The sequence below is a fragment of the Rhodanobacter sp. MP7CTX1 genome (assembly GCF_014205795.1).
GTDB lineage: Bacteria > Pseudomonadota > Gammaproteobacteria > Xanthomonadales > Rhodanobacteraceae > Rhodanobacter.
In genome coordinates this window covers 57,148-99,741 of sequence record NZ_JACHCN010000017.1, presented here as the reverse complement: position 1 = coordinate 99,741, position 42,594 = coordinate 57,148, and the positions used below count along the sequence as shown (strand labels likewise).

The 42,594-nt window shown below is 61.2% G+C and carries 50 protein-coding genes and 2 pseudogenes (1 of these 52 only partly in view); 37 read left to right on the top strand and 15 right to left on the bottom strand.

The features are described from left to right. From tuf to HDE77_RS17490, 30 genes and pseudogenes are all read left to right on the top strand, one after another. A pseudogene (tuf, locus tag HDE77_RS17635) lies at positions 1-219 on the top strand (elongation factor Tu); the annotation flags it as partial. A gap of 449 nt (positions 220-668) precedes the next feature. Further along, on the top strand, positions 669-980 hold the full coding sequence (gene rpsJ / locus HDE77_RS17630) for a 30S ribosomal protein S10 (RefSeq protein WP_068095401.1): 312 nt from the start codon (positions 669-671) through the stop codon (positions 978-980). A 20-nt stretch (positions 981-1,000) separates the two neighbouring features. Continuing rightward, a complete protein-coding gene (gene rplC, locus HDE77_RS17625; RefSeq protein ID WP_184419223.1) occupies positions 1,001-1,642 on the top strand; it encodes a 50S ribosomal protein L3 in 642 nt (213 codons plus the stop codon). 10 nt (positions 1,643-1,652) lie between these two features. Further along, positions 1,653-2,255, top strand: a complete 603-nt coding sequence (gene rplD / locus HDE77_RS17620; RefSeq protein WP_184419222.1) for a 50S ribosomal protein L4 — start codon at positions 1,653-1,655, stop codon at positions 2,253-2,255. Positions 2,256-2,257: 2 nt separating this feature from the next. Beyond that, positions 2,258-2,551: a 50S ribosomal protein L23 gene (gene rplW / locus HDE77_RS17615; RefSeq protein WP_184419229.1), complete on the top strand. Its 294-nt coding sequence runs from the start codon at positions 2,258-2,260 to the stop codon at positions 2,549-2,551. Between the two features lie 17 nt (positions 2,552-2,568). Further along, entirely contained in the window at positions 2,569-3,393 is an 825-nt protein-coding gene (gene rplB, locus HDE77_RS17610) for a 50S ribosomal protein L2 (RefSeq protein WP_184419221.1), read from the top strand. A gap of 12 nt (positions 3,394-3,405) precedes the next feature. Further along, on the top strand, positions 3,406-3,678 hold the full coding sequence (rpsS, locus tag HDE77_RS17605) for a 30S ribosomal protein S19 (RefSeq protein ID WP_007082178.1): 273 nt from the start codon (positions 3,406-3,408) through the stop codon (positions 3,676-3,678). Next, entirely contained in the window at positions 3,678-4,013 is a 336-nt protein-coding gene (rplV, locus tag HDE77_RS17600; protein WP_184419220.1) for a 50S ribosomal protein L22, read from the top strand. The genes rpsS and rplV overlap by 1 nt, the downstream gene beginning before the upstream one ends. 15 nt (positions 4,014-4,028) lie before the next feature. Then, positions 4,029-4,784 (top strand): 30S ribosomal protein S3, encoded by a 756-nt coding sequence (gene rpsC, locus HDE77_RS17595; protein WP_184419219.1) that lies wholly within the window; start codon positions 4,029-4,031, stop codon positions 4,782-4,784. A gap of 11 nt (positions 4,785-4,795) precedes the next feature. Then, complete coding sequence (rplP, locus tag HDE77_RS17590; RefSeq protein WP_184419218.1) at positions 4,796-5,209, top strand: 50S ribosomal protein L16; 414 nt, start codon at positions 4,796-4,798, stop codon at positions 5,207-5,209. Beyond that, the gene (gene rpmC / locus HDE77_RS17585) at positions 5,209-5,394 is read left to right on the top strand and encodes a 50S ribosomal protein L29 (RefSeq protein ID WP_184419217.1); all 186 of its coding nucleotides are present in this window, start codon (positions 5,209-5,211) and stop codon (positions 5,392-5,394) included. Before rplP ends, rpmC begins: the two co-directional genes overlap by 1 nt. 12 nt (positions 5,395-5,406) lie before the next feature. Beyond that, positions 5,407-5,682: a 30S ribosomal protein S17 gene (rpsQ, locus tag HDE77_RS17580; protein ID WP_184419216.1), complete on the top strand. Its 276-nt coding sequence runs from the start codon at positions 5,407-5,409 to the stop codon at positions 5,680-5,682. A 14-nt stretch (positions 5,683-5,696) separates the two neighbouring features. Then, on the top strand, positions 5,697-6,065 hold the full coding sequence (gene rplN / locus HDE77_RS17575) for a 50S ribosomal protein L14 (RefSeq protein WP_007513359.1): 369 nt from the start codon (positions 5,697-5,699) through the stop codon (positions 6,063-6,065). Positions 6,066-6,078: 13 nt separating this feature from the next. Beyond that, entirely contained in the window at positions 6,079-6,393 is a 315-nt protein-coding gene (gene rplX, locus HDE77_RS17570; protein WP_184419215.1) for a 50S ribosomal protein L24, read from the top strand. A 12-nt stretch (positions 6,394-6,405) separates the two neighbouring features. Further along, positions 6,406-6,945, top strand: coding sequence for a 50S ribosomal protein L5 (gene rplE, locus HDE77_RS17565; protein WP_184419214.1), 540 nt, complete (start codon positions 6,406-6,408; stop codon positions 6,943-6,945). Positions 6,946-6,959: 14 nt separating this feature from the next. Further along, positions 6,960-7,265: a 30S ribosomal protein S14 gene (gene rpsN, locus HDE77_RS17560; protein ID WP_184419213.1), complete on the top strand. Its 306-nt coding sequence runs from the start codon at positions 6,960-6,962 to the stop codon at positions 7,263-7,265. Between the two features lie 269 nt (positions 7,266-7,534). Further along, complete coding sequence (gene rpsH / locus HDE77_RS17555) at positions 7,535-7,930, top strand: 30S ribosomal protein S8 (RefSeq protein WP_184419212.1); 396 nt, start codon at positions 7,535-7,537, stop codon at positions 7,928-7,930. Positions 7,931-7,941: 11 nt separating this feature from the next. Next, a complete protein-coding gene (rplF, locus tag HDE77_RS17550; protein ID WP_184419211.1) occupies positions 7,942-8,469 on the top strand; it encodes a 50S ribosomal protein L6 in 528 nt (175 codons plus the stop codon). Between the two features lie 82 nt (positions 8,470-8,551). After that, positions 8,552-8,911, top strand: coding sequence for a 50S ribosomal protein L18 (rplR, locus tag HDE77_RS17545; RefSeq protein WP_343206133.1), 360 nt, complete (start codon positions 8,552-8,554; stop codon positions 8,909-8,911). Between the two features lie 122 nt (positions 8,912-9,033). Next, complete coding sequence (rpsE, locus tag HDE77_RS17540) at positions 9,034-9,543, top strand: 30S ribosomal protein S5 (protein ID WP_077442651.1); 510 nt, start codon at positions 9,034-9,036, stop codon at positions 9,541-9,543. Beyond that, positions 9,536-9,736, top strand: a complete 201-nt coding sequence (rpmD, locus tag HDE77_RS17535; protein ID WP_113723935.1) for a 50S ribosomal protein L30 — start codon at positions 9,536-9,538, stop codon at positions 9,734-9,736. The genes rpsE and rpmD overlap by 8 nt, the downstream gene beginning before the upstream one ends. Positions 9,737-9,741: 5 nt before the next feature. Next, the gene (rplO, locus tag HDE77_RS17530; protein WP_184419210.1) at positions 9,742-10,173 is read left to right on the top strand and encodes a 50S ribosomal protein L15; all 432 of its coding nucleotides are present in this window, start codon (positions 9,742-9,744) and stop codon (positions 10,171-10,173) included. A 6-nt stretch (positions 10,174-10,179) separates the two neighbouring features. Beyond that, the gene (gene secY, locus HDE77_RS17525; RefSeq protein ID WP_184419209.1) at positions 10,180-11,502 is read left to right on the top strand and encodes a preprotein translocase subunit SecY; all 1,323 of its coding nucleotides are present in this window, start codon (positions 10,180-10,182) and stop codon (positions 11,500-11,502) included. 126 nt (positions 11,503-11,628) lie between these two features. After that, positions 11,629-11,985, top strand: coding sequence for a 30S ribosomal protein S13 (gene rpsM, locus HDE77_RS17520; RefSeq protein WP_184419208.1), 357 nt, complete (start codon positions 11,629-11,631; stop codon positions 11,983-11,985). Positions 11,986-11,996: 11 nt separating this feature from the next. After that, positions 11,997-12,383, top strand: coding sequence for a 30S ribosomal protein S11 (gene rpsK / locus HDE77_RS17515; RefSeq protein WP_184419207.1), 387 nt, complete (start codon positions 11,997-11,999; stop codon positions 12,381-12,383). Between the two features lie 11 nt (positions 12,384-12,394). Continuing rightward, positions 12,395-13,021 carry a 30S ribosomal protein S4 gene (gene rpsD / locus HDE77_RS17510; RefSeq protein WP_184419206.1) on the top strand — a complete coding sequence of 209 codons (627 nt, stop codon included), beginning with the start codon at positions 12,395-12,397 and terminating at the stop codon, positions 13,019-13,021. A 15-nt stretch (positions 13,022-13,036) separates the two neighbouring features. Further along, a complete protein-coding gene (rpoA, locus tag HDE77_RS17505) occupies positions 13,037-14,035 on the top strand; it encodes a DNA-directed RNA polymerase subunit alpha (RefSeq protein WP_056714883.1) in 999 nt (332 codons plus the stop codon). Positions 14,036-14,347: 312 nt separating this feature from the next. Continuing rightward, positions 14,348-14,731 (top strand): 50S ribosomal protein L17, encoded by a 384-nt coding sequence (rplQ, locus tag HDE77_RS17500; protein ID WP_184419205.1) that lies wholly within the window; start codon positions 14,348-14,350, stop codon positions 14,729-14,731. A gap of 198 nt (positions 14,732-14,929) precedes the next feature. Continuing rightward, complete coding sequence (locus tag HDE77_RS17495; RefSeq protein WP_184419204.1) at positions 14,930-15,427, top strand: disulfide bond formation protein B; 498 nt, start codon at positions 14,930-14,932, stop codon at positions 15,425-15,427. Positions 15,428-15,461: 34 nt separating this feature from the next. Beyond that, positions 15,462-16,832: a 3-deoxy-7-phosphoheptulonate synthase class II gene (locus HDE77_RS17490; RefSeq protein ID WP_184419203.1), complete on the top strand. Its 1,371-nt coding sequence runs from the start codon at positions 15,462-15,464 to the stop codon at positions 16,830-16,832. 97 nt (positions 16,833-16,929) lie between these two features. Here the strand turns inward: HDE77_RS17490 and HDE77_RS17485 are convergent, their stop codons facing one another. Next, positions 16,930-18,543, bottom strand: a complete 1,614-nt coding sequence (locus tag HDE77_RS17485; protein ID WP_184419202.1) for an amidase — start codon at positions 18,541-18,543, stop codon at positions 16,930-16,932. A gap of 165 nt (positions 18,544-18,708) precedes the next feature. On the opposite strand from HDE77_RS17485, the gene HDE77_RS17480 reads away from it, so the two are divergent. Beyond that, a complete protein-coding gene (locus tag HDE77_RS17480) occupies positions 18,709-19,407 on the top strand; it encodes a c-type cytochrome (RefSeq protein ID WP_343206132.1) in 699 nt (232 codons plus the stop codon). Next, entirely contained in the window at positions 19,404-20,708 is a 1,305-nt protein-coding gene (locus HDE77_RS17475; protein WP_184419200.1) for a cytochrome c, read from the top strand. Before HDE77_RS17480 ends, HDE77_RS17475 begins: the two co-directional genes overlap by 4 nt. Before the next feature lie 44 nt (positions 20,709-20,752). Here the strand turns inward: HDE77_RS17475 and HDE77_RS17470 are convergent. Next, positions 20,753-21,044 (bottom strand): annotated as a pseudogene (locus HDE77_RS17470) (transposase); the annotation flags it as partial. A 503-nt stretch (positions 21,045-21,547) separates the two neighbouring features. On the opposite strand from HDE77_RS17470, the gene HDE77_RS17465 reads away from it, so the two are divergent. After that, positions 21,548-22,732 (top strand): YjgN family protein, encoded by a 1,185-nt coding sequence (locus HDE77_RS17465; protein ID WP_184419199.1) that lies wholly within the window; start codon positions 21,548-21,550, stop codon positions 22,730-22,732. Positions 22,733-22,736: 4 nt separating this feature from the next. Next, positions 22,737-23,777, top strand: a complete 1,041-nt coding sequence (locus HDE77_RS17460) for a M48 family metallopeptidase (RefSeq protein ID WP_184419198.1) — start codon at positions 22,737-22,739, stop codon at positions 23,775-23,777. Positions 23,778-23,790: 13 nt separating this feature from the next. Here the strand turns inward: HDE77_RS17460 and HDE77_RS17455 are convergent, their stop codons facing one another. The 6 genes from HDE77_RS17455 to HDE77_RS17430 form a co-directional block, all read right to left on the bottom strand. Then, positions 23,791-24,525: a tetratricopeptide repeat protein gene (locus HDE77_RS17455; protein WP_184419197.1), complete on the bottom strand. Its 735-nt coding sequence runs from the start codon at positions 24,523-24,525 to the stop codon at positions 23,791-23,793. Positions 24,526-24,646: 121 nt separating this feature from the next. Continuing rightward, positions 24,647-26,779, bottom strand: a complete 2,133-nt coding sequence (locus HDE77_RS17450) for a TonB-dependent siderophore receptor (RefSeq protein WP_184419196.1) — start codon at positions 26,777-26,779, stop codon at positions 24,647-24,649. 396 nt (positions 26,780-27,175) lie between these two features. Beyond that, positions 27,176-27,685 (bottom strand): mismatch-specific DNA-glycosylase, encoded by a 510-nt coding sequence (locus tag HDE77_RS17445; RefSeq protein WP_184419195.1) that lies wholly within the window; start codon positions 27,683-27,685, stop codon positions 27,176-27,178. Next, positions 27,669-28,361 (bottom strand): ATP-binding protein, encoded by a 693-nt coding sequence (locus HDE77_RS17440; RefSeq protein WP_184419194.1) that lies wholly within the window; start codon positions 28,359-28,361, stop codon positions 27,669-27,671. Before HDE77_RS17440 ends, HDE77_RS17445 begins: the two co-directional genes overlap by 17 nt. 13 nt (positions 28,362-28,374) lie before the next feature. Next, a complete protein-coding gene (locus HDE77_RS17435; RefSeq protein WP_184419193.1) occupies positions 28,375-29,793 on the bottom strand; it encodes an ATP-binding protein in 1,419 nt (472 codons plus the stop codon). 10 nt (positions 29,794-29,803) lie between these two features. After that, the gene (locus HDE77_RS17430; protein WP_184419192.1) at positions 29,804-30,469 is read right to left on the bottom strand and encodes a response regulator transcription factor; all 666 of its coding nucleotides are present in this window, start codon (positions 30,467-30,469) and stop codon (positions 29,804-29,806) included. Positions 30,470-30,617: 148 nt separating this feature from the next. On the opposite strand from HDE77_RS17430, the gene rng reads away from it, so the two are divergent. Continuing rightward, complete coding sequence (gene rng / locus HDE77_RS17425) at positions 30,618-32,105, top strand: ribonuclease G (protein WP_184419191.1); 1,488 nt, start codon at positions 30,618-30,620, stop codon at positions 32,103-32,105. A gap of 21 nt (positions 32,106-32,126) precedes the next feature. Next, the gene (locus tag HDE77_RS17420) at positions 32,127-36,014 is read left to right on the top strand and encodes a YhdP family protein (RefSeq protein ID WP_184419190.1); all 3,888 of its coding nucleotides are present in this window, start codon (positions 32,127-32,129) and stop codon (positions 36,012-36,014) included. Between the two features lie 12 nt (positions 36,015-36,026). Here HDE77_RS17420 and HDE77_RS17415 read toward each other — a convergent pair whose 3' ends face one another. Continuing rightward, the gene (locus HDE77_RS17415) at positions 36,027-37,244 is read right to left on the bottom strand and encodes a sterol desaturase family protein (RefSeq protein WP_184419189.1); all 1,218 of its coding nucleotides are present in this window, start codon (positions 37,242-37,244) and stop codon (positions 36,027-36,029) included. A gap of 134 nt (positions 37,245-37,378) precedes the next feature. On the opposite strand from HDE77_RS17415, the gene tldD reads away from it, so the two are divergent. Continuing rightward, positions 37,379-38,818, top strand: a complete 1,440-nt coding sequence (tldD, locus tag HDE77_RS17410; protein WP_184419188.1) for a metalloprotease TldD — start codon at positions 37,379-37,381, stop codon at positions 38,816-38,818. 202 nt (positions 38,819-39,020) lie between these two features. Here tldD and HDE77_RS17405 read toward each other — a convergent pair whose 3' ends face one another. From HDE77_RS17405 to HDE77_RS17380, 6 genes are all read right to left on the bottom strand, one after another. Further along, positions 39,021-39,461, bottom strand: a complete 441-nt coding sequence (locus HDE77_RS17405; RefSeq protein ID WP_184419187.1) for a hypothetical protein — start codon at positions 39,459-39,461, stop codon at positions 39,021-39,023. 73 nt (positions 39,462-39,534) lie between these two features. Next, entirely contained in the window at positions 39,535-39,789 is a 255-nt protein-coding gene (locus HDE77_RS17400; protein WP_184419186.1) for a hypothetical protein, read from the bottom strand. Positions 39,790-39,856: 67 nt separating this feature from the next. Then, the gene (locus HDE77_RS17395; protein ID WP_184419185.1) at positions 39,857-40,081 is read right to left on the bottom strand and encodes a hypothetical protein; all 225 of its coding nucleotides are present in this window, start codon (positions 40,079-40,081) and stop codon (positions 39,857-39,859) included. Positions 40,082-40,453: 372 nt separating this feature from the next. Further along, positions 40,454-41,509: a saccharopine dehydrogenase NADP-binding domain-containing protein gene (locus HDE77_RS17390; RefSeq protein WP_184419184.1), complete on the bottom strand. Its 1,056-nt coding sequence runs from the start codon at positions 41,507-41,509 to the stop codon at positions 40,454-40,456. 152 nt (positions 41,510-41,661) lie between these two features. Then, the gene (locus HDE77_RS17385) at positions 41,662-41,817 is read right to left on the bottom strand and encodes a hypothetical protein (RefSeq protein ID WP_184419183.1); all 156 of its coding nucleotides are present in this window, start codon (positions 41,815-41,817) and stop codon (positions 41,662-41,664) included. A gap of 97 nt (positions 41,818-41,914) precedes the next feature. Beyond that, positions 41,915-42,594 carry the 3' portion of an AraC family transcriptional regulator gene (locus tag HDE77_RS17380; RefSeq protein WP_343206131.1) on the bottom strand. The gene runs 31 nt beyond the window's last position, so the window shows 680 of its 711 coding nt (coding positions 32-711); its start codon lies beyond the right edge, outside the window — the gene reads right to left on this strand; its stop codon occupies positions 41,915-41,917.

Here is a 42,594-nt window from a genome sequence, read left to right as displayed (position 1 = left end):
TTCTTCAAGGGTTACCGCCCGCAGTTCTACTTCCGCACCACCGACGTGACCGGCGCTTGCGAGCTGCCGGAGGGCGTGGAAATGGTGATGCCGGGCGACAACGTGAAGATGGTGGTCAGCCTGATCCACCCGATCGCGATGGACGAAGGCCTGCGTTTCGCCATTCGCGAAGGCGGCCGTACCGTCGGCGCCGGCGTGGTGGCCAAGGTCATCAAGTAAGAAGTTGTTCTCAAGCACAAGGCCGCCGCGCGGCCTTGTGCTGACAGGCTCCGTGCCTGTCGGGCCCCGTGAATCACCCCGTTTTCTGAATTTGTTACCGGGGTACTTCACTTGGCAGATATTTGCAGGTATACTGCGTAGCTTGCTTATCGACCGAGGGTTTACTTCGGTCGATCTACCGCGAAATGAGGCACAGGATGTGCTTCGAGTTCGCAGGCCGGGATGGCCCTCGCAATCCAATGTAATCACAGGGCTTGCCCCGTTGATCATGTTTGTTGCGTGAATCGATTTTTAGCCCAGGCGAGCCGCATCATTGCGCTCGCCTGGTCTTTTCGAATTGGGGGCCGTGTGATTTATCTGCGGCTACCGGTGTGGTGGTAAAGGGTTGTGCGAGGCGGTGAGAAGCCGCTTCGTTTCACATTACGTTCTTTCGACAACAGGACACGGTTATGGCGAACCAGAAGATTCGGATTCGGCTGAAAGCGTACGATCATCGTCTGATCGACCGCTCGGCTAGCGAAATCGTAGAGACGGCCAAGCGCACTGGCGCAACGGTACTCGGCCCGATTCCGCTCCCGACAAAAATCGAGCGTTACACCATCCTGACGTCTCCGCACGTCGACAAGGATGCACGCGACCAGTACGAGACCCGTACTCACAAGCGTGTGCTCGACATTATCGACCCGAACGACAAAACCGTGGACGCGCTCATGAAGCTTGATCTCGCCGCTGGCGTTGATGTTCAGATCAAGCTCGGTTGAGCGACAGACAGGATACGAAGATGAGTATCGGATTGGTAGGCCGCAAATGCGGCATGAGCCGACTCTTCACTGAAGATGGCCGCTCGATTCCGGTGACGCTGATTGAAGCGACGCCGAATCGTGTGACCCAGTTGAAGACGGATGATAACGATGGCTACAGCGCCGTCCAGGTTTCTGCGGGCACCAAGCGCGCAAACCTGCTGACGCAGCCGCTGAAAGGTCATTACGCGAAGGCCAAGGTTGAGCCGGGTCGTGGTCTGTGGGAGTTCCGCGTGTCTGCCGACGATCTCGGCAAGTACACCGTGGGCGCCGAGATCAAGGCTGACGACGTGTTTACCGTCGGGCAGATCGTTGACGTGGCCGGCGTGTCGAAAGGCAAGGGCTTCCAGGGCACGATCAAGCGCTGGAACTTCAAGATGGGTGACGCTACCCACGGTAACTCGCTGTCGCATCGCGCGCCGGGTTCTATCGGTCAGCGTCAGACCCCGGGTCGCGTGTTCCCGGGCAAGAAGATGTCCGGTCACATGGGTGCCGTGCGCCGTTCGTCGCAGGGTCTGGAAGTGGTCAAGGTCGACGCCGAGCGTCACCTGATTGCGGTGAAGGGCGCGGTACCGGGTGCAACCGGTGGCGACGTCATCATCCGCCCGACGACCAAGGGTTGAGGAGAACGCCATGGAACTTAATGTCATTGGCGCCAAGCCGCTCAGCGTGTCGGACGAAGTGTTCGGCGGTGAGTACAAGAAGGCCCTGGTCCACCAAGTAGTTATTGCCTATCAGGCAGGTGGTCGTGCTGGCACCCAGTCGCAGCTGTCGCGCGGCGAGATGTCCGGTACCACCAAGAAGTTCAAGAAGCAGAAGGGCGGCGGTGCCCGTCACGGTGATTACCGTGCGCCGATCTTTGTCGGTGGTGGCCGCACTTTCGCAGCCAAGCCGCGCAGCTATGAGCAGAAGGTCAACCGCAAGGCTTACCGTGTCGCGATCCGCTCGATCTTTTCCGAGCTGATCCGCCAGGACCGCCTGAAGATTGTCGAGAGCTTTGGCATCGAGACGCCGAAGACCTCCGCGATGGTTGCCAAGCTGGCTGAGCTGGAAGTTTCCGGTCGTGTGTTGCTGGTGTCGGAAGACGCCTCCGAGTCGGTGTTCCTGGCCGCTCGCAACATTCCGTATATCCATGTGCTGGATGTGATGGCGCTGAACCCGGTCAGCCTGGTCGGTTCCGACCATGTGGTGATGACGGTTGACGCCGTGAAGAAGGTCGAGGAGTGGCTGGCATGAGCATGAACAACGAACGCATTCTCGACACGTTGCGCGCGCCGCACATTTCCGAGAAATCGGCGCGACTCGCCGAGCATAACCAGTACGTATTCGTCGTTGCCCCTACGGCAACCAAGGCCGATGTCCGTGCTGCCGTGGAAAGTCTGTTTGACGTCAAGGTCGAACAGGTGAACCTCGTCAACACGATAGGCAAGGTCAAGTCCTTCCGTTTCCGCGCTGGCAGCCGCCAGGGCAAGCGCAAGGCCTATGTGCGTCTTGCCGATGGCCAGACCATCGACGTGTCCGCCAAGGCCTGAGCCAGGAGTTTTGTGAAATGGCATTAATCAACCACAAGCCGACCTCGCCGGGCCGTCGTGACGCAGTAAGCGTCCGCACGGAAGGCCTGTACAAGGGCGCGCCGTACGCGGCGTTGACCGAGTCACAGTCCAAGACCGGCGGTCGCAACCATCATGGCCGCATCACCGTGCGTCATCGTGGCGGCGGTCACAAGCAGCATTACCGCATCATCGACTTCAAGCGTGACAAGGAAGGCATTGCCGCCCGCGTCGAGCGCATTGAATATGATCCGAACCGCACCGCGCACATCGCGTTGCTGTGCTACGCCGATGGCGAGCGCCGTTACATCATCGCGCCGAAGGGCGTGGCGGTGGGCGACCGTCTGGTCTCGGGCCACGAAGCGCCGATCAAGGCTGGCAACTGCCTGCAGCTGCGCAGCATCCCGATGGGTAGCACCATTCACTGCATCGAACTGCGTCCCGGCAAGGGCGCGCAGATCGCCCGCAGCGCTGGCGCCTCGGTGCAGCTGGTAGCCCGCGAGTCTGGGTACGCCACGTTGCGTCTGCGCTCCGGCGAGATGCGTCGCGTCTCGGTCGATTGCCGCGCCACGATCGGCGAAGTCGGCAACGGCGAGCACAGCCTTAAGAAGCTCGGCAAGGCTGGCGCGAAGCGCTGGCTGGGTATTCGCCCGACCGTTCGCGGTGTGGTGATGAACCCGGTCGACCATCCGCACGGTGGTGGCGAAGGCAAGACTTCAGGTGGTCGTCATCCGGTCAGCCCGTGGGGCACGCCGGCCAAGGGCTACAAGACCCGTAACAACAAGCGCACGCAGCAGTTCATCGTGCGTCGTCGTACGAAGTAACAGGAAACCGACATGCCTCGCTCTCTGAAGAAAGGTCCGTTCGTCGACCTTCACCTCGTAAAAAAGGTGGAAGCTGCGGTTTCCGCCAATAACAAGCGCCCGATCAAGACCTGGTCGCGTCGCTCGATGATCCTGCCGGAAATGGTCGGCTTGACCATCGCCATCCATAACGGCCGTCAGCACGTACCCGTCCTGATCAACGAGAACATGGTCGGGCACAAGCTCGGCGAGTTCGCGGTGACCCGTACGTTCAAGGGCCATGTCGGCGACAAGAAGGGCAAGTGATGAGCACCGAAGCCAAAGCGATCCTGCGTGGCGCCCGCATCTCGGCGCAAAAGGCACGCCTGGTGGCTGATCTCGTCCGCGGGCTTCCCGTGGGCCGGGCCAGCGACGTGCTCACCTTCACCAACAAGAAAGCCGCCATCCTTGTCCGCAAGGTGCTGCTGTCGGCCGTCGCCAACGCTGAGAACAATCTCGGCGCCGACGTCGACGAGTTGAAAGTGGCCAGCATCTTCGTTGACGAAGGTCCGGCGATGAAACGTATGCATGCCCGCGCCAAAGGCCGCGGTTCGCGCATTCTCAAGCGCACCAGCCACATCACTGTGGTTGTTGGTAACTGACCGGGGACATAGACGATGGGTCATAAAGTTCATCCCACCGGAATCCGCCTCGGCATTGCCAAGGACTGGAACTCGAAGTGGTTCGCCAACAAGGGCGATTACGCAAAGTATCTCGTGGCCGATATCAAGGTTCGCGACATGCTCAAGAAGAAGCTGGCTGCCGCCGGCATCTCGAAAATCCAGATCGAGCGTCCGGCTAAAACCGCACGCGTGACGATCCACACCGCCCGTCCGGGCGTGGTGATCGGCAAGAAGGGCGAGGATATCGAGAAGCTGCGCAAGGAAGTCAGCGACATGATGGGCGTTCCGACGCACATCAACGTCAGCGAAGTGCGCAAGCCCGAGCTTGACGCCCAGCTGGTGGCCGAGTCGATCGCTCAGCAGCTTGAGCGTCGCATCATGTTCCGCCGCGCAATGAAGCGCTCGGTCGGCAATGCGATGCGCCTGGGTGCCCTGGGTATCAAGATCAACGTCTCCGGTCGTCTGAACGGTGCCGAGATCGCTCGTTCGGAGTGGAGCCGTGAAGGCCGCGTGCCGCTGCATACGCTGCGCGCCGACATCGACTACGGCACCGCCGAAGCGAAGACCACCTACGGAATCATCGGCATCAAGGTGTGGGTCTACAAGGGTGAAGTCTTCGACCTGGCAGCTGCATCGCAGGAGTCGAAAGACGAGCCGTCCTCGCAGCCGCGCCGCGAAGGTGGCGAAGGTCGTCGTAACGATTCGCGTCGCGAGGCCGGTGACGGCCGCCGCGAGCGGACTGCGAAGTAAGGAGAGTTGCCATGTTGCAACCCAAGCGAACCAAATACCGCAAGCAATTCAAAGGCCGTAACGACGGCTTGGCCCAGTGCTCCAACCTCGTCAGCTTTGGCGAGTACGGCCTGAAAGCCACCACGCATGGCGCGCTCACCGCGCGCCAGATCGAGGCGGCCCGTCGTTGCATCACCCGTTTCGTGAAGCGTGGTGGCAAGTTGTGGATCCGCGTGTTCCCGGACAAGCCGATCACCAAGAAGCCGATCGAAGTGCGAATGGGTGCCGGTAAGGGTAGCGTCGAGTTCTGGGTCGCCCCAGTCCAGCCCGGTCGCATGCTCTATGAAATCGAGGGCGTCGACGAATTGACGGCGCGTGAGGCGTTCCGTCTGGCGGCAGCGAAGCTGTCCGTGCAGACCCAATTTGTGACCCGGGCGGTGATGTGATGGCCACCAAAGATATCAATAACCAGTCGGCCGACGAGCTGAAGCAGCATCTGCTGGACCTGCGCAAGGAGCAGTTCAACCTGCGCATGCAAAAGGGTTCCGGCCAGCTCACTCAGCCGCACCAGCTTCGCCGCGTTCGGCGTGACATCGCCCGCACGAAGTTTGTGCTCGGCGGCAAGAAGTAAGGGACGGCCGATATGAGCGACAACCAGATTCAAGCAGAAAAGAAGCAGGCGCGTACCCTTGAGGGTCGTGTCACCAGCAACAAGATGGACAAGACGGTCACCGTGCTGGTCGAGCGTCAGGTGCAGCATTGGCTGCTCGGCAAGATCATCCGCCGTTCGACCAAGCTGCATGCGCAGGACGACCTGGGTTCGAACGAGGGTGACCTCGTACGTATCGCCGAGTGCCGTCCGTTGTCCAAGACCAAACATCACCGCGTGGTTGAAATCATCACGCGCGCCAAAGTCTAAGGGAGGGTGCAGCCATGATCCAGATGCAAAGCACGCTTTCCGCAGCGGACAACAGCGGCGCGAAGGAACTGATGTGCATCAAGGTGCTCGGCGGCTCCAAGCGTCGTTACGCCGCGATCGGTGACGTTATCAAGGTCACCGTGAAGGATGCCATTCCCCGCGGAAAGGTAAAGAAGGGCGAGGTGTATAATGCCGTGGTGGTTCGTACCGCCAAGGGCGTACGCCGTCCCGATGGTTCGCTGATCCGTTTCGACGGCAACGCAGCGGTCCTCCTCAACAACAAGCTCGAGCCGATCGGCACCCGTATTTTCGGACCGGTTACCCGCGAGCTGCGCAGCGAGAAGTTCATGAAGATCGTCTCGCTTGCTCCCGAAGTGCTCTGAGCGGAGTCAAGAAATGAACCGTATCCGCAAAGGTGATCAGGTCCTCGTGATCACCGGTAAAAACAAAGGTCAGCGCGGCGATGTGCTGCGTGTTGCAGACGATCGTGTATTCGTCTCCAACGTGAATCTGATCAAGCGTCACACCAAGCCGAACCCGCAGGCCAATCAGGCTGGCGGCATCGTCGAGCGTGAAGCCTCGATCCATCTCTCCAATGTGCAGCTGTTCAACCCCGCCACGAACAAGGGTGAACGCGTCGGCACCAAAACGCTCGAAGATGGGCGCAAGGTCCGCGTGTTCCGTTCGAATGGCGAGGTCGTGGACGCGTAAGGAACACAAGTCATGACGCGCCTTGAAACATTTTACAAAGACCAGGTACTGGCGAAGCTCACCGAGCAGTTCGGCTACCAGAACGTGATGCAGGTTCCCCGCATCACCAAGATCACGCTGAACATGGGCGTGGGCGAAGCTGCGGGCAACAAGAAAGTGCTCGAGAACGCCGTGGCCGATATGGCCAAGATCGCGGGCCAGAAGCCGATCACGACCAAGGCGCGCGTTTCCGTTGCCTCGTTCAAGATCCGCGACGGCTGGCCGATCGGCTGCAAGGTCACGCTGCGCCGTGCGCAGATGTGGGAATTCCTTGATCGCCTGATCAACATCTCGCTGCCCCGCGTCCGCGATTTCCGTGGTGTGTCGGCGCGTGCCTTCGATGGCCGTGGCAACTACAACTTCGGTATCAAGGAACAGATCATTTTCCCTGAGATCGATTTCGATCAGGTTGATGCGTTGCGCGGTATGGATATCTCCATCACCACCACCGCCAAGACCGACGAAGAGGCGAAAGCCTTGCTGGCAGCATTCAGCTTCCCGTTCCGCAACTGATAGGCGCGTAATCCATGGCTAAGACATCAATGGTGAACCGCGATATCAAGCGGACCAAACTCGTCAAGAAGTACGCCGCCAAGCGCGGCGAGCTGAAGACGATCGTGCTGAGCACCACCGCCTCCTACGAGGAGAAGATGGCTGCACAGACCAAGCTGCAGAAGCTTCCGCGCGATGCCAGTCCGGTGCGTCAGCGCACCCGCTGCGCCTTGACCGGTCGCCCGCGTGCGGTCTATGCGAAGTTCGGCCTGGGCCGCAACAAGCTGCGTGAAGCAACCATGCGCGGTGACGTGCCGGGTCTGCGTAAGGCAAGCTGGTAATAACGGTTTAGAGCAGTTTGTTGTAAAGCAAGCTGCTGTAAAACAATGATTTGCAGAGCTCGTTCGCGGGGTGAATGCCTCGCGACCGGTTCTCCCGGTTGCATCGTCATGCAGCCGTTGATGCGACTACCGCATTTGATGTTCGCTAAAACCTGGTAATGCTGATATAGTCGGCGGTCTGCGTAAAGCAGGCCGGCGGTAAGCGTCGGCTCACAATCTAATTGATTTCCGGTTTTATCGGATATCGGTGCACTCTGAAGGACTTTTTCATGAGCATGACTGATCCCATCGCCGATCTGTTTACGCGCGTCCGCAACGCCCAGTCCATGGGCAAGCCGGCCGTCCGTATGCCGTCGTCGAAACTGAAGTTGGCGATCGCCGACCTTCTCAAGAACGAGGGCTACATCCTCGACGCCAAGACTTCCACCGAGGAAGGCAAGCCGGTGCTCGAGATCAAGCTCAAGTATTTCGAGGGCCAGCCGGCCATCGAGACCATTTCCCGTGTCAGCCGCTCCGGCCTGCGTGTGTACCGCGGCAAGGACGAACTGCCGAAGGTTCTCGGCGGCCTGGGTATCTCGATCATCTCGACTTCTGCCGGTCTGCTGACCGATGCGCAGGCCCGTGCCAAGGGTCTGGGCGGCGAAGTTATCGGCCAAGTGGCATAAGGAGTCTTTCGATGTCACGTGTAGCCAAAAAACCGATTACCCTGCCGAAGGGCGTGGAGCTGACCGTCGCTGCTGACGCGATCTCCGTGAAGGGCCCCAAGGGCACGCTGTCCGTGCATCACCTGCCGGGCGTTTCCGTCACCGTGGACAACGGTGTTGCAACCATCAGTCTCGCTGAAGGTACCGACGACAAGTTCGGTGGTACTGCTCGCGCGCTGCTGGCCAACATGGTCCAGGGTGTGTTCGCCGGTTACGAGCGCAAGCTTGAGCTGGTTGGCGTGGGTTACCGCGTTGCCATGCAGGGCAAGTCGCTGAACCTGAGCCTGGGCTTTTCCCACCCGGTGGTGTTCGAAGCGCCGGAAGGCATAAGCATCGAAACCCCGACGCAGACCGAAGTCCTGATCAAGGGCGCCGACAAGCAGCGCGTGGGTCAGGTGGCAGCCAAGATTCGCGGCTTCCGTCCGCCGGAGCCCTACAAGGGCAAGGGTGTGCGTTATGCCGGTGAGAAGATCACGCTGAAGGAAGCCAAGAAGGCGTAATGCGGGTCCCTTCGCGAAAGTCTGGTCATGCGTGACCAGACTCTTCCAGGAGTCCCTACTAAGCCGATCCGCTTTCGAGGAAATTATGATGAACAAGAATGAAAACCGCCTGCGTCGCGCCAAGTCCACGCGTTGCCATATCCGCAAGCTGGCTGTGGCCCGCCTGTCGGTGCACCGCACGGGTCAGCACATCTACGCACAGGTGTTCGACGCTTCCGGCGTGAACGTGGTGGCTGCTGCCTCCACCGTGCAGAAGTCGGTTGCCGAAGGCCTCAAGGGTACGAAGAACCTGACTGCCGCTGCTGCGGTGGGCAAGGCTGTTGCGGAACGTGCGATGGCTGCAGGTATCGAGTCGGTGGCATTCGACCGCTCCGGCTTCCGTTTTCACGGTCGCATCAAGGCCTTGGCCGATGCGGCTCGCGAAGCGGGTCTCAAGTTCTAAAAGCCAGATTTTACAAGCACGATCTGGGAATCAGGTGACCTTGATTCCCGTTGCATCACCTACAACTCCAAGCGGCTCAGCCGCAAGCAAAGTCCCGGATTATCGGGCACATGGAAAAGAACATGTCTTCTAACGATCGCGAAAATTCGGACGGCTTGCTCGAAAAGCTGATTGCCGTCAACCGCGTGGCCAAAACCGTCAAGGGTGGCCGCCAGATGAGCTTCACCGCGCTGACCGTGGTCGGCGACGGCGAGGGCAAGGTCGGCTTCGGCTATGGCAAGGCGCGTGAAGTGCCGGTTGCCATCTCCAAGGCGATGGAGCGTGCCCGCCGCCAGATGGTGAACATCGAACTGAACAACGGCACCCTGTGGTACGCCATCAAGGCGAACCACGGCGCAGCCCGCGTTTATATGCAGCCTGCTTCGGAAGGTACCGGCGTGATCGCTGGTGGCGCCATGCGCGCTGTGCTGGAAGTGGTCGGCGTCAAGAACGTGCTGGCCAAGGCCGTCGGTTCGCGCAACCCGATCAACCTGGTGCGCGCCACCATCAAGGGCCTGCAGGCAGTCGCCTCGCCCAAGAAGATCGCCGCCAAGCGTGGCAAGACTCTGGATGAGGTGCTGGGCAATGGCTAAGTCACAAGCAACCGCCGACAAGACCGTGCGCGTGCGCCTGGTCAAGGGCCTGCGCGGCGTGCAGGCTCGTCACCGCCTCAGCGTCAAGGCGCTGGGTCTGGGCAAGATCAACGACGTCCGTGAACTGAAGGACAGCCCGCAGGTGCGTGGCCTGATCAACACGGTCTATTACCTGGTCCGGGTCGAGGAGTAAGCATCATGCGTCTTAATGACATTCAGCCGAACGCCGGCTCGCACAAGACGCGCCTGCGCGTCGGTCGCGGTATCGGTTCGGGTATGGGCAAAACCGCTGGTCGCGGACACAAGGGTCAGCACGCCCGCGCCGGTGGTACCCACAAGTATGGTTTCGAGGGCGGCCAGATGCCGCTGCAGCGTCGGTTGCCGAAGGTTGGTTTCCGTTCGCTCAAGAAGGCTGAGAGCCAGGAAGTTTTCCTGTATCAGCTCGCCAACCTCAAGAGTGACGTGATCGACGTCGTCGTGCTGCATCAGGCTGGCCTGATCAGTAGCCGCGCGAAGAAGGTCAAAGTGGTTCTCAAGGGTGAAATCGGTCGCGCGGTGAAGTTGTCGGGTCTGCTGGCTACGGTCGGCGCCAAGGCAGCCATCGAAGCGGCCGGCGGCAGCGTGGAGTAATCGACAGTGGCTGCAGCTAAGGGCACACAGCTCGGCAAGCTCGGCAAGTTGACGGAGCTTCGTCAGCGCATCTTCTTCGTGATTGCTGCGTTGGTGGTGTTTCGACTGGGTTCGTTCATTCCGGTGCCGGGCGTCAACCCGGAAGCGATGAGCAACCTGGTCAACGGCAATGGCCTGATGGACTTGTTCAACATGTTCTCGGGCGGGGCCTTGTCCAGGTTCTCGGTGTTCGCGCTCGGCGTGATTCCCTACATCTCGGCATCGATCGTGTTCCAGATGATGGGCTCGGTGATTCCCAGTCTGCAGGGGCTGCGCAAGGAAGGCGACGCCGGCAAGCGCAAGATGACAATGTATACGCGCTTTGCCACGGTGGGTTTGGCAGCATTCCAGTCGTTCGGTATTGCGGTGGCGTTGCAAGGGCAGGTAGCTGCCGGTGGTGCACCGGTGGTTTACACCCCGGGTTTCGGTTTCATCATGTCATCGGTCGTTGGACTGACTGCCGGCACGATGTTCCTGATGTGGCTGGGTGAGCAGATGACCGAGCGTGGCATTGGCAACGGTATTTCGTTGCTGATCTTCGCGGGTATCGTTTCCGGTCTGCCTGGTGCGGTGGTGCATACGCTCGGCATGTCCAGCAACGGTGAGTTGTCTCTGCTCAAGCTGTTGATGGTGTTGGGTCTGGTGTTGGCGACGACGGCGTTTGTGGTGTTCATGGAGCGCGCCCAGCGGCGCATCACCGTGAACTACGCAAGGCGGTCCGGCGGGCAACGGGCTTACATGAACCAGACGTCGCATCTGCCGCTGAAGATCAATATGGCGGGTGTGATTCCGCCGATCTTCGCCTCGAGTCTGCTGATGTTCCCGGCAACCGCGGTCGCATGGTTCAGCACTGGCCATCAGTCGCGCTGGTTGCAGGATCTGACGCAGTCGCTGAGTCCTGGCAATCCGCTGCATGACATCGTGTTTTCGGTATTGGTGATTGCTTTTGCGTTCTTCTATACGGCGATCGTGTTCAACGCCGAAGAGACGGCCGATAACCTCAAGCGTTCGGGTGCCCTGATTCCGGGTATCCGTCCGGGCAAGGCCACGGCGAACTACGTGGATTCGGTGATGACCCGTTTGACCGGTGTCGGAGCCTTGTATCTGGTGCTGGTGTGTCTGGTGCCGTCGTTCATGCAAAATGCTTGGCATGTACCGTTTTATTTCGGCGGCACGTCGCTGCTGATCGTGGTGGTGGTGGTGATGGATTTCACGGCTCAGGTGCAGGCGCATCTGGTCAGTCACCAGTACGAGAGTCTGCTCAAGAAGGCCAATCTGCGCCGCAGCTGATGCTGCAAACAGATGGCTACCGTCGGAGAGTCGCGGCACCGCGGTGTCGCAGGGCTTTCCAGTTAGGGTAATTCAGGTTAGAATTGCGCGTTTACCGCGCACGAAACACATCGGAGAAAGTACATCATGGCGCGCATCGCGGGTGTCAATTTGCCGGTCCAGAAGCATGTCTGGGTTGGTCTGCAGAGCATTTTCGGTATCGGCCGCAGCCGGGCCAAGAAAGTCTGCGTGGATGCTGGCGTGGTTCCCACCACCCAGATCAAGTCCCTCAGTGAAGGCGAGGTGGAGAAAATCCGCCACGAAATCGCTAAATACACCGTCGAAGGTGATCTGCGCCGTGAGGTGGGTATCGCCATCAAGCGTCTGATGGACCTGGGTTGCTACCGTGGTCTGCGCCACCGTCGTGGCCTGCCGGTGCGCGGCCAGCGCACGCGTACCAACGCACGTACCCGTAAGGGTCCCCGTCGCGCGATCAAGAAGTAACGGATTCGAATATGGCTAAGCCGGTCAAAACCAAGAAGAAGATCAAGCGCGTTGTCACGGATGCCGTGGCACACGTGCAGGCCTCCTTCAACAACACCATCGTCACCATCACCGATCGCCAGGGCAATGCCTTGTCGTGGGCTACTGCCGGCGGCGCCGGTTTCCGTGGCTCGCGCAAGTCGACCCCGTTCGCTGCGCAGGTTGCCGCCGAAAAGGCTGGCCGCGCTGCAGGCGAGTACGGCGTGAAGACCGTGGAAGTGCGTATCAAGGGCCCAGGCCCGGGTCGCGAGTCCGCAGTGCGTTCACTGAACGCGTTGGGCTACAAGGTGCTCAACATCATCGATGTCACGCCGATTCCGCATAACGGCTGCCGTCCCCCCAAGAAGCGTCGAGTCTAAGGAGCATACCCATGGCCCGTTATCGTGGAGCTACCTGCAAACTCGCCCGTCGTGAGGGTGCAGATCTCAGCCTGAAGAGCCCGGCACGTGCACTTGATTCCAAGTGCAAGCTGGAAAACAAGCCCGGTCAGCATGGCGCCAACAAGCGCATGCGCATGTCCGACTACGCCGTGCAGTTGCGTGAGAAGCAGAAGGTCAAGCGCATCTACGGTGTGCTTGAGCGTCAGTTCAGCAACTACTACACCAAGGCATCGACGTCCAAGGGCAACACCGGTGAAAACCTGTTGCGCTTGCTCGAGAGCCGTCTGGACAACGTCGTCTATCGCATGGGTTTTGCGGTGACCCGCGCCCAGGCTCGTCAGCTGGTTGCCCACAAGGCAATCCTGGTGAACGGCAAGAAGGTGAACATTCCTTCCTACCAGGTTCGCCCGGGCGACGCGATTGCGCTGACCGAGCGCGCACGTACCCAGTTGCGTGTGCAGGAAGCGGCAACCGTTTTCGACACCATGGATCTGCGTCCGATCTGGGTCGAAGTCGACGCCAAGAAATTTGAAGGTACGTTCAAGTCGGTGCCGGATCGCGGTGATCTGCCGTCTGACATCAATGAAGCACTGATCGTCGAGCTTTACTCGAAGTAATTACCGGAGCTCTGCATGGCAGTTTCGTCAACTAGTGTGCTGCGGCCCCGAGGCCTCAGCGTCGAACAGCTCGGAGCTAACCGCGCCAAGGTGGTGGTCGAGCCGCTCGAGCGTGGCTTCGGCCATACCCTGGGCAACGCGCTGCGTCGCGTACTGCTCTCCTCGATTCCTGGCAGTGCCATCGTCGAGGTCGAAATCGATGGCGTGCTGCACGAATACACCACGCTTGAAGGTCTGCAGGAGGACGTTATCGAAGTCCTGCTCAACCTCAAGGACGTGGCGATCCGTCAGCATACGGGTGATGAAGTCACCCTGACCTTGTCCAAGAAGGGCAAGGGCGTGGTCACGGCCGGCGACATCGTCGTCGACCACTCGGTGGAAATCATCAACCCCGAGCACGTGATCTGCCACCTGACCAAGGACATCGCGCTCAACATGCGTCTGAAGGTGCGTCGCGGCGTCGGCTACCAGCCGGCCAGCACGCGCCAGCATCCGGATGATGAAGCGCGTCCGATCGGTCGCCTGCAGCTCGATGCGTCGTTTGCGCCCGTGTTGCGCGTGGCTTACGAAGTGGACGCGGCTCGTGTCGAGCAGCGCACCAACCTCGATAAGCTGGTTCTGGATATCGAAACGAATGGCACGATCGGTGCTGAAGACGCGGTCCGCAAGGCCGCCGAAATCATCAACGACCAGCTGTCGGTGTTCGGTGACTTCTCGCGTCGCGAGAGCGCTACCGACAAGGCGGAGAAGAGCGGTTTCGACCCGTTGCTGCTGCGCCCGATCGACGATCTGGAGCTCACCGTGCGTTCGGCTAACTGCCTGAAGGCCGAGAGCATCTACTACATCGGCGATCTGGTACAGAAGACCGAAGTCGAGCTGCTGAAGACCCCGAACCTGGGCAAGAAGTCCCTGACCGAAATCAAGGATGTGCTGGGTGGACGTGGTCTGGCTCTCGGCATGAAGCTCGAGAACTGGCCGCCGCCGGGTCTGTCGCACGGCATGCAGCTGGGTTGATAAGTTGTTTTTTGCGATCACGCATGATCGCAGCGGTACCGGCGCACTGGCGAGTTTGAGCTTAGCTCTCTCGCTAGGTGCCAGAAGCGGCCATTCGTGGCTGCTGCTGTATTTTTGCGATCATCCTTGATCGCTGTTTGTCAGCTGCTTGGTGAGCGGGTAATTGACGCCTTCGCCAAGCGCCAGAGGCGGCCACCCATGGCCGCACTTCTCACAAGAGCCCGTTCCACAGAGGCTCCTAATAGCGGATTTACCGCGGGAAGTCGGACCTGAGTGCCGGCTTTTCATAACAACAGATAGAGAGTTATTGCCATGCGCCACCAAAAATCTGGACGCAAGCTCAACCGCACCAGCAGCCACCGCGAAGCGATGTTCAAGAACATGGCCTCGTCGCTGATCAAGCATGAGCTGATCCGTACCACCCTGCCCAAGGCGAAGGAACTTCGCCGCGTGGCCGAGCCGCTGATCACGCTCGCGAAGGCCGACGGTGTTGCCAATCGCCGCCTTGCGTTCTCGCGCTTGCGTGACAAGGAAGCGGTCGGCAAGCTGTTCGTCGAGCTGGGCCCGCGCTACCGCGAGCGTCCCGGCGGTTACCTGCGTATCCTCAAGTGCGGTTTCCGTCCCGGCGACAATGCGCCGATGGCGTATGTCGAGCTGGTCGGTCGTCCGCAGGTCGAGGCTGTCGACGCCGAGTAATTCGGTTGAGTAGGTCATCGGCCTAATTTCGGTCGATGGGGCGTACAGACGTCCAAACACGAAACCCGGCCGGGCAACCAGCCGGGTTTTTGTTTTGCAGGCATGCCGCGCCACGAATTCCCGTCAAAATGTGGCGATCGCTGCTGACATCAAGCCAGTGAACGGGTAATGTCGTTGTTCCGCAACCCAGCAACCGCCATGAATCCATTTCGCTGGTCGTACCGTTTCAGTTTTCTTGTGGGCTTCCTGATCTGCGCCGGGCTGCTCGGGATCGCGTTGTATGCCGAATACCGGCTGGGCATGAATCCCTGTCCGCTGTGTATTTTCCAGCGCATTGCGTTCCTGGCGATGTCCGTGTTCTTCCTGCTGGGCGCGCTGCATGCGCCGCGTGGCGGGGCGCGTTGGGTGTACTCCGGCGGGGCACTGCTCAGTGCCATCTTCGGCATCGTGGTGGCTGGCCGGCACCTGTGGGTGCAATCGCTGCCGGCCGACCAGGTACCGTCCTGCGGGCCGCCGCTGGACTACATGTTCAGCGCATTTCCCTTCGCCAGGGTGATGCAACTGGTGTTCACTGGCTCCGGTGAGTGCGCCAAAGTCGAGCCGATCCTGGGCCTGCCGATGCCGGCGTGGAGCCTGCTGTGGTTTGTCCTGCTGGCCGCGCTGACGATGGTGGCCACGCGACGCCGAACGAACTGAAGTGAACGCGAAAACTGCTATCAAGGTTGCACCGATGAATCCAGCTCTCTCCAACGCTCTTGCTCCCAGTAACTGGGCGCCCGATTCGTGGCAGCAACGTGTGGCGCTACAGCAGCCGCAGTACGACGATGCCGCCGAGCTTGCCGCGGCCAGCGAACAGCTCGCCCGGCTGCCGCCCCTGGTGACCTCATGGGAAGTGTTGGCGCTGAAGCAGTCGTTGGCCGAGGCACAGGAAGGTCAGCGCTTTGTGCTGCAGGGTGGCGACTGCGCGGAGAGCTTTGCCGACTGCACCAGCCCGATCATTTCCAATCGGCTGAAAGTCCTGCTGCAGATGAGCCTGGTACTGGTCCACGGCTTGAAGCGCCCGGTGTCGCGCGTGGGCCGGTTTGCCGGCCAGTACGCGAAACCGCGTTCCACCGACCAGGAAGTTCGCGATGGCGTGAGTCTGCCGAGTTTTCGCGGCGACTTGATCAATGGTCAGGATTTCACAGCTGCCGCGCGTCGGGCCGATCCGCGGCGGATGATCCAGGCGCATGCGCATTCGGCGCTCACGATGAATTTCGTGCGCGCGCTGATCGATGGCGGCTTCGCCGATCTGCATCATCCGGAATACTGGGATCTGGCCTGGGTCGAGCATTCGCCGCTCGCTGCCGAGTACCGGAAAATGGTGGCGGGTATCGGCGACTCGCTGCGCTTCATGGAAACGCTGGCGGGCCCGATCGCCGGATTCTCGCGGGTGGATTTCTTCACTTCGCATGAGGCCTTGCTGCTGCATTACGAGCAGGCGTTGACGCGGCAGGTGCCGCGCCATCGTGGCTGGTTCAACCTGTCCACGCATTTTCCGTGGATCGGCATGCGCACGGCGGCGCTGGACGGTGCACACGTGGAATATTTCCGCGGCATCAGCAACCCGATCGCGGTGAAGATCGGTCCGACAGTGAAACCCGAGCAGCTGTTGCCACTGATCGATGCGTTGAATCCCCATGATGAACCGGGCCGGCTAACGCTGATCCATCGCATGGGCAACGCCGGCATTGCGACAGCATTGCCGCCGCTTCTCGAAGCCGTGAAGCGCGAAGGGCGCCGTGTACTGTGGATCGCCGATCCGATGCACGGCAATACCGAGAGCACCTCGAACGGTCACAAGACACGCCGCTTCGACAATATCCGTGGCGAGCTGGATCAGGCGTTCGATATCCATGCCGCAGCCGGCACGCGACTGGGCGGTGTCCATCTGGAACTGACCGGTGAGGATGTCACTGAATGCATGGGCGGCGCGCGTGATCTGTCCGAAACGGATCTCGATCGTGCTTACAAATCGATGGTCGACCCACGCCTTAACTACGAGCAGTCGCTGGAGCTGGCGATGCTGATCGTGCGCAAGTCGGTGGGCGGCCCGGGCTGAGTCCACCTCGCTCGCTGAGAGGAAGAAGGCGGCCATTGGCCGCCTTCTTTTTGTCTGAGCCCTCTTTTATCTGAGCATGGAAACTTTAGATCCGCGCTCAGGGCACGCCTGAGGCGCTGATCGTGATCTCGTCCACCGTGCTCAAAAATTTCGGCGGCTGCCAGGCATGGGTGTGCTGCTCGAAACCGTAGGCCACCGAAATCAGCGTGGGCTCGCTCCACTTGGCGCCGAACAGCACGATGCCGATGGGAAGGCCGTGGGCCCAGCCCGCCGGCACGGTGATCGATGGATAGCCAGCTACGGCGGCGGGTTGCGAGGCGCCGCCGAGGTTGGGATCAGCGCTGACGATATGGTCGCCAAGCACCGGGTCGGTCACGAATGCGGGTCCCTGCGACGGCGCCAGCAATGCGTCGAGGTGATCTTTCGCCAGCGCCGCATCGATACCCTGGGGGCCCGCCAGCTGCTTCGCTTTCGCCAGGGCGTCGAGATAGACCTGCTCGGTCAGCGGCCCCCTCGTCTGGGCGTGCTCCAGCGTTTCCTGCCCGAACCATGGCATCTCGCGCGCCGGCTCGCGCTGATTGAATGCGATCAAGTCGGCCAGGGTCTTCACCGCCAGGCCGGGTCGCATGGCGAGATAGGCGTTGAAGTCATGCTTGAAGTCGTATGACAACACGATCGATTCCGGCGCGCCCAGTTCGCTCAAGTGCGGCACAGTGACCGGGTCCACGATGATTGCGCCTTGCGCCTTCATCGTCGCAATCGCCTGCTCAAGCACACGATCGGCGTTGGGCTCGGAGCCCGCGAGCTGGCGCACCACGCCGATGCGCTTGCCTTTCAAACCATCCGGGTCGAGGAAGCGAGTGTAATCGGTGGCATGAGCGTGTGCCTCGACGGTGGCCGAGTCGTGCCGGTCGCTGCCGGAGATCACGCTGAGCAAGGCCGCGGCGTCAGCCACGTTGCGCGCCAATGGGCCAGCGGTGTCCTGGTTGTGACTGATCGGCACGATGCCGCTGCGGCTAACCAAGCCCAGCGTAGGTTTGATCCCGACGATGCCGTTCATCGATGCGGGGCAGATGATCGAGCCGTCGGTTTCGGTACCGATCGCCACCGTGACGAGCCCGGCCGCCACGGCAGCTGCCGAACCCGAACTGGAGCCGCAGGGATTGCGGTCGAGTGCGTAGGGATTGCGCGTTTGCCCGCCGCGGCCACTCCAGCCACTGCTGGCGTGATCGGAGCGCATGTCCGCCCATTCGCTCAGGTTGCTCTTGCCGAGGATCAGCGCGCCAGCTTTTCGCAGGCGAGCCACCAGCGCGGCGTCGTGCGGTGCCGGCGCACCTATCATCGCCAGCGAACCGGCGGTGGTGAGCATGCGATCACCGGTGTCGATGTTGTCCTTCAGCAACACCGGGATGCCGTACAGTGGGCCGTGTGTCTTCGCGCGCTTCCGGTCCAGCGCAGCGGCGAGTTTCAGCGCATCCGGGTTTATCTCCAGCACGGCCCGTAGCGAGGGGCCCGACTGGTCGATTTGCTGGATGCGTTCGATGAACTGCTGCGTGAGCTGCCTGCTATCGAGCGTGCCGCCATCCATGCGCTGCTGCAGTTGCGCGATCGACGAGTAAGCCAGGTCAGGCATCGTGGTATCGGCGGCGATGGCCGGTGTGCCAAGCAGTGCGCAGACGAGTGCGGCGAGACAGATGGAAGAACGGATCACGGCACCCCCCCGTTTGACGAATGTGGCATGTTGTCGCGATATCCAGCTTAACTGCACAGCGGATGAATCGCCTCCGCCGGCTGAGCCTATACTTCGCGAATGAACACCAACGCTCGAGCACGTTCCGCCAGGCCAGCCGGTGCTTCGGTGCTGCTGGTTGCCCTCATGCTGTTTGGTAGCGCCAGCCGCGCCAGTGACGCGCCGACGATACCGGACACCCTGCAACAGCGCATCGCCGCCTGCACCAGCTGTCATGGCGTGCATGGCGAAGGCAAGCCGGGCAGCGACTTTTTCCCTCGGCTGGCGGGCAAGCCAGCCGCCTATCTGGTGCGCCAGATGCAGGGTTTCCAGAACGGTCTGCGCAAGTACGCACCGATGGAATACACCGTACGTCAGCTGAGTCCCGCGTACATGCAGGAGATCGCTGAATATTTTTCCGCGCAGCAGGTGCCTTACAGCCGCTCGCCGTTGCCGCCGGTGGGTGCAGAGGCTTTGCAGCGTGGCGAACAACTGGTGAACAGCGGCGACCCGGCGCTCAAGGTCCCGGCCTGCGCCAGCTGCCACGGCAACCAGCTGACAGGCGTCGAGCCGTCCACGCCTGGCCTAGTAGGTCTGCCTTATGACTACATCAGCTCCCAACTCGGCTCCTGGCGCACGCATACCCGCGCGATGAAGGCGCCGGATTGCATGGCATTGGTTGCCAGTCGCTTGAGCCCTTCGGATATCACCGCGGTAGCGGCATGGCTGGCCAGCCGGCAGTTGCCGGCCGACACGCATGCGCAAGCGGCCGGTTCAGTGAAGCCGATGCTGCCGTGTGGTGTGTTGGGTGCAGTTAAAAATGCAGCAGCAGGGGGTGGGGCATGATCTGGTTCCGTCGACTGTTGCTGCTGCTCGTGGTGTCTGGCGGGTTGTTGCTGGTGTGTGTATTGGGATGGCTATTTTTCGGGGGCGGCGGTCACCAGCCGACGTCACCAGCGATGAGCAAGGTGGACGCCACGACGCTGCGCGATCCAGCGTTGATCGCCAAGGGTGAATATCTGGTCACGGCCGGCGACTGTGCCGGCTGTCATACCGCGCAGGGCGGTGCGGGGTACGCCGGTGGACGTTCGCTGGCCACGCCATTCGGCAATATTCCAGTGCCCAATATCACGCCGGATCGCGAAACCGGGTTGGGCAGCTGGAGTTTCGAGGATTTTTGGCAGGCATTGCATGTCGGCAAAGGCCGTCACGGCGAACTTCTTTACCCGGCGTTCTCCTACACCTCCTACACCAAGGTGACGCATGACGACGCGCTGGCGATGTTTGCGTATCTGCAATCATTGCCACCGGTGCGTCAGCCGCCTTCAGCGCTGGCGCTGAATTTTCCATACAGCCTGCGCAACAGCTTGACGGCATGGCGCGCGCTGTATTTCAAGGAAGGTGTGTACGTACCCGACCCGGGCCAGTCGGAGCAGTGGAACCGTGGCGCCTATCTGGTGCAGGGGTTGGGGCATTGCAACGAATGCCACGCAGCCCGCGACACTCTCGGCGGCACGCCGCAGGACGTGCATCTGACCGGTGGCCAGATCCCGGAGCAAAATTGGTATGCGCCGGATCTGAGCACGCAGAGTAATGGAGGCCTGCAGGGCTGGAACGAGCAGGACATTGTCGATCTGCTGAAAACCGGCCAGTCCGCGAAAGGCGCAGCGTTTGGTCCCATGGCCGACGTCGTCGCGCAAAGCACCCAGCACATGACCGATGCCGATCTGCATGCGGTGGCGACTTATCTGCATTCTTTGCCGGCGCGGGCGCCACTGCCGGAAGAGAAGCCGCCTTTCAACACCAGCGCGCTTATCCAGCATGGTGAGCAGATCTACACGCAACGCTGCGCAGATTGCCACGGCAAGAACGGCAACGGCGTGGCGGGCATCTACCCGCCGCTCAATGGCAATTCATCGGTCACTGAACCGACCGGCATCAATGCGACTCGCTCGGTTCTGCTGGGCGGCTTCGCGCCGCTGACCGCCGCAAGCCCACGGCCCTATTCGATGCCGCCATTCGCTCAGCAACTGAGCGACGCCGACGTGGCGGCAGTGGTCAGCTATATCCGGCAGGCCTGGACGAACAAGGGACCGATCGTACAGGAGCGCGATGTGAGCAAGTATCGGCAGACTCCGATCGATTGAGGGCTTGCCAGGGCGTAGGTGGCGGCGTTGTCCGTCACGCAGATCAGCACTGGCGCTTGCGTGGCGGGTCTACAGCTTCTTTGCGATGGCATCCTTGAGGGCGTGATTCTCCAGCGCCAGCTCCGCATACATCCATTTGAGCTTGCTGTGTTCCGTTTCGAGGTCGCGAACCCGCTGCACGTCAGTCGCGTTCATCCCGCTGTACCTGGACTTCCAGTCGTTGTACATCGCGCCCGATATGCGCAATTCCCGACACACATCCTTGGCCTGTCGGCCCCCTTCGACTTGCTGCAAGGTCGCAAAGATCTGGCTCTCGGTGAATTCTCTCTTACGCATCGTTGAGTTTCTTGGGGCTGGTTTGCCAGGAGGCCTCTGGCCAAGCCGGAGCGGGGACAAGTAGGCAGACAATGAAAACGCAAGTTCTTGCGTTTACGCTCCACACTTGTACGCGACGCTCGGCGAGGCGTCAATCAGTCCCTTGCCGTTGGTGCTCGGTGCGCACCCTTTTTCGACGCCAAGGCAGCTGGCAACCATGGATTTCGAGTAGCTGGTGCGAGATATCGGAAGCGGAGCATATCGAGCTGATGCGTTCGAAGTTTCTTGCAAACAGCGGACATCGACATGCCCAGATGCTTAATCGACGAACAAGGCGCCGATCATGCACGAGCGAGGTCTAAGCAATATCAGCAGACATCGATCGCTTGAGGGCTTGCCGTTTGAAACTTGTCGTATCAAGCGGTTCCGGCTCCCAAAATCGGACTAGCGGATTCCGTATTGTTTTCCGCTAGACTCATTTCGCTTCCGGGGGGAAGCCTTAAGGGATTGAGGGGAGCCAGGATATGCATGACGAGACTATGGCCTCGGGTGTGTTCTTTCCCGAGGTTGATGCTGCGCCCGTTCGCGCTGCCGAAACTTCGCACCGCTTCGATTTTCGCGGTAATGCCAAAGACTATTTTCGTATCTGGATCGTCAACGTCGCATTAAGCGTCGTGACGCTGGGCATTTACTCCGCCTGGGCGTCGGTGCGTACGCGACGTTACATGTACGCCAATACCGTACTGGCAGATTCGCCATTCGAGTATCTGGCCAAGCCACTGCCCATTCTCCGCGGGCGTTTGTTAACCGGCGTCCTGTTTGCCTTGTATGTGATTGCCGGGCATTTTTCCAAGCCGTTGCAGGTAGGCGCTGGTCTGGCACTCGCTGCATTCATGCCATGGATGATCGTCAAGGGCCTGATGTTTCGCGCCCGTTACACGGCGTGGCGAGGACTGCGCTTCTATTTTGTAAGCGATTACAGCGGCGCCTATCAGTGGTACTTCATTGCCTACATTCTGATGGGCATTCCATTCCTGCTCATGATTTTTCTGACCGTCAGTGGACATCCGCTGGTCGGCTTACTCGGCATATTTGCCGGCATTGGCGGCATCTATCCGTGGATAAAAGGTAATCAGCAGGCGTGGATGGTTGAACATCACCATTTCGGCGGCAAGTCGTTTCGCTTCGCCAGCAAGATTTCTGTTTATTTCCATATGTATTGGAGAGTCATCGCGGTGGGGCTGGCGTGGCTGGTTCCCACGATGATCCTGGTGGGTCTGGTGAGCAAGTTCACGCTTGCAGCGCAAGGTCATCAACCTTTTAATCCCAAGGCGCCTCCGATTAGTTTCATTCTGGCGATATATGCCGTGATGGCGCCCATGTATCTGGGTGTGTGGACTTACGTGCACGTCCGCATGACCAACCTGCTTTATAACCAGGCGCACCTGGGGCAATACAGCTTTCGTTCTTCGTTGAAATATTGGTCGATGCTGAACCTGTATCTCGGCAACGCGCTTGGCATCCTCTGCTCGATCGGCTTGGCCATTCCCTGGGCACACATCCGACTGGCACGGTACCGCGCGGAGCATCTGGAAATTAACGGTGACGGCGAACTCAACGACTTCGTGCGTGACGCGTTTGCGCATGCTGAGGTAGGTGCGGCCGGCACCGAGATGGATAGCCTGTTGGGCATCGATATCGGATTGTGATCGCATGATTCCGGGTGTCTTTTTCGACGGGCGCTCAAGCCACGCCATACATGTTGATGTGTGGCGTGATGGCGACAGCCTGAAGTGGCGCGGACCCAGCAGAGAATATGCGGTGTCGCTGGTGGTGGTGGAACCCAGTGCGCGTGTCATCGGCGTGCCCTTTGTATTGCATCTGCCCGACGGCGCACATATCCAGGTCGATCATGACCTGCTGCCCGCGGATTGGTTTGCGGACAGTCACCGACTCGAGAGGGTAGTGGACTGGCTTGAGCGGCGCTGGCCGGCCGCGCTGATCGGCATTTTTGTCGTTGTAACGACACTGGGCGCGCTGTTCGAGTTCGGCCTTCCCTGGGGGGCGGATCGTTTGGCGATGAACATGCCGCATGCGCTTGAGGTGTCCATGGGACGCCAGTCGCTGGCCGTGCTGGAGGGTCGGGCGTTGCTGCCTACCAGGTTGTCGCTGGATCGCCGCCAGCATCTGCAGGCGATCTTTCAGCACTTTGCTGATCGCCTGACCGGTATGCCGCCGGTGCAGATTCGCTTTTACGCGTCGCCCCTGCTGGGCGCCAATGCATTTGCGCTGCCCGATGGCAGCGTTGTATTCACCGATGCGCTCGTTCGCGCGCTCCCCGACGACCAGGCTTTCATCGCCGTCACCGCACATGAACTCGGTCACCAGGCCCATCACCACATGCTGCGTCTGGTATTGCGCAGCTCGGGTGTAGTCATTGTGGGGAGCATGTTGATGGGCGATGTTGCGTCCATTGGCGGACTTGCTTCGGGCATTCCGATATTTCTGCTGGATAGCCACTATTTGCGTGCTTTTGAGGAAGACGCTGATAGTTTCGCGTTCAACGCGCTTGCAAGTCAGGGCATCGATCCGGCGGCTTTCGTTCGCGCCATACAGGCGCTTGAACGCGTACGTCCTGAAGTGGGGAGGGGAGATGGATTGCGCTATCTCTCCAGCCATCCGCTCACCGCAGAACGTATCGCCCGAGCGAATGCGGCATCGCGTGCATTTCAGTTGGCGCATGCGGGTCATTGACTCGCGCTACAGGTCAGTACGCTCGCCTCGTTCCCGCTGCGGCAGCGTGACGATCTGACGGGAAAGCCGACGCATGTGTCGCGGAGTGCTCAGTCCGCGCCACATAGTCGGCGATGACGCGACGCACTGCAGGCGTCGCTGTTTGCTCTGCGCGCGATAGCCAGGCGGAGGCTTCATCCGTGCGCCCCCTTGCCATCAGCACGGTGGCCCAGTTGTATTGCCCGCGAAAATAGCCGGCCTCGGCGGATCGGCGGTACCAATCCGCGGCTTGCGTGGGATCCTTCGAGATGCCCCAGCCTTCCTCATAACAGCGCGCAAGCAGGTTCATGGCGCGCGCGTGGCCTTGTGCTGACGCTCGGGCATACCAGTGCATCGCGAGCGCGGGGTCACGCGTTACGCCATGGCCATCCAGGTACATGTGTCCCAGGTTGTATTGCGCCCAATCGTCACCGAGCTGTGCAGCACGCGCATAGCACTCGAAAGCCCGCTGCGTGTCCGCTGCCGTGCCCCAGCCGTTTTCCAGGCAGCGCCCGAGCATGTTGATTGCTTCGGCATGATCGTCTGCAGCAGCGCGTTGAAACCAGGCCAGCGCGGCCGCCGGGCTTTTTACGCAGCCAATACCTTCCAGCAACATCCGGCCGAACAACAGTTGCGCTGCGGCGACGCCCTGATCGGCGAGCGCTTGCACGGTGGACGCTGCACGCAGGGGATCGTGCTGCAGAAGATCGCGTAATGCTTCCGGTGTCATGCCTGCGTGACCGCGAGAGCGAGGTTTGTTTCCGTCATGCTGACGAAGCGTCCATGGTCGTTGGAATAGCCATCACCGCATGCAACGAGTCGACCGTCGCACAGCCCGCACGTTGCGCCTGTCAGAGCGTAAAGTCCGCGGTGAGCATCGCGGTACGTCCTGCACCCGGAACAGCGTGGTTTTCATCGGGGCCGGTGTAATAGAAACTTCGGAAGTACAGCTTGTTGGTCAGGTTGGTGAGGTTCAACCGAAACTCGACATGCTCGTTGAGCTCATATTCCGCCATTGCATTGAACAGGACATAGCCCGGCACATGGGCGGTGTTGTGCGTATCGGCGAAGCGCCATGCTTGATAGTTGAAGCCGCCGCCGATTTTCCATGCCGAATTGATCTGGTATGTCGTCCAGGTATTCAGTGCGTTGTGCGGCACGTTGGGCACTTCGCGGCCCAGTGCTTCAGGGTCGGTGGTGCTCACGATTTTGGCCAGCAGATGGGTATAGCTGGCGTTGACATCCCACTCGGGGCTGATGTGCCCTGTGAGGCCCAGTTCGAGACCCTTGACCGTTTCGTCGAACGGTAGCTGCTGCACGGTGGGGTCATCCGGATCGGCATTGCGTGCATTGGTCAGATCGGTCTTGAAGACGGCTCCGGTAAGGTCGAGCAGGCCATCCAATGCATCGATCTTCGCGCCGAATTCGTAGGTCTTGTTTTTCTCCGGCGCGATGCTCGCGTCAGTGGGAGCGAGCGTCAGGTATTCAATGGCCGGGTTGTACGACGTGCCATACGAAACGTAGTAACTCTGTGCGCTGTCGGGCTTGTAGATCAGTGCGGCGCGAGGCGCCAGATCGATATAGTCCTGCTGGAAACGGGTGCCAGCCAATGCTTCGCTGAATTCCGATTTGAAGCGATCCCAGCGCAAGCCGCCACTGAGGTCCCACTGCTCGGCGAGCTTGATGGTGTCCACGACATACGCGCTCTCGTCATCACCCTTGGCCTGGGGCAGCGAATCCACGATGAGCGGCTGGATGTTTGGCTGGTGCGGATCCGGATTCAGCAGGGGCGTCGGCGGGATGATGTCGAGGCCGTTGACGTATCGCGTGATGTCGGAATTCTCATGGCTCAACTCGATGCCTGCGATGACCAGGTGGCTGAAGCCGCCCATGTCAAAGCTCGAGGTGATGTTGGCCTGGTCGATCAGGTTTCTGAGATTCGTCGAGGAGCTTGGCTGGTCGCGCGAAACGAGAATGTCGGACAGTGGCGTCCCAAGCGGAGGCGGCGGAACAAAGTCGTTGCCGAGAAACGGTGCGCTGGAAAAATACGAAGACTTGTAGTCGCCGTAGCGCAACGTGTTGCTGAACGTGGTGTTGGCGCTGAAGTCGTGCTCGAAGCGGATCGTTGCGATGTTTACATTCGTCTTGGTGCGGTCGTAGTCGAGCAGGCCGTAATAGTTTTCCCGACGTACGTGGGCCGGAACGTCGCCAATGAACGGAATCCCGTAGTCGGGGATATTGTTTTCTTCCTGATAGAAGTAACTCAGCGTCAACCGCGTCGGCGTACCGATGCCAAACTCGATCGATGGCGCAATGCCACTGCGTCGATTCAAAACGTAGTCGCGATCGGCAACATTCGAGTGCTCGTTCATCACATTCAGACGGGCGGCGGTCGTCGCGCCGAGCGGAGTGTCGTAGTCGCCGGTAAAGCGCACGCCATCGTTGGTGCCCACGGAAATGCTGGCATAGCCCAGCGGGGTAAGGTCCGGCGTTTTGCTTACCTGATTGATGACGCCCGCGCTCGAGCCGCGGCCGAAAAGTACCGATGAGGGTCCCTTCAGCACGGTGACGCTTTCAAGGTTGAAGCTGTCGCGCTCGTAGGTGCCCAGGTCGCGAATGCCGTCCATGAAAAATGAATCGGGAACCGACAGGCCGCGCAGGTTGATGCTGTCGCCGTGCTGGCCGCCTTCACCGGCATTGAGCGTGATCCCGGGAACGTTGCGCAACGCATCTTGAACACGCGTTACGCCCTGGTCGGTCATCGTGTCCTGGGTGATCGTGTCGATCGACTGCGGAATGTCGTGCGGCGATTCGACGTGGGCTCCGGTCACCTTGATCGGCGTCAGGGTCACCGCTGTTTGGGGAGTATTCGCCGTGGGCGTCGCATTGTTCCCATTTGGAAGATCGTCGCCCCACGCGTTGCACGAGACTGCGCCGGTGATCGCCATCCCCAGCGTGGTCAGGCGCAGGGCTTGAGGCGACATCGTGAATGTTCCGCGTCGTGAGAGCTGGCGGCGGGTGGTCATGGAGCTCCTGCGTAACCGTGAACTGTGTAGAGAGCCGCGGAGGACTCATCGATGCTGGTACAGGCGGCCATGGCGCATCTGCACCGATCCTTGCCCCGCGACTCTCCCCCGGGGCCAGCGATGTCTAAACGCTATCGCTAATCACTCTCATTTGCAACTACTGGGAGCGGTTGACGAGGCTCTTTGGCCTGGCAAGCCGAAGAGGGTTGAGTGGCTTCTGCCGGACAGTCCGGATGCCTCGGACCTATCCTCGGGGCGCAGGGCACGTCACGAGCTGAGTGAAGTTCGACGCTTACTGGTATGCGGTCACGCGGGCTTTTTCGCTGATGTCGATCAGCTTGCGACGACAAACGATTAAAGCCTCCTGACGGAATCTGACAAGGCCTGCCAAGGCGCCAGACTCCAGTGGCCGCGGGCCTGTCCCGACGGCGAGGGCAAGACGAACAACTGCGTGCCCGCGATAGTGTTGTCCTGCAAGCCGTAGTTAACGGCCCGGTCGAGCAGGGCGCGCGCGGCATGCTTGCTGGTGAAGGCGAGCATGCGCGGCGCATGGCGTTCGATCTTGGCGATCAAGGCCGGCACCTCGAAGGCGTCCTGCGGCAGTTCGTTGTCGTTGCCGGCGTGGCGCTTGGCGAGGTCAGTGAGGCCGATGCCGTAGTCGGGCAGTAGTAGAAATTCTGTCGGGGCCAGCTGACGCGGAGTCAGGCCGACTTCGAATAGCGCACGCCAGAACATATTGCCAGGGTGCGCGTAGTAGGCGCGTTCCGCGGCGGAGCGCTTGCCGGCGGCGGTGCCGCAGAACACCAGCCTGAGCCCGGGCCGCAGCACGTCGGGCAGGATGTGGCCTTCAGTGGGCCGCGGCATTATCGTCGAGCAGGAAATCGGTGAACTGGAAGCGCCCGTCGCGCAAGACACTTTCGCCGCGACGAAGCTTGAGAGGCTGGCGGAACAAGGGGCCGCCGTAGCTCAGTGTGTGGAACTCGCCGCGTTCGCCGCAGGGATCGATGCCGGCTGGCAGCGTGTCCAGCAGCGCGGCATCGTAGTCACGGCCGCAATAGTCGGCGTGCAGTTGCTGGGTGTCCACGCAGCACAACACGGCGCGATGACCTTCGCTGATGAAGCGTCGCGACAAAGCAGCGGTGTCTTCGCCCCACAACGGAAACACCGCGCGCCAGTTGTCGCGGCCCAGCTGGCGTACGCGATAGTCGCGCACGTCTTCCAGGAACAGGTCGCCGAACGCGCAATGACGGATGCCCGGCCAGCGCATGCGAGCCTCGACGAGTGCCTGCGAGTGGGCCTGTTCGTAGGCTTCGTTGCTGCCGGGCCAGTCCAGCATGACCTCGACCAGTGGCAGGCCAAGCGCGGTGGTTTGCGCCAGCAGCACGTCACGCTGCACGCCATGCATGGCGACGCGCTGGTAGTTGCGATTGACGGTGGTAAGCAGAGCCACCAACTGCCATTGCGGATCGGCGAGCAATCGCTGCATTGCCAGCAGGCAGTCCTTGCCACCGCTCCAGGCGAGCAGGATGGGTGTTGTCATAGAGCCACCGTCGTCATGAATCGGACTCCTGCGTCATCCGGCGTGGCCACGCCAGCGTGGCATGCAATCGTTGCGCGGCATCGAGCCGGAAATCCAGCTGCATGCCCAGCGCCTGGGCCGCCGCACTGGCTAGTGCCAGGCCTAGTCCGGCATGCCCGGCATGCGGCAACTGCTTGCGCCAGAAACGCTGGCCGAAGTTGACCAGATCTTCGGCGTCGAGGCTGGGGGCGGCATTGTCGATGCTCAGCCTGGTTGCCGTCAGGCGCAGTGTCACCGTGTCGCCTCTCGGCGCATAGGCACAGGCGTTACCCAGCAGGTTGCCGATGACGACTTCCAGTAGCGCAGGGTCGGTCTGCAGGCGGGCAGGCGGTGTGCCTTCGGTGTGCAAGGTGATGCCGAAGTCCGCGGCCGCACCGTGATGTCGCTGCAGTTGGCGATTCAGCCACGATGCGAGCGGGAGCGTCTGCAGCTGCGGTTGCTCGAGTCCGGATTGCAGCCGGGTCAACAGCAACAACGCGGTCACTGTGGCTTCGAGTTCGGCGCCGATGTTGCCGACTTCGGTGAGGATCTCGGGCAGGCTGCGGCCGCTGGGGTAGCGCACCTCGACTTCGGTGAGCGCGCGCAACTCGGCCAGTCTGGTGCGCGTTTCGTGGGCGAGACCGCTGGCGAACTGGCGCTCGCGGGCAAGGCCGTCATCCATCCGGCCGAGCACGTCGTTGAAGCGGTTTATCAGCGGGTCAAGTTCGCGCATGCCGCTGGCAGCGAGGCGCTGGCCGGGCGCGTTCGGGCCGATGTCGTGCATGCGATCCACCAGTGCCGTCATCGGGCGCAGGCCGCGACGCACGATCAGTGGTACCGCAATCAGCGCGATACCCAGCGCCAGCGCTGGGCTGAGCAACAGGATCCAGTCGACTGCCAGATCGATCTGATACAGCGCATGGCGGTCCTGTTCGAACAACAGCGCGCAGATGCGGGGAGCATGCGGCTGGCCGTCCGAGCCTGGCACCTTGCCGCCGCCGGGCTCGGCGGGGAACGACAATTGCACGGAGCCAAGATACTGATCGGCATGGTGCAGCCTGGCGAAACTTGGCTGCGGGCCAGCCGCCTGCGGCCAGCCAGCCGGAGTGATCGGTGGGGGCGGTGTGCTGCGCAGTGGTGGCATGCCGTCGCAACGCAGTTCGTAGTAGGTAAGACTGTCGCCACCAAGCACGCCTGCTTCAATGCGTTGGCTATGGCTGCCAGACGTCGCATCCTGTTCGAGTTTGACGGTACTGCTCAGCGTGCTGGCCTGGGTCAGCAGATTCTGCTCAAAGCGCTTTTCCATCTCATGGTCGATGCGCCAGTCCATCAGCTTGGAGCCACCGCCCAGCACCAGCAGGCTGGTGACGACCAGCAGGGTGGAGATACGCGCGGCAAGGGAGGCCGGCTTCATGGCGATATGGTCATGGAATCAGATACCCCGCGCCGCGCCGCGTTTCGATCAGGCCGGGCAGGCCGGCCGCGTCCAGCTTGCGGCGGAGCCCGAATACCAGCACCTCGACGCTGCGGTCGGAGACTTCGCTGTCGCTACCTGCGGTGCGTTCAAGGATCTCCAGCCGGCTGAACGCGCGGCCGCGATGGCGCAGCAGCAGGCCCAGTACGGCAAATTCGCGCGGAGTCAGCGGCAGCGGCTTCCCGTTCACGCTGGCGCTCTGCGAACGGGGATCCCACGCCAGCGGGCCATGACTGAGGGCCAGCGGCTGCGCCTGTTGCGGCCGGCGTGCCAGCGCATGCAGGCGGGCGACCAGCTCGTCGAATGCGAAGGGCTTCATCAGGTAATCGTCGGCGCCGGCATTGAGCGCCTCGATCCGATCGGGCACCTGGTCCCGGGCGGACAGCACCAGCACGCGCGGGCGGCGACCACCCGCAGGCAGGCTGCGCAGCACGCCAATGCCGTCGAGCCGGGGCAACATCAGATCCAGCACCACCAGGTCATAGTCGTAACTGGCCAGGAAACCGCAGGCTTCCACGCCGTCTCCAGCGGCGTCAACTGTAAAACCGGCACCCTGCAAGCCGTGTTGCAGGGTCTGGCGCAGGCGCTCGGAGTCTTCCACCAGCAACAATTTCATGCGAATTCCCTGGAATTTGATCAAGCCTAAACGAAGATGCGGCATGATTTTCGCGTCGGCGAGACCTCGGACGTCCGGATCGCGAAATGGTTCATCGACAGTTCGCATGTGCAGCCGCTATAAAGATCGTCTAACTGGGGAGTATGTGGTGAGCGAAGAAATTCTGATCAACGTCACCCCGCGCGAGACGAGGGTCGGCGTGGTCGAGAACGGCATGCTGCAGGAAGTGCACGTCGAGCGGGCATCCAAGCGTGGCTACGTCGGCAACGTGTACAAGGGCCGGGTGCAGCGTGTGATGCCCGGCATGCAGGCCGTGTTTGTGGAGATCGGGCTGGACCGCGCAGCGTTTCTGCATGCGTCGGACATCGTGAGGCCGCCGCTGCCGGCGTCCGCCGAAGGCGTGGAATCGAACGGCAACGGCAATGGTCACATTCCCTCGATCAGCGAGCTGGTGCACGAGGGCCAGGAAATCGTGGTGCAGGTGGTGAAGGATCCGATCAGCACCAAGGGCGCCCGGTTGTCGGCCCACCTGTCGATACCCTCGCGCTATCTGGTGCTGCTGCCGTACGCCCGCACCCTGGGGATTTCCGCGCGCATCGAGGACGAGGTCGAGCGTCAGCGGCTGAAAGACGTGCTGGGCTCGCTGATTGGTGACAATCCGCTGGGCTACATCGTGCGTACCAATGCCGAGGGTCAGAGTGCCGAATCGCTGGCCTTCGACGTGGCCTACCTCACCAAGGTATGGCGGGTGGTGCAGGAGAACATCGCCAAGGCCAAGGTCGGCGAACGCGTCTATGAGGAACTGTCGCTGCCGTTGCGCAGCCTGCGCGACATGCTGAACGACGACATCGAGAAAGTGCGGGTGGATTCGCGCACCACGTTCGAGAAGGTGGTCAAGTTCGTGCACAAGTTCATGCCGAGCCTGGACGACCGCATCGAACACTACGACGGCGAGCGGCCGATCTTCGACCTGTACGGCGTCGAAGACGAAATGCAGCGCGCCTTGCGCAAGGAAGTGCCGCTGAAATCCGGCGGCTACCTGATCGTCGATCAGACCGAGGCGATGACCACGATCGACGTCAACACCGGCGCCTACCTGGGCACGCGCAACCTGGAGGAGACGGTCTATCGCACCAACCTGGAGGCGGCGCAGGCGGCGGCGCGGCAACTGCGGCTGCGCAACCTGGGCGGGATCATCATCATCGATTTCATCGACATGATCGATGAGGAACACAAGCGCCAGGTGCTGCGCATGTTGAACAAGGGCCTGGCGCGCGACCATGCCAAGACGACGGTCTACCCGATGTCGGCGCTGGGGCTGGTGGAAATGACCCGCAAGCGCACCACCGAAAGCTTGGCGCGCCAGCTGTGCGAGCCCTGTGCGACCTGTAACGGTCGCGGTGCATTGAAAACCGCCGAAACGGTGACCTACGAGATTTTCCGCGAGATCACTCGGGCGGTACGCCAGTTCAATGCCGAGAAGTTGCTGGTGATGGCGAATCCGCTGGTGGTGAGCCGGATTCTGGAGGAAGAATCCAGCGCGATCGCCGAATTGGAAGAGTTCATCTCCAAAAGCATACGCTTCCAGGCTGAAGAGCATTATTCGCAGGAACAGTTTGATGTCGTCTTGCTGTAAATCTGGCCCGGATTGCGGCGCGTGAACCCGTTGTGGCAACGAGTGCTGCATCGCTGTGCCCGCGCGCTGGGCTGGACCGCCGGTACAGCGGTGATCCTGCTCGCCGTGTTGATGGCGCTGACCCAATTGCTCTTGCCCTTGCTGGCGCGGCATCCGCAGTGGGTGGCGGCGCAGTTGAGCCAGCGGCTTCAGCGACCGGTCAGTTTTGCCTCGCTGGAGGGACGCTGGACGGCCTCCGGTCCGCTGTTCATCATGCACAACGTGACGGTGGGCGCGGCGGCGGGCGAGACGGGCGACATGCTGCAGCTTCCCGAATCCGAACTGAAACTTGATTTCGGCGGCTGGTTGTTGCCCTCGCGGCACTTGCTCAATCTGTACGTGCGTGGCCTGCAGGTCGATCTGGCGCGCGATGCCGACGGTAGCTGGCACGTCAACGGCATTGGCCTGGCTGGCGATGCGAGTCGGCAGCCGTTATCGCTGGGCCGCTTTTCGATCGACCTGTGGCTCGAAGACCTGCGGGTCGTCATCACCGATGCCAAGCATGGCAAGAGCTATGCGTTGCTGTCCCCACAATTTCGGCTGAGCTGGCAGGGCACCCAGATCCGCATCGGCGGCAGGCTGCGTCGAGAAGGTGAGGCGGCGGCCTTTCGCACGGCAGGTCGCTTTCGTGCGGACGGCAGCTCCGGCCAGCTGTGGATCAGTGCCGACGATATCGATCTCAAGCCATTGCTGGATAGTGTCGATCTGGATGGCTATTTGCCGCAGGGCCATGGTCGACTGGCGTCGTGGCTGGATTGGCACAAGGGCAGGGTGACCAGCAGCGTGTCCCGATTCGACCTGGACCGCCTGACGGTGACCGCCCCCAGCGGTGCCTACGCCAGCGTGAGCGCCTTGCACGGACTGGCCGGACTACGCCGGACCGGCGACGGTTACGAGGTGCGCTGGGCCAGTGACGATGGCGGCGCGTTGGCGCTTGCGCTGCATCAGCCCGGCACTCCGCAGTTCAGCGTCGACCTTTCCGCGCGCGAACTGCAACTGTCGCCGCTGCTGCCGTGGTTGGCGCTGAAGCCGGATCTCGCGCCGGGTCTCGCACAATGGGTCGGCAGTGGCCATCCGCGCGGCGATCTGACCCGGCTTGCACTGAAGTGGAATCAGGGCGCCGGACTGCAGGAGCTCGATCTCGCGTTCAAGAATCTGGGCATCGATGCCGTCGGCACACTGCCGGGAGTCAGCCAGCTGCAAGGCGAGTTGCGTGGCGATGCCGAAGCACTGTCGCTGGAGCTGCCGGCGCAAGTCAGCACGCTGCAATTTCCACACCTGTTCCGCCAGCCGTTCGTGCTGTCGAAGCTGGGCGGCACGATGGCGTTCTGGATGCAGGATGGCGTGCCGCACCTCGGTGCCGACACACTCGATTTTGTCGGGGCCGGTTACGCCGGCCACGCGCGTGGCGAAGTGACGTTGCAAGCGCAGGGCGCGCCTATCCTGGACCTGTACGCCAGTGTGGATCATGCCGATGTTCCCGCAGCCAAGTTGTTCTGGCCCAACTCCATGCCGCCCCCCACCATCGCATGGCTCGATCGCGCACTGGTGAGCGGAAGCGTCGATCAAGCCCAGGTACTGGTGCGTGGAGATATGGCGGACTGGCCATTCCATCACAACGAAGGTCGCTTCGAGGCGCGGGCGCAGATCAGCGACCTCACGTTCGACTACGGTCCTGATTGGCCACGCGCCGAGGGTGTCGGCGCGGTGGCCAACTTCATCAATAGCGGCATGTTGATTGAAGCCAGCGGCGGTCAGTCGTTGGGTGTGAAGGCGGACAAGGCGACCGCCTTGATCCCCGACTTCGGCGATGGCCTGCTCGATCTCAATGTGCAAGGCAATGGCAGCGGTGCCGACTTGATGGAGTTTGTACGCAAAAGCCCGATCGGCATTCGCCAGGCCGATACGCTGGCCAAGTTGAATCTGGGCGGCAGCGGTACGTTTGATTTTCATCTGGCGTTGCCACTGAAGAAAGATGCGGTCGCGCAATTGAGTGGTACCGCGCAGTTGAAGGATGCAGACTTCAACGCCCCGGACTGGAATCTCAAACTCGACAAGCTCAACGGCCCGCTGCGCTTCGATGCGCATGGCGCGCAAGCTGGTCTGCAGGCCAGTTCGCTGGATGCAGGCTTCCACGGCCGTCCGGCCAAATTGCAGTTGGCGATTGCCGCTGCCAACAGCGACCCGAACACCATACTGTCGGCGCAGTTGCAAGGCAGCTATAGCATCGCCGAACTGGTGCAGGACTACCCGTCGCTGAAATGGCTGGGTCAGCTGGGCGATGGTCGCAGTGATTTCACCGTCGGTTACGCGCTCGCCCATGTCTCCGGTAGCACCGCGACGGCGCAGACCCTCAGTGTCGACTCGCCGCTGAGTGGTACTTCGCTGGATCTGCCGGCGCCGCTGAACAAGCCGGAGGCAGCCAGCCTGCCCTTGCATCTGAGCATGAACCTGCCAGTCAGCGGCAGCGATCTGCAGTTTGCATTGGGCCAGGTCGCACGCGGGCACTTGCGGTTGCCGGCGGGTGCGCAGCAACCGTTGGCGGCCACGCTGGCATTCGGCAATCAGCTACCAGACGGATTGCCCGCGCGGGACCTGCGCATTCGCGGTCATGCAGATCAGCTGGATGTCACCGGCTGGGTAGCGCACGCCGCTGCGGGCGCCGGTAGTGGTGGTCCTGGGCTGGAGAGCCTGGATATCAGCACCGACCAGGCCGGGTGGTTCGGTCATTCGCTGGGGTCGATGAAGATCCAGCTCAAACCGCAAGCCGAAGGGTTGAGCGCGGACGTCGACGGTGTCGCCATGGTCGGCAATTTCACCATACCGACCGATCTGGACAAGCGCGGCCTCACCGCACGGCTGCAGCGGTTGTACTGGCCGAAGGACACGGCGGCGGAGACCGCGGCGGCAGCAGGCGCGCCGGCCACGGATCCCGCCAACACCGGCATCAACCCCGCGGCGCTGCCGCCGTTCCATCTTTACGTAGCTGATCTGCGACTGGGTGACGCGAAACTGGGCGAGGCTCGCCTGGAAACCTGGCCGACCGCGAGCGGCATGCATGTCGAGCAGCTGCGTGCGTTGTCCAGTAGCGTGCAGATCAATGCCAGCGGTGACTGGAATGGCAGCCCCAGCAACAGTCACACGCATTTGAAAATTGGTTTTGCGTCCGACGATCTCGGCACCATGCTGGGTGCATTCGGTTTCGAGGGCATGGTCAATGGCGGCAAGACCAACGACCAGCTCGATGCCAGTTGGCCCGGCGCGCCCAGCGCGCTGTCACTGGCCAACATGGATGGCGCACTCAGCATTCATGTCAGCAACGGCTATATACCCGAAGCGACAACGCCCATGAAGGGGCGCTTGCTCGGTCTGGTTTCGCTGATCGAACTGCCGCGCCGGCTGTCGCTGGATTTCGGCGATGTTTTCCGCAAGGGCCTTGCCTTCGACTCGATCACCGGCGATTTTCATTTGGCCGATGGCAATGCCACTACCACCAACCTGTTCATGAAGGGCCCTGCCGCGAACATCAGCATCACCGGTCGTACCGGTCTGCGTGCCAAGGATTTTGACCAGCAGGTGTGGGTAATGCCACATGTCGGCAACAGCCTGCCTTTGGTCGGTGCGGTGGTCGGTGGCCCGATCGGTGCGGCGGCTGGGTTTGCAGTACAGGGTTTGCTCGGAAGAAGTTTCAGCAAGGCCGCCAGTGCGCGCTATCAGATCACCGGCAGCTGGGACAAACCCGTGATGACCCTGATTGAAAAGCGCGAAATAGGCGCGCCGCCCGCTGCACCGCTGCTCAACCCCACCGGCAGTCTGCCGGGCGGGGCGGGCAATGTGATACCCGCCGCCTCAGGCTCGGCCGGTCGATGACCAGCCTTGCCATCAGAGCGGTTCTTGCTGCGGTGGTTCGGTCGGTGTGCTGCGGTTACGGAAGGGAAACAGCTGCTGCCGGATGAAACCGTCCGGCATGTAGTCGCCGACCACGCCGTAGTGCTCGGGAAAGTTCTTCTTCGATTTCACGGCAGTACCAAACAGGTAATCGATAAACGCGTAGTGTGCCGCGTAGTTCCTGTCGATCGCCTCCTGGTCGGATGCGTGGTGCCAGTGGTGGAAATCCGGCGTTACCAGCAGGTACTTCAGCGGTCCCCACGGAAGATGCACGTTCGCGTGGTTGAACACCGCCTGGAAGCCGACGATCAGGATGTAGCCGTTCATCGCCGCCTCGCTGAAGCCGAGGATGTACAACGGCGCCAGCACGCATACGCGAGTGAAGATCAGCTCAAGCATGTGCTGGCGCGAGCCGGCCAGCCAGTCCATCGTCTTCACGCTGTGATGCACCGCGTGGAAGCGCCACAGAAACGGCACCTCGTGATACGCACGATGCGTCCAGTACTGCGCCATGTCTGCAACCAGCACGCACAGCAACAGCTGCGGCACGAACGCGATGTGCTGCACGGTCTGCTGGAAGTTGCTGCTGACCAGCCAGCCAAACAGGTGATGCAGGAGGAAGTTCACCGTCAGTAACGCGAGGCCGACGATAAAGTGATTCACCGCGAAGTGTTTCAGATCCGTCTGCCATTCCTTGCGGAACAGCGTCTGCCCCTTGTACAGCGGAAACAGTTTCTCGATCACCACGAAGATCAGCGTCGAGCCGAGCAGGTCGAGGATGAACCAGTCCAGGCCGATATACGGCGTGTGATCGGCGAAATTGCCCACCGGCACGCGCGAGCCACCCAGCGCGACCGCCGCGATCACCAGCAGGAACGCCACGATGCTGAGGTTGCGCTGGCGATTGAGGATGAGGTTTCCCAGCGACATGCCTCCGGCCACCAGCAGCCCGACCAGCAGTAACTGGCGCAGCACGTCGACCGAGTACTTATGGCGCAGGTCCGGGGTGGTCAGGTACTGCGGAAAGTGAAACGCAAGCACCGCCAGCAGGCACAGAAAGCCCAGCGACAACGCAATGATGCTGGTGATCATGCCGAGGCCGGGCTTGAGCTCACCGTCGCCGCGCAGCAGCTCGCGGGTCTCCTCCACCGGAGCCTTCACCGTGCGTTTGATGGCGTCGCGGGTGGCTTGTCGTTTTGAGTGATCGCCCATGGTGATCCTCCACGTGAGACGCCGGCTGGCATTGCCGCGCATGGTAGCCCAGAGCGCGCGCCGCAGCTTTAAAGCTGCCATTGGCAACCCCATGTGGGATAGTTCCTGACTGACCATTGATGACACCGACACCCATGGATTCCCTGATTGCGCTAGCGCAGAACAAGTTGCTGTCCCCCGGCGGCATCGCCACCGGCGACCTCGACCGTGTGTTCACCCAGTTGATGGGGCCGTCGATCGACGCGGCCGACCTGTATTTTCAGCACTCGCGCAGCGAGTCATGGCTGCTGGAAGAGGGCATCGTCAAGGATGGCAGCCATTCGATCGAGCAGGGCGTAGGTGTGCGTGCGATCTCCGGCGAAAAGACCGGCTTCGCGTATTCCGATGAGATCGTGCTGCCGCAACTGCTGGAAGCCTCACGGGCGGCACGTGCCATTGCCAACGATGGCAACGGCGCCGGCAAGCCACTGGCGCTCAACGGTGCGCGTCAGCTGTATCCGGCCATCGATCCGGTCGAGAGCCTGCCGAATCCGGACAAGATCGCACTGCTGCGCGAAGTCGATGCGTATGCACGCTCGCGCGACCCACGCGTGAAACAGGTGATCGTGAGCCTCTCCGCGACCATCGACACGATCCTGATCGCTGCCTCCGACGGTACCCTGGCGGCCGATGTACGTCCGCTGGTGCGCCTCAGTGTGCAGGTGATTGCCGAGCAGGGCGGTCGTCGCGAGCAGGGCAATGCGGGCGGTGGTGGTCGTTACGGCTACCGCGAACTGATCGAAAATGGCCGCGCGCTGGCGTTCGCCGATGAAGCCGTGCGGCAGGCGCTGGTGAACCTGGCGGCGGTCGATGCGCCGGCCGGCAGCATGACCGTAGTGCTTGGCCCCGGCTGGCCCGGCGTGCTGTTGCACGAGGCGATCGGCCATGGGCTGGAGGGGGACTTCAACCGCAAGGGCAGCTCCGCGTTCTCCGGCCGCCTGGGCCAGCGTGTCGCCGCTCCCGGCGTCACCATCGTCGACGACGGTACCATTTCCGGTCGCCGCGGCTCGCTCAGCATCGACGACGAAGGTACGCCGACCGAGTGCACCACGCTGATCGAGGACGGCATCCTCAAGGGCTACATGCAGGACAAGCTCAACGCGCGACTGATGGGCATGGCGCCCACCGGCAACGGCCGCCGCGAGTCGTTCACCACGCTACCGATGCCGCGCATGACCAATACCTACATGCAGCCCGGTTCGCATGACCCCGAAGAGATCATCCGCTCGGTAAAGCGCGGCCTGTACGCACCGAACTTCGGCGGCGGCCAGGTCGACATCACCAACGGCAAGTTCGTGTTCTCCGCCAGCGAGGCCTACCTGATCGAAGACGGCAAGATCACCCGCCCAGTCAAGGGCGCGACCCTGATCGGCAGCGGCCCCGAAGTGCTCAACCGCGTGTCGATGATCGGCAACGATCTCAAGCTCGACGAAGGCGTCGGTGTCTGCGGCAAGGACGGCCAGAGCGTGCCCGTCGGCGTTGGTCAGCCGACGCTGAAAATCGATGGCATGACGGTGGGTGGCACGGCGTCGTAGACGCCAAAGTCAGGCCGGATCAGCGCTGCGTATCACTCCGGAATGTCCGCTACGAGTAGCGGGCATCCGTAGCGCGTGGATGCGGGAACTCGAACCGGTACAGGGAAATCAACCTGACTCCACCTTTCATTAGCAGCGTGCTATTCGCTCGACCTTCGCGCAACTTCCGCTCGCGGCCAAAAGCGGCCGTAACGCTCTGGCTCTAAACGACCTCCAAAAAAGCTTCGTCTGAGTCCCCCGCCGTCAACTTCGTCAGCTCTTCAATAAAGCGGTCCAGCAAAGCCGGCTCACTTTTGAGGTGCAATGTTGCTTGGTTGGCCACCTTCCTTTTGGCGAAATCTGCCCACGCTGATTGGGAGTTCACCGTCATAAATACGTATCCGCGCCCCAACTCCAGAAAGCTGAGCTGCGCACGAAAGGCTCCGTTGGCATATTCCGGTGTGAACTGTCCAAAAGAGATTTCGAAGACACCATGATGAACGTCTTTCTTGAATCCGTTGAGACCCAAGACAACATCATTTAGATGCTGATGATCTGCATAAACTTGGACGCAGGACAGAAACGCATCGCCACGGCTGGCGATTTCCAACTCCACCACGTCCTCGTCTTGCCACACTTTCCGAAAGCTCAGGCCTGACTTCACAACTACCCCTTACCTAAAGATTTAGCTGTTGAAATCGACACTTGATGGCGTTCCCAGTCGGAGGCAGACATTCTTACCAACTCCGCTCAATATACAAAACTTGGCCTGGATGGTGCTCCCTGATGGTCTCCACGGCCGACTCGATGTCGGCCTGATCAGCGGGATCGATCCATCGCGTGAAGTTGGTCAGCTCAAACCCTTCCGCGCGCAAGCGCTCCAAGTCGGGCGCCGCCAATAGTCCGTGATTCACCCAGAGCGCCGTCTCGCGGCTAATGACCGAGTCGAGAATTTCTGCCACGCCCTGCTTTGTCAGCGCGAAAAGGACCAAGGAAGTCTCCAAAGTTAGGCGTCGATGCTGTCCGCTACGGGTCGGAAATAGGCGGCGACAATAGTGATTAATCCGCCTTCATGAAGACGAGCTGCGGACCTTCAATGAAGGTGGCAACGCGGTCAGCCAGATGCACGTGATCGAAGCTCGCGCATTCCATCTCGATCGCAACATCGCCAAGTAGTCTAGCAATGGCCCTCAGTTCGTGTGGGCTAGCCACCACTGTAACTTCGGATAGCGCCGCCGGTCCGCGTTCGTTGCGACTCCCTTCCTTGTACCCATAGAGCTTCATGCCAACCTCGGTATAGCGTCGTTTCTGGGGTATTCCGAAATGTCCGTATTGGGTCCAGGCTGTGTGAAAACTCCGAGCTTCCATCAAGCGTGTGCCTCCTGCGCGAATTCTAGACGACTTACCGAACGTCAGAGCTTCAGAATCGAATCTACACGCCCCGATTTGAGCAAATCTTGACCAGCCTCAAACGCAAATTTGCGTTTTCACACAGCCTCGGTCGATAACGGACATCCTGAGATTGCCGCCTCACCGTACGTTGCGCAAGGACCATTCGCGGCCAGAAGCTGACATTCAGAGAGTGGGTTCAAAACCAGCTCGCAACGTTACTTGAATTTATTGGTCGTGCGCTCACGATAAAAACCGGGCGCGCTGCTAGGCGGCTTCATGAGATGTGATCTTGACAGTGAAATTCTCGGGACTGAGTGTTTGGAGAAAGTCGCGGGCGTCGAAGATCTCTCCTGGGGCAAAAGCACCGCGTGGTTTGGCGGGGTGTTCGATGATCCGAGCCGCGGCTTCCACGATCAACGGCGCGCTGACGGCATAGATGTCTCGCCCCGTCGCTGAGGCACGCCGCAACTGGTTGCCTTTGCGCACGACCACATCCAGTAGAAACGTTTGCGCGGAGCGTCCGCTGCTATCGGCGGCGGTGGGTTCCGGCGTTGTCGTGTCGCGGAGGTCTTTTAAAGGATGCAGGTTCATGTAGGCGTTTATTTCAGGAACCTTTAGATGACGCGAGAGGGTGATCATCTCGGACAGGGTCAGGGTCACCACCTCCTGCGTCCCGAACGGTTCTGAAAAATCCCAGTGGCGGGTAGGTGGCGGATTGGCCAATGGTGTCGGCACACCGTTGGATACGACGACGCGCGGCACGGTGTTCCGTTCACCGGTTAGACGCGTGCCTTTGGTCGGTAGCCAGCAGTCCAGGGCGACGGCGATCTGAATCTCGTCGGCGCTTGTCCAGTCACCCATGGCAGCGGTCGCCAGCAAATCGGCGAATCCGCCGTAGAAGGCCATCGCGGGCAGCAGCACGACACCAGCCTCACGGGCGTCATCAGAATAGTTTTCATAGGTGGCGAGCACCGATGCCTGTTCGGCAGCCAGATCCAGATAGTGGATTCTGGCGCGCAGGGCAGCCTCGATGAGCGGCGCTGCTGTGTCCAGGAAGGGACCCGCGCCATTGATGACGGCCACGGCACCGGCCAATGCACGATCGAGTGAGACTGGATCGTCGATTGAGGCAGGCCGCACGTCCAGTGATGGATACGCTGAAGCGAATGCGTGTAGTTGAACCGGATCGCGCCCGCTCAGGATGGGGGTCCAGCCGCGCTTGAGTAACTCGGCCACGATGAAACGCCCGGTGTGGCCGTAGGCGCCGTACACGGCGACGGTCCTGTTATTGGCCGCAGGTGCTGCGCTGGCAATGCTCATGGGGTGTTCTCGTTGGGTATCGTCAAAGACTGCTGTTCAGAAGCACGCCGCGCACGAACGGCGCGACGGCTCCGAGATCTTGTTCCACATGCCTGACTAGTCATGACCAAGTCTGGATGACCGTGTGGCCAGCGCCCGCCATCCATCCATGCTCAGCCGATCTTCGACGAAGCGGCGGCGCTGAAGGCTTCCTTCAGCTTTGTCGCGCACTCCTCGCAACAGACTTCGACGGTTTTTCCACCCAAGGTCACAGTTACTGAATTTTCGTCCAGTTCGTAGTCACACGCTGCGCAAGTATTTCCACTCATGACTCTGCCCTCAATGACCCGAAGTCCGGGTAGGGCTATTTAGTCAGGGGTCTGCGCGGGCCGCTGTCAAAATCTTTAGCAACTTGAAGGCATGAGTCTATCGGCGGAGTGCGACTTGCCGGAATTCGGTCGGGGTTCGGCCGTAAGTCTTCAGGAATGAAGCGCTGAAATGACTGTGGCTGCTAAACCCGAGCTCAAGGCTCAGCTGGCTCAAATCTTCGTACTGCCCCAGCAAGTCCAGCGAGTGGGCCAAGCGAAGGCGCAACTGATAGCGGTAAAGGGGTACGCCTTCGACCTGTTGAAATACCTGCGTCAGGTAGACGGGAGAGACGCCAACCTTGGCCGCTATGTCCGCCAGGGCCCACCTCCTGGAAAGATCACTGGCCAGGATCAGTTTGGTGCGATCGGCTAGCCGCTGCCGCCCCGCATTCGCGCCCGCGCTATGCGTCGTACTCGAGCCAAGACTGCGCTGCGCGAGTGTCAATGACAGACTTTCCGCTTCGAGTCGTTCGGCTACGTTCTCCCGCAGGCTGTGGCGCAATAACGCCACCAAGGCTTGGGCCCGCGGGTCGATGCCCAACTGCTGCTGTCGAAACGTGAAGGCGTTCTTGTCCCAGGTCAGCGCCTTGGGCGCCAACTCGCGCAGCAACTCCTCATCCAGCACAAGGACCAGGCTCGCATCGCCGCCATCTACGGGATGGCTGACCTGGTAACCCTGGAGGGCGTTGAACAAAAGCACCTGGTTGGATTCGGCAACCGCCTGGGTTTCACCGACAT

What these genes read in the sequence shown, in the direction of transcription:
- rpsJ (WP_068095401.1), top strand. Translation starts at nt 669, where the DNA reads ATGGCGAACCAGAAGATTCGGATTCGGCTGAAAGCGTACGATCATCGT.
- rplC (WP_184419223.1), top strand. Translation starts at nt 1,001, where the DNA reads ATGAGTATCGGATTGGTAGGCCGCAAATGCGGCATGAGCCGACTCTTC.
- rplD (WP_184419222.1), top strand. Translation starts at nt 1,653, where the DNA reads ATGGAACTTAATGTCATTGGCGCCAAGCCGCTCAGCGTGTCGGACGAA.
- rplW (WP_184419229.1), top strand. Translation starts at nt 2,258, where the DNA reads ATGAACAACGAACGCATTCTCGACACGTTGCGCGCGCCGCACATTTCC.
- rplB (WP_184419221.1), top strand. Translation starts at nt 2,569, where the DNA reads ATGGCATTAATCAACCACAAGCCGACCTCGCCGGGCCGTCGTGACGCA.
- rpsS (WP_007082178.1), top strand. Translation starts at nt 3,406, where the DNA reads ATGCCTCGCTCTCTGAAGAAAGGTCCGTTCGTCGACCTTCACCTCGTA.
- rplV (WP_184419220.1), top strand. Translation starts at nt 3,678, where the DNA reads ATGAGCACCGAAGCCAAAGCGATCCTGCGTGGCGCCCGCATCTCGGCG.
- rpsC (WP_184419219.1), top strand. Translation starts at nt 4,029, where the DNA reads ATGGGTCATAAAGTTCATCCCACCGGAATCCGCCTCGGCATTGCCAAG.
- rplP (WP_184419218.1), top strand. Translation starts at nt 4,796, where the DNA reads ATGTTGCAACCCAAGCGAACCAAATACCGCAAGCAATTCAAAGGCCGT.
- rpmC (WP_184419217.1), top strand. Translation starts at nt 5,209, where the DNA reads ATGGCCACCAAAGATATCAATAACCAGTCGGCCGACGAGCTGAAGCAG.
- rpsQ (WP_184419216.1), top strand. Translation starts at nt 5,407, where the DNA reads ATGAGCGACAACCAGATTCAAGCAGAAAAGAAGCAGGCGCGTACCCTT.
- rplN (WP_007513359.1), top strand. Translation starts at nt 5,697, where the DNA reads ATGATCCAGATGCAAAGCACGCTTTCCGCAGCGGACAACAGCGGCGCG.
- rplX (WP_184419215.1), top strand. Translation starts at nt 6,079, where the DNA reads ATGAACCGTATCCGCAAAGGTGATCAGGTCCTCGTGATCACCGGTAAA.
- rplE (WP_184419214.1), top strand. Translation starts at nt 6,406, where the DNA reads ATGACGCGCCTTGAAACATTTTACAAAGACCAGGTACTGGCGAAGCTC.
- rpsN (WP_184419213.1), top strand. Translation starts at nt 6,960, where the DNA reads ATGGCTAAGACATCAATGGTGAACCGCGATATCAAGCGGACCAAACTC.
- rpsH (WP_184419212.1), top strand. Translation starts at nt 7,535, where the DNA reads ATGAGCATGACTGATCCCATCGCCGATCTGTTTACGCGCGTCCGCAAC.
- rplF (WP_184419211.1), top strand. Translation starts at nt 7,942, where the DNA reads ATGTCACGTGTAGCCAAAAAACCGATTACCCTGCCGAAGGGCGTGGAG.
- rpsE (WP_077442651.1), top strand. Translation starts at nt 9,034, where the DNA reads ATGTCTTCTAACGATCGCGAAAATTCGGACGGCTTGCTCGAAAAGCTG.
- rpmD (WP_113723935.1), top strand. Translation starts at nt 9,536, where the DNA reads ATGGCTAAGTCACAAGCAACCGCCGACAAGACCGTGCGCGTGCGCCTG.
- rplO (WP_184419210.1), top strand. Translation starts at nt 9,742, where the DNA reads ATGCGTCTTAATGACATTCAGCCGAACGCCGGCTCGCACAAGACGCGC.
- rpsM (WP_184419208.1), top strand. Translation starts at nt 11,629, where the DNA reads ATGGCGCGCATCGCGGGTGTCAATTTGCCGGTCCAGAAGCATGTCTGG.
- rpsK (WP_184419207.1), top strand. Translation starts at nt 11,997, where the DNA reads ATGGCTAAGCCGGTCAAAACCAAGAAGAAGATCAAGCGCGTTGTCACG.
- rpsD (WP_184419206.1), top strand. Translation starts at nt 12,395, where the DNA reads ATGGCCCGTTATCGTGGAGCTACCTGCAAACTCGCCCGTCGTGAGGGT.
- rpoA (WP_056714883.1), top strand. Translation starts at nt 13,037, where the DNA reads ATGGCAGTTTCGTCAACTAGTGTGCTGCGGCCCCGAGGCCTCAGCGTC.
- rplQ (WP_184419205.1), top strand. Translation starts at nt 14,348, where the DNA reads ATGCGCCACCAAAAATCTGGACGCAAGCTCAACCGCACCAGCAGCCAC.
- HDE77_RS17495 (WP_184419204.1), top strand. Translation starts at nt 14,930, where the DNA reads ATGAATCCATTTCGCTGGTCGTACCGTTTCAGTTTTCTTGTGGGCTTC.
- HDE77_RS17490 (WP_184419203.1), top strand. Translation starts at nt 15,462, where the DNA reads ATGAATCCAGCTCTCTCCAACGCTCTTGCTCCCAGTAACTGGGCGCCC.
- HDE77_RS17480 (WP_343206132.1), top strand. Translation starts at nt 18,709, where the DNA reads ATGCTGTTTGGTAGCGCCAGCCGCGCCAGTGACGCGCCGACGATACCG.
- HDE77_RS17475 (WP_184419200.1), top strand. Translation starts at nt 19,404, where the DNA reads ATGATCTGGTTCCGTCGACTGTTGCTGCTGCTCGTGGTGTCTGGCGGG.
- HDE77_RS17465 (WP_184419199.1), top strand. Translation starts at nt 21,548, where the DNA reads ATGCATGACGAGACTATGGCCTCGGGTGTGTTCTTTCCCGAGGTTGAT.
- HDE77_RS17460 (WP_184419198.1), top strand. Translation starts at nt 22,737, where the DNA reads ATGATTCCGGGTGTCTTTTTCGACGGGCGCTCAAGCCACGCCATACAT.
- HDE77_RS17455 (WP_184419197.1), bottom strand. Translation starts at nt 24,525, where the DNA reads ATGACACCGGAAGCATTACGCGATCTTCTGCAGCACGATCCCCTGCGT.
- HDE77_RS17450 (WP_184419196.1), bottom strand. Translation starts at nt 26,779, where the DNA reads ATGTCGCCTCAAGCCCTGCGCCTGACCACGCTGGGGATGGCGATCACC.
- HDE77_RS17445 (WP_184419195.1), bottom strand. Translation starts at nt 27,685, where the DNA reads ATGCCGCGGCCCACTGAAGGCCACATCCTGCCCGACGTGCTGCGGCCC.
- HDE77_RS17440 (WP_184419194.1), bottom strand. Translation starts at nt 28,361, where the DNA reads ATGACAACACCCATCCTGCTCGCCTGGAGCGGTGGCAAGGACTGCCTG.
- HDE77_RS17435 (WP_184419193.1), bottom strand. Translation starts at nt 29,793, where the DNA reads ATGAAGCCGGCCTCCCTTGCCGCGCGTATCTCCACCCTGCTGGTCGTC.
- HDE77_RS17430 (WP_184419192.1), bottom strand. Translation starts at nt 30,469, where the DNA reads ATGAAATTGTTGCTGGTGGAAGACTCCGAGCGCCTGCGCCAGACCCTG.
- HDE77_RS17415 (WP_184419189.1), bottom strand. Translation starts at nt 37,244, where the DNA reads ATGGGCGATCACTCAAAACGACAAGCCACCCGCGACGCCATCAAACGC.
- tldD (WP_184419188.1), top strand. Translation starts at nt 37,379, where the DNA reads ATGGATTCCCTGATTGCGCTAGCGCAGAACAAGTTGCTGTCCCCCGGC.
- HDE77_RS17395 (WP_184419185.1), bottom strand. Translation starts at nt 40,081, where the DNA reads ATGAAGCTCTATGGGTACAAGGAAGGGAGTCGCAACGAACGCGGACCG.
- HDE77_RS17390 (WP_184419184.1), bottom strand. Translation starts at nt 41,509, where the DNA reads ATGAGCATTGCCAGCGCAGCACCTGCGGCCAATAACAGGACCGTCGCC.
- HDE77_RS17385 (WP_184419183.1), bottom strand. Translation starts at nt 41,817, where the DNA reads ATGAGTGGAAATACTTGCGCAGCGTGTGACTACGAACTGGACGAAAAT.